This is a genomic window from Desulfosporosinus fructosivorans, from assembly GCF_004766045.1.
GTDB lineage: Bacteria > Bacillota > Desulfitobacteriia > Desulfitobacteriales > Desulfitobacteriaceae > Desulfosporosinus > Desulfosporosinus fructosivorans.
The window spans coordinates 1-57,671 of sequence record NZ_SPQQ01000012.1 but is presented as its reverse complement, the minus strand read 5'-3'; the positions used below and the strand labels follow the sequence as shown (position 1 = coordinate 57,671).

General features: G+C 41.0%; 48 protein-coding genes and 4 pseudogenes (1 of these 52 running past the window's edge). 4 read left to right on the top strand and 48 right to left on the bottom strand.

The window, feature by feature from the left end; all coding sequences use genetic code 11:
* The 26 genes and pseudogenes from E4K67_RS24175 to E4K67_RS24045 all read right to left on the bottom strand — a co-directional run.
* On the bottom strand, positions 1-44 hold the start of the coding sequence (locus E4K67_RS24175) for a flavodoxin family protein (protein WP_135551453.1). Its footprint begins 493 nt before the window's first position; 44 of the gene's 537 nt are visible here — the first part of the coding sequence; the start codon lies at positions 42-44; its stop codon lies off the left edge, out of view.
* A gap of 4 nt (positions 45-48) precedes the next feature.
* Positions 49-435, bottom strand: a complete 387-nt coding sequence (locus tag E4K67_RS24170) for a MerR family transcriptional regulator (protein WP_135551451.1) — start codon at positions 433-435, stop codon at positions 49-51.
* 72 nt (positions 436-507) lie between these two features.
* Entirely contained in the window at positions 508-1,650 is a 1,143-nt protein-coding gene (locus E4K67_RS24165) for an aldo/keto reductase (RefSeq protein ID WP_135551449.1), read from the bottom strand.
* A 233-nt stretch (positions 1,651-1,883) separates the two neighbouring features.
* Positions 1,884-4,526, bottom strand: coding sequence for a translation factor GTPase family protein (locus tag E4K67_RS24160; protein ID WP_135551447.1), 2,643 nt, complete (start codon positions 4,524-4,526; stop codon positions 1,884-1,886).
* 240 nt (positions 4,527-4,766) lie between these two features.
* Positions 4,767-5,930, bottom strand: coding sequence for an iron-containing alcohol dehydrogenase (locus E4K67_RS24155; protein WP_135551445.1), 1,164 nt, complete (start codon positions 5,928-5,930; stop codon positions 4,767-4,769).
* Between the two features lie 41 nt (positions 5,931-5,971).
* A complete protein-coding gene (locus tag E4K67_RS24150; protein ID WP_135551444.1) occupies positions 5,972-6,559 on the bottom strand; it encodes a glycerol-3-phosphate responsive antiterminator in 588 nt (195 codons plus the stop codon).
* 68 nt (positions 6,560-6,627) lie between these two features.
* Positions 6,628-7,443, bottom strand: coding sequence for a Cof-type HAD-IIB family hydrolase (locus tag E4K67_RS24145; protein ID WP_135551442.1), 816 nt, complete (start codon positions 7,441-7,443; stop codon positions 6,628-6,630).
* A gap of 363 nt (positions 7,444-7,806) precedes the next feature.
* A complete protein-coding gene (locus E4K67_RS24140) occupies positions 7,807-8,556 on the bottom strand; it encodes an MIP/aquaporin family protein (protein ID WP_135551440.1) in 750 nt (249 codons plus the stop codon).
* A gap of 100 nt (positions 8,557-8,656) precedes the next feature.
* Positions 8,657-10,165 (bottom strand): glycerol kinase GlpK, encoded by a 1,509-nt coding sequence (glpK, locus tag E4K67_RS24135; protein ID WP_135551438.1) that lies wholly within the window; start codon positions 10,163-10,165, stop codon positions 8,657-8,659.
* 525 nt (positions 10,166-10,690) lie between these two features.
* The gene (gene eno, locus E4K67_RS24130; RefSeq protein WP_135551436.1) at positions 10,691-11,983 is read right to left on the bottom strand and encodes a phosphopyruvate hydratase; all 1,293 of its coding nucleotides are present in this window, start codon (positions 11,981-11,983) and stop codon (positions 10,691-10,693) included.
* 87 nt (positions 11,984-12,070) lie between these two features.
* Positions 12,071-13,804, bottom strand: a complete 1,734-nt coding sequence (gene pyk, locus E4K67_RS24125) for a pyruvate kinase (protein ID WP_135551434.1) — start codon at positions 13,802-13,804, stop codon at positions 12,071-12,073.
* A 48-nt stretch (positions 13,805-13,852) separates the two neighbouring features.
* The gene (locus tag E4K67_RS24120) at positions 13,853-15,049 is read right to left on the bottom strand and encodes an anaerobic glycerol-3-phosphate dehydrogenase subunit C (RefSeq protein ID WP_135551432.1); all 1,197 of its coding nucleotides are present in this window, start codon (positions 15,047-15,049) and stop codon (positions 13,853-13,855) included.
* A complete protein-coding gene (locus E4K67_RS24115) occupies positions 15,043-16,167 on the bottom strand; it encodes an FAD-binding protein (protein WP_135551430.1) in 1,125 nt (374 codons plus the stop codon). The genes E4K67_RS24120 and E4K67_RS24115 overlap by 7 nt, the downstream gene beginning before the upstream one ends.
* A 129-nt stretch (positions 16,168-16,296) precedes the next feature.
* On the bottom strand, positions 16,297-17,625 hold the full coding sequence (locus E4K67_RS24110; RefSeq protein WP_135551428.1) for a RuBisCO large subunit C-terminal-like domain-containing protein: 1,329 nt from the start codon (positions 17,623-17,625) through the stop codon (positions 16,297-16,299).
* 153 nt (positions 17,626-17,778) lie between these two features.
* Positions 17,779-19,380 (bottom strand): anaerobic glycerol-3-phosphate dehydrogenase subunit GlpA, encoded by a 1,602-nt coding sequence (gene glpA / locus E4K67_RS24105; protein WP_135551426.1) that lies wholly within the window; start codon positions 19,378-19,380, stop codon positions 17,779-17,781.
* 372 nt (positions 19,381-19,752) lie between these two features.
* Positions 19,753-19,896: pseudogene (locus E4K67_RS24100) on the bottom strand (transposase); the annotation flags it as partial.
* A gap of 780 nt (positions 19,897-20,676) precedes the next feature.
* The gene (locus tag E4K67_RS24095) at positions 20,677-21,144 is read right to left on the bottom strand and encodes a (2Fe-2S)-binding protein (RefSeq protein ID WP_274594911.1); all 468 of its coding nucleotides are present in this window, start codon (positions 21,142-21,144) and stop codon (positions 20,677-20,679) included.
* Positions 21,145-21,299: 155 nt separating this feature from the next.
* Positions 21,300-21,791, bottom strand: coding sequence for an OsmC family protein (locus tag E4K67_RS24090; protein ID WP_135551422.1), 492 nt, complete (start codon positions 21,789-21,791; stop codon positions 21,300-21,302).
* Positions 21,792-21,861: 70 nt separating this feature from the next.
* Complete coding sequence (locus E4K67_RS24085; RefSeq protein WP_135551420.1) at positions 21,862-22,542, bottom strand: Crp/Fnr family transcriptional regulator; 681 nt, start codon at positions 22,540-22,542, stop codon at positions 21,862-21,864.
* 1,228 nt (positions 22,543-23,770) lie between these two features.
* Positions 23,771-24,304 (bottom strand): flavodoxin domain-containing protein, encoded by a 534-nt coding sequence (locus E4K67_RS24075; protein ID WP_135551416.1) that lies wholly within the window; start codon positions 24,302-24,304, stop codon positions 23,771-23,773.
* A gap of 219 nt (positions 24,305-24,523) precedes the next feature.
* On the bottom strand, positions 24,524-25,699 hold the full coding sequence (locus E4K67_RS24070; protein WP_158408565.1) for an Acg family FMN-binding oxidoreductase: 1,176 nt from the start codon (positions 25,697-25,699) through the stop codon (positions 24,524-24,526).
* Positions 25,700-25,721: 22 nt separating this feature from the next.
* Complete coding sequence (locus tag E4K67_RS24065) at positions 25,722-26,360, bottom strand: TetR/AcrR family transcriptional regulator (RefSeq protein WP_135551412.1); 639 nt, start codon at positions 26,358-26,360, stop codon at positions 25,722-25,724.
* Between the two features lie 453 nt (positions 26,361-26,813).
* A pseudogene (locus E4K67_RS30815) lies at positions 26,814-27,105 on the bottom strand (zinc-ribbon domain containing protein); the annotation flags it as partial.
* Positions 27,106-27,203: 98 nt separating this feature from the next.
* Positions 27,204-29,681 carry a DsrE/DsrF/DrsH-like family protein gene (locus E4K67_RS24055; protein WP_135551410.1) on the bottom strand — a complete coding sequence of 826 codons (2,478 nt, stop codon included), beginning with the start codon at positions 29,679-29,681 and terminating at the stop codon, positions 27,204-27,206.
* A gap of 447 nt (positions 29,682-30,128) precedes the next feature.
* Positions 30,129-31,028: an MBL fold metallo-hydrolase gene (locus E4K67_RS24050; RefSeq protein ID WP_135551408.1), complete on the bottom strand. Its 900-nt coding sequence runs from the start codon at positions 31,026-31,028 to the stop codon at positions 30,129-30,131.
* 624 nt (positions 31,029-31,652) lie between these two features.
* Positions 31,653-31,823, bottom strand: a complete 171-nt coding sequence (locus tag E4K67_RS24045) for a poly-gamma-glutamate hydrolase family protein (protein ID WP_243454601.1) — start codon at positions 31,821-31,823, stop codon at positions 31,653-31,655.
* Between the two features lie 281 nt (positions 31,824-32,104).
* Here E4K67_RS24045 and E4K67_RS31645 point away from each other — a divergent pair.
* Both E4K67_RS31645 and E4K67_RS30810 read left to right on the top strand, forming a co-directional pair.
* Positions 32,105-32,353 (top strand): annotated as a pseudogene (locus E4K67_RS31645) (phage integrase N-terminal SAM-like domain-containing protein); the annotation flags it as partial.
* A pseudogene (locus E4K67_RS30810) lies at positions 32,336-32,887 on the top strand (IS91 family transposase). The pseudogenes E4K67_RS31645 and E4K67_RS30810, both read left to right, overlap by 18 nt.
* 376 nt (positions 32,888-33,263) lie before the next feature.
* Here the strand turns inward: E4K67_RS30810 and E4K67_RS24035 are convergent.
* From E4K67_RS24035 to E4K67_RS24005, 7 genes are all read right to left on the bottom strand, one after another.
* Positions 33,264-33,704: a DUF3795 domain-containing protein gene (locus E4K67_RS24035; RefSeq protein ID WP_135551406.1), complete on the bottom strand. Its 441-nt coding sequence runs from the start codon at positions 33,702-33,704 to the stop codon at positions 33,264-33,266.
* Positions 33,705-33,751: 47 nt separating this feature from the next.
* The gene (locus tag E4K67_RS24030) at positions 33,752-34,222 is read right to left on the bottom strand and encodes a PaaI family thioesterase (protein ID WP_135551553.1); all 471 of its coding nucleotides are present in this window, start codon (positions 34,220-34,222) and stop codon (positions 33,752-33,754) included.
* A 101-nt stretch (positions 34,223-34,323) separates the two neighbouring features.
* Positions 34,324-35,100 (bottom strand): AraC family transcriptional regulator, encoded by a 777-nt coding sequence (locus tag E4K67_RS24025; RefSeq protein ID WP_135551404.1) that lies wholly within the window; start codon positions 35,098-35,100, stop codon positions 34,324-34,326.
* A gap of 5 nt (positions 35,101-35,105) precedes the next feature.
* On the bottom strand, positions 35,106-35,702 hold the full coding sequence (locus tag E4K67_RS24020; RefSeq protein WP_135551402.1) for a LysE family translocator: 597 nt from the start codon (positions 35,700-35,702) through the stop codon (positions 35,106-35,108).
* Positions 35,703-35,804: 102 nt separating this feature from the next.
* Positions 35,805-36,590 carry an RsiV family protein gene (locus E4K67_RS24015; RefSeq protein ID WP_243454608.1) on the bottom strand — a complete coding sequence of 262 codons (786 nt, stop codon included), beginning with the start codon at positions 36,588-36,590 and terminating at the stop codon, positions 35,805-35,807.
* A 122-nt stretch (positions 36,591-36,712) separates the two neighbouring features.
* Complete coding sequence (locus tag E4K67_RS24010) at positions 36,713-37,087, bottom strand: cytidine deaminase family protein (RefSeq protein ID WP_135551551.1); 375 nt, start codon at positions 37,085-37,087, stop codon at positions 36,713-36,715.
* 144 nt (positions 37,088-37,231) lie between these two features.
* Positions 37,232-37,735: an RrF2 family transcriptional regulator gene (locus tag E4K67_RS24005; protein WP_135551400.1), complete on the bottom strand. Its 504-nt coding sequence runs from the start codon at positions 37,733-37,735 to the stop codon at positions 37,232-37,234.
* Between the two features lie 210 nt (positions 37,736-37,945).
* On the opposite strand from E4K67_RS24005, the gene E4K67_RS24000 reads away from it, so the two are divergent.
* Positions 37,946-38,320: a pyridoxamine 5'-phosphate oxidase family protein gene (locus E4K67_RS24000; protein WP_135551398.1), complete on the top strand. Its 375-nt coding sequence runs from the start codon at positions 37,946-37,948 to the stop codon at positions 38,318-38,320.
* A gap of 216 nt (positions 38,321-38,536) precedes the next feature.
* Here E4K67_RS24000 and ppsA read toward each other — a convergent pair whose 3' ends face one another.
* The 6 genes from ppsA to E4K67_RS23970 all read right to left on the bottom strand — a co-directional run bounded on the left by ppsA (position 38,537) and on the right by E4K67_RS23970 (position 48,221).
* A complete protein-coding gene (gene ppsA, locus E4K67_RS23995; protein WP_135551396.1) occupies positions 38,537-41,215 on the bottom strand; it encodes a phosphoenolpyruvate synthase in 2,679 nt (892 codons plus the stop codon).
* Positions 41,216-41,723: 508 nt separating this feature from the next.
* Positions 41,724-43,793: a fructose-1,6-bisphosphatase gene (locus E4K67_RS23990; protein ID WP_135551394.1), complete on the bottom strand. Its 2,070-nt coding sequence runs from the start codon at positions 43,791-43,793 to the stop codon at positions 41,724-41,726.
* A 509-nt stretch (positions 43,794-44,302) separates the two neighbouring features.
* Positions 44,303-44,614: a zinc-ribbon domain containing protein gene (locus E4K67_RS23985; protein ID WP_135551393.1), complete on the bottom strand. Its 312-nt coding sequence runs from the start codon at positions 44,612-44,614 to the stop codon at positions 44,303-44,305.
* A gap of 297 nt (positions 44,615-44,911) precedes the next feature.
* Positions 44,912-46,411, bottom strand: a complete 1,500-nt coding sequence (locus tag E4K67_RS23980) for a hypothetical protein (protein ID WP_135551391.1) — start codon at positions 46,409-46,411, stop codon at positions 44,912-44,914.
* A gap of 138 nt (positions 46,412-46,549) precedes the next feature.
* Complete coding sequence (locus tag E4K67_RS23975; protein WP_135551389.1) at positions 46,550-46,888, bottom strand: P-II family nitrogen regulator; 339 nt, start codon at positions 46,886-46,888, stop codon at positions 46,550-46,552.
* Positions 46,889-46,931: 43 nt separating this feature from the next.
* Entirely contained in the window at positions 46,932-48,221 is a 1,290-nt protein-coding gene (locus E4K67_RS23970; RefSeq protein WP_135551549.1) for an ammonium transporter, read from the bottom strand.
* A gap of 689 nt (positions 48,222-48,910) precedes the next feature.
* On the opposite strand from E4K67_RS23970, the gene E4K67_RS23965 reads away from it, so the two are divergent.
* Positions 48,911-49,183, top strand: a complete 273-nt coding sequence (locus E4K67_RS23965) for a hypothetical protein (RefSeq protein WP_135551387.1) — start codon at positions 48,911-48,913, stop codon at positions 49,181-49,183.
* A 132-nt stretch (positions 49,184-49,315) separates the two neighbouring features.
* Here E4K67_RS23965 and E4K67_RS23960 read toward each other — a convergent pair whose 3' ends face one another.
* The 9 genes from E4K67_RS23960 to E4K67_RS23920 form a co-directional block, all read right to left on the bottom strand.
* The gene (locus tag E4K67_RS23960) at positions 49,316-49,795 is read right to left on the bottom strand and encodes a hypothetical protein (protein ID WP_135551385.1); all 480 of its coding nucleotides are present in this window, start codon (positions 49,793-49,795) and stop codon (positions 49,316-49,318) included.
* A 169-nt stretch (positions 49,796-49,964) separates the two neighbouring features.
* Positions 49,965-50,681: a response regulator transcription factor gene (locus tag E4K67_RS23955; protein WP_135551383.1), complete on the bottom strand. Its 717-nt coding sequence runs from the start codon at positions 50,679-50,681 to the stop codon at positions 49,965-49,967.
* A complete protein-coding gene (locus tag E4K67_RS23950) occupies positions 50,678-52,108 on the bottom strand; it encodes a sensor histidine kinase (protein WP_135551381.1) in 1,431 nt (476 codons plus the stop codon). The genes E4K67_RS23955 and E4K67_RS23950 overlap by 4 nt, the downstream gene beginning before the upstream one ends.
* Positions 52,109-52,342: 234 nt before the next feature.
* Positions 52,343-53,359: a glycosyltransferase family 2 protein gene (locus E4K67_RS23945; RefSeq protein WP_135551380.1), complete on the bottom strand. Its 1,017-nt coding sequence runs from the start codon at positions 53,357-53,359 to the stop codon at positions 52,343-52,345.
* Between the two features lie 13 nt (positions 53,360-53,372).
* The gene (locus tag E4K67_RS23940; protein WP_135551378.1) at positions 53,373-54,329 is read right to left on the bottom strand and encodes a lysylphosphatidylglycerol synthase domain-containing protein; all 957 of its coding nucleotides are present in this window, start codon (positions 54,327-54,329) and stop codon (positions 53,373-53,375) included.
* Positions 54,330-54,368: 39 nt separating this feature from the next.
* Positions 54,369-55,391 carry a glycosyltransferase family 2 protein gene (locus E4K67_RS23935; RefSeq protein ID WP_420841585.1) on the bottom strand — a complete coding sequence of 341 codons (1,023 nt, stop codon included), beginning with the start codon at positions 55,389-55,391 and terminating at the stop codon, positions 54,369-54,371.
* Positions 55,392-55,450: 59 nt separating this feature from the next.
* Complete coding sequence (glf, locus tag E4K67_RS23930; RefSeq protein WP_135551376.1) at positions 55,451-56,614, bottom strand: UDP-galactopyranose mutase; 1,164 nt, start codon at positions 56,612-56,614, stop codon at positions 55,451-55,453.
* 38 nt (positions 56,615-56,652) lie between these two features.
* Entirely contained in the window at positions 56,653-57,087 is a 435-nt protein-coding gene (locus tag E4K67_RS23925) for a hypothetical protein (protein ID WP_206752228.1), read from the bottom strand.
* Between the two features lie 116 nt (positions 57,088-57,203).
* A partial coding sequence (locus E4K67_RS23920) for a glycosyltransferase (RefSeq protein WP_274594910.1) occupies positions 57,204-57,671 on the bottom strand: 468 nt, incomplete at its 5' end.

The following is a 57,671-nucleotide window of genomic DNA, read 5'->3' as shown; positions in this document are numbered from 1 at the left end:
CCTTTCCTCGGGCTGGCGGATAACACTAATACTTTTTTACCCATAAAACTAATCCTCCGATTTTTTTAGCATTTTTTCTTTGGGTACCACCGACTGTTCATATACAGCAATCTTGTAATTCAGGCGTTCCAGCGTTCTATGCATGTCTTCCATTTTGACGATTAACTGCTTACGCTGCTCAGTTAACAACTCTTTTCTGGCTTCAATAGTTTCATCACCCTGTTGAAAGAGCCTTACATACTCAATTAATACCTCAATCGGAAGACCTGAGCTCCGCATACATTTGATAAATTCAATCCACTTACAGTCTTCTTCTGTATAATCTCTGTTTCCGCCTTTATTACGATTTACACTCGGAAGCAGTCCGATGCGTTCATAATAGCGCAGTGTATCCTGCGTGAGATCGAATTTCTTACTTATTTCTGCAATCGTCATAGGATATTACCTCCTCTCAGTTTGCAATTCCGTTTCACTGATTCTCATAGTCTTTTCGCATTGCTTCTATTTTTACTTTCTAGTGGGAAACTGAGGAGTTACATCAAATGTCGCCGAAACATCTTTTAAGAGCTCTGTAATCTTCAAATGCTGAGGACAAGCTTGTTCACATTGTTTACAGCCTATGCAGTCACTTGCCTTACCGTGATTTGCCGTAAGGTTTAAATAATAGACAAACTGACTGGAAAAGTTATCACTCGTAGCACGTTTTGTACTGTTATATAAGGCAAAGTAGTCCGGTATAGCAATTTTTTTCGGACAGCCCTTTTCGCAATATCTGCAGATTGTGCAGGGAATTGCAGTATTTTCATTGATAATTTCGCTGACCTGATTGATAATCTTGTACTCTTCTTCGTTCAGAGGTTTGAAGTCCGCCATATATAACGTATTATCAAGTACCTGTTCCATGGTATTCATTCCACTCAGTACCATGATGACCCCTTCCTGACTGGCCGCAAATCGGATTGCCCAGGATGGAATGGATGCTTCCGGATTATAGTCTTTCATTAATTTTTCTGCTTTTTCCGGAACTAACGCTAAAGTGCCTCCTTTACATGGTTCCATGACTATAATTGGTTTGTTATGTTTTCTGGCTACCTCATAGCACCTTCTTGACTGAATACTTGGATTTTCCCAGTCAATATAATTTATCTGTAATTGAACAAAATCCAATGTCGGATGAGCCGTTAAAATCTCATCCAGTAATTCCGGTGTATCATGGAATGACATACCAAGGTTCTTGATCTTGCCTGCTTTCTTTTTATTAATTCCAAAACTAAAACTGTCAAGTTCACAGGCCTTCTTATAGGAAATAACGCCAATATTGTGAAGCAGATAATAATCGAAAAACTCCACACCACATTTTTCAAGCTGTTCATTAAAGACTTTTTCCTGATCTTCCACAGTTTTTACATCTCTCATTGGAAGCTTTGTCGCAAGTGCAAAATCATCACGTTTATGTCTTTTGACAAGAGCTTCTCTCATTACGTCCTCACTCATATAACCATGATAGACATAAGCAGTATCAAAATAAGTAAATCCTTTCTCCAGAAAGGTATCTACTAGTTTATTTAAGGTTTCTGTATCAAACGATGTCTGGTCATTTTTGTCCAGAAGTGGTAACCTCATACATCCAAAACCTAAATTTTTTTCCATTCTATTTTTTACCTTTCTTTCTAAATTGCTTCTTATAGTTTTTCAGCTTTGTTATTATATTATTTCTAAACACTATAACAAGGACTAACATTGGGAGATTCGGCTAACAGAGATCAACCTCGTGTCATAGTCTATCATCTAGAGTTAACTCCAAGTCAAGCATTTTTTTTACAGTAATATCTATAAAATTTAAATGCTCTCTACTTTAAAGGGGGAGAGCAAATTAAATTACATCACTTTTCTTTATTAATCAGTTCTTTCACCTGCTGTTTCGCGGCTGGAGACAATGCATCTGCCAGGTAATTACGATCTATTCCCTTTGTTGCCTGATGTTCCTGCTTAATTCTTTCATTAGCCCCGTCGATCTCAACCTTCAGTTCTCTAGCGGATAATAAGGCACATCCTGCCCCCCTGATAATGAGCTGTTGTAAACCGTCTGACGTTGCAACGGTGATATTATATTTTTTCTGATTATCATGAGCAAATTTTTCAATATATTGGTCCGCCGTTTGTGCCTCCCGAGTATATATCATATGAATATTATGATAGTCGATTACTTCCTCCAAATGCCCCTGAACACGGTAAGCATCAAACACAACGATAATCTGACATTCTCGAATCCCCTGATAATTACTGAGAGCATCCAGCAATTTCATTCTGGCACCGTCCATATTGTCATCTACAAGTTCTTTCAGTTCAGGCCAGGCGTGGACAATATTATAGCCGTCCACAAGGAGATACTCTTCTTTGGTTTCCTTCTCTCTACTGACATAGGTAACCGGTTCATAATAGCTTTCGAGGGCTGTTTTGCGACTTTTCCAGGCAGACTTCTTCCCTTGGTTGGCATAGAAGGTTTTATTGATAATTTGGTCAATCTCCTCTAAACTGATCGACCGCTCTTCTGTGTACGAGGCCTGGTTTAGCGCTGTTTCTCCCGACGAGCCTTTTCCCTTAAGATAGTTTTCAACATGCATGTAGTCCTTTACTGCATCCCAATCCACCAAAAATCCTGCACCATGAGCACAAAATACAGAACCTGTCGGATTTTCGAAGTCTCTTTCCGAATCATATCCGATACGTTCTATGACCTCTTCGGCATTTTGGCATGGTTCATACCCTTTCAGGCTGCTAAACAGCCTGCCAAGTCCTTTGGTATAGGCGACTACCTCTTGCTGATAATTTCTCATGCTGACAACAGGGGCGTTCCCCACAAGAACCGCCATCTCGCCATTTGTTTGGGATAGTTCGCATGTGCCATGCATTTTCTCAATGTCAGACATAGCTCTTCCAACCATTTTCTCAGGCAGTTCCAGTTGAAAGGCATAAAAAGGCTCCAACAATATGGACTTAGCTTCCTTTAGACCTTGACGCACTGCACGGAAGGTAGCCTCTCTGAAGTCACCCCCCTCGGTATGCTTATTGTGTGCCCGACCTGAGACTAAAGTGATTTTCATATCCGTAATCCCAGACCCTGTTAGAACTCCTTTATGGGCTTTTTCTTCCAGATGGGATAAAACAAGTCTTTGCCAGCTTTTGCTTAAGCTATCCTCACTGCATTCTGCCCCAAACTGCAGACCGCTCCCCGGCTCACCCGGCGTGAGTAACAGGTGGACCTCCGCATAATGCCGCAAGGGCTCAAAGTGCCCTACCCCCTCTACTAGATTAGCAATCGTCTCCTTATAGACAATCCTTCCTGCATCGAAGGCTACATCAACACCAAAACGGTTTTGAATAAGGCTCTGGAGAATCTCAATCTGCACCTCTCCCATAATCCGTGCTTGAATTTCCTGCAGCTGCTCATCCCATATAATATGAAGTTCCGGCTCTTCTTCTTCAATCTGACGCAGCTTAGGAAGCATCACTTTTGGGTCACAACCTTCCGGCAGAATAATCTGATAGGACAGTACGGGTTCCAATACTGGTGTATCTGAAGCTCCCTCTATCCCTAAACCTTCTCCCGGTCTGGTTTGGCTGAGTCCTGTTACTGCGCATACAGAACCTGCCTCTATCTCATTCACTGCCTCGAATTTCCGTCCGGAATAGATACGAATTTGATTAACTTTCTCTTTCCAGATACTATTCGTTAAGACATCTTTCACCTTAAGTTTTCCGCCAGTAAGCTTCATATATGTAAGGCGGTTCCCCTGCTCGTCTCTTGCTATCTTGAATATTTTAGCCCCGAATTCAACGGGGTAGGAAGGTATCATGGCATACTTCACAATGCCCTGCCTCAATTGCTCAACACCCTCTAATTTTAAAGCGGAACCAAAAAAGCACGGAAAAACTTTGCGCTCCGTGACAGCTCTTTTAATCTGCGAAGTTTCAATATCTCCCGTTTCCAGAAAGGTTTCCATCATTATTTCTTCACACATGGCCAGTTGGTCGTAGAAATCGTCCGTCTCAACTTGTCCAAACTCAATACACCCATCATCCAGCTGCTTTTTCAATTCTTTTATTAACTTGTCCTTATCCGTCCCCTTCTGATCCATCTTATTGACGAATAAAAAAACTGGTATCTGATACGTGTGAAGGAGCCGCCATAATGTTTTGGTATGCCCCTGCACCCCGTTCGCACCGCTTATCACTAAAATGGCATAATCCAGTACCTGAAACGTTCTTTCCATTTCAGCCGAGAAATCTACGTGTCCCGGGGTATCTAATAAGGTAATCTGAGTCTCCCCTATTTCAAACATGGCCTGCTTGGAGAAAATGGTGATACCTCTTGCTCTTTCTAGCTCATAGGTATCTAAATAAGCATCCTTATTGTCCACCCTTCCCAATCTGCCAATTTTACCGCTCAGATAAAGCAGACTCTCTGATAATGTCGTCTTGCCCGCATCTACATGTGCTAATATTCCAATGACTAATTTTTTCAAAATCTATTCAAATCCTTCTGTTTGTCTGTTTCTAAAAATTACTCCCTTTAGGCCTGAATGTCAATCTTCCATCATTATGGCTTTACCCTCTTACACCATACGTTGACTCCATATAAAAAGCAAACCACTGACGTCTATTGATATGCGTCAGTGGTTTTCGTATCTCAGTTCTTTATACAGTTACTTGGACTCTTATTCGGGTCGTTCAGAGCAGTAGGAAGGATAGTAATGGATAGGTTTCTATCTGGCTAACTCCAAAATGTTTAGGACATCTTCCTTATAGAGTTTGGTAAAAAAACCGACCGGTCCTTTTTCCGTACACTTACTTGCCATTTCCTCGAATCTTTCATCAGTTATATGCAATTCGCTTAAATGTGTCGGAAGATCTAAGGACTTAAAGAATTCTTCTAATTTGTTAATGCCTTCTAATGCGGTATTCTCAGAAGCTTCAAAGTCTATTTCAAGGTCAAATACCCTGACGGCAAATTGAACAAATCGATCGACATTGTTTTTATAAATATACTTCATCCACGCCGGGAAAATGACTGCCAGACCGACGCCATGTGCGACATCATAGATTCCACTTAATTCATGCTCGATCTTATGTGAACCAAAGTCTCCTATCCGGCCTGTACTTAGTAGATCATTGTGAGCTATTGTCCCTGCCCACATAATCTCTGCTCTTGCGTTATAGTCCTCTGGATCTTGCATAACAAGAGGCGTGTTTCTTAGAACCGTCTTTAAGGTCGCCTCGCATAATCTGTCAGTAAGCTCGACATTGGTCACATTGGTAAAATATCTTTCCATAACATGAGACATGATATCTACCGCTCCGACTGCTGTCTGGTAAGGAGGCAGGGTAACACTGAATTCGGGATTCATAATGGCAAATGCCGGACGGAGCAAATCATAACCGATAGATCTCTTGTACCAGCCGTCTTCATTGGTGATCACGGCACTTTTGCTGGCCTCACTCCCGGTGGCAGGAATCGTAAGTATCACGCCTAAAGGAAGGGCCCTTACGGGGGTTGATTTTCGAATAAAGAAGTCCCATACATCCCCATCATAGGGCACACCCACCGCGATTGCCTTGGCGGAGTCAATGACACTTCCTCCCCCGACGGCAAGAATGAAGTCAATACCATTTTCGTGGCATTGACTTATTCCTTCCCTAACCATGCTGAGTCTGGGATTTGCCAACACACCACCCAACTCAAAAATTTCTATATCCGCTTCTTGAAGTGATTTTATAACCTTATCGTAAAGTCCCGACCTCTTTATACTCCCTGCCCCGTAGTGAAGAAGTACTTTACGAGAATAATTCTTAACTTCATTTCCAATTTGATTTTCTGTATTTCTGCCGAAAATTATTTTGGTAGCGCATTGAAAAACAAAATTCTGCATTGGTCCCTCCAGTTGGAACTATTGTGACTGACCTCTTGGTTCTAAGTAGTCATAGAATAATTCCATAAATTTTGGTTGCTTGTATCGATCCCTACTGCACCTGCCTTCAGAATTTGTTTGACATCCTTGTGTTTTTTAACTAATCCGGCAGCAATTATGGGTTGCTGAAAATGCCTTCTAATCAGTTCATAAACTTCTGGAACAGCTAGACCGGGCATGATTTCGATAAAATCCGGATTAGAATGACTCACGGCATTAAGTCCACTGGTTACTGACGGTGTATCATGGGCAAATAGTCGCTGGGCTGTTACGAGACCTTCTTTTTGACTAGAAGCAATCAGTTGACCATTGGGAGTTACTATACCGTCGATACCTGCTTTCTCTTTTAAGTAGCGGATGGCAAACTTATCTCTACCCATGCCATGGATCAAATCAATGTGTACCAATACAAATTTATTATGTTTGCGCAATTCCTTACATATATCAACAATATTAAGAATATTGCCTGATGAAACCATTACAACTCGGACATTACTGGCGATGACATCAGGAACCAGCGCTGGTTTCTGGAGAGATGCAATAATCGGACATTCCAGTAATGCCGCCAACATCATTTCTTTAGGAAGCATGTACGCTATCTCCCTTCTATAAATTATTATTTTCTATATATTGTTTGCTTTATTAACTGCGAATACTATCAACTCAGAACATACTTCTCAATTACATCAGCCACACCCTCCTCATCATTGGAGCCTGTGACTAGACGGGCAATATTCTTAACAGCCGAAGGGGCGTTACTAACAGCTACTCCCCACCCGGAATAGCTGAGCATTTCAATATCATTAATACCATTGCCGAAAGTCATAATTTCCTGCCGGTTGATGTTCAACCTACTAGCAACAAACCTCAGGGCAGCGCCTTTATTAACTGCAAGGTCGTTGATCTCCAGAAAATTAGGCTTTGATTCCGCTATACATAGAACATTCCCCAACTGAGTATGGAATCCCTCTTTTAATAGCTCAATCTCCCCTGGTTCAGCGATAGCTAGCATTTTCGTCGGTGCTCCCAATATGGTGTATAAGCGATCCCCTACCGGTATTGGTTTTGCCCCGGTAATTCTAGCATATAATTCTGCACGCTTATCTATTTCTTTCACATACAGAACATCGTTTATATAAGTTTGAATGTACCACTGCCGTTCACGGCACAACTGCATAACCTGCCTGGCAACTTCCTGCTTAATGGGATTATGAAACAGCCGTTCGCCTGACGGGTAGGAGGAAATCTGTGCTCCATTATAGGAAATCACCGGTATACCCAGTCCAAGGCTCCTAGCAAAGGGAATTGCCGAAGAGTACATTCTTCCGGTTGCCAGCGTCACTTTAATTCCTTTTGCCACTACTTGCTGAATAGCCTGATAAGTCCGCGGCGATATTGATGAATTACTGTTCAATAATGTGTCATCAAGATCAAAAACAATGAGTTTAATTGCAGCTTTATTTGTTTTCTGCATTTCAATTTTATCTCCTCAACTCGTGATTAAACCGCCAACGGCAGCAGCGGAAATTAAACATCCTCCTATGACTAAAAAATATTCTTAAAATAATCGATTTCATCACCTAATACCCTAACTAACTTAATAGTATTTTGAAATATACATAGAGACTATTTAGCCTAAATGGTCTCTATGTATGCTGAGTCGGTTAAGATAATTTTTTTCTGAACGAAGTAGCTTTAATGTTTTCTTTTTAAATACATAATCTTGACCTTGATAAATATTGCTAATAATTTAGAACTCCAACTTCAGTGCTAATGTCCAGCACCCTTGCACTGGAGTTAGAGATTCACGTTACGAACTCGTGAATAAATTAATTTGTTATAAGATACCAAATGTCTTGCCCATTATGACTGCTAAAACAGCACCAAACATCGGACCTACTATCGGAATCCAAGCATAACCCCAGTCAAAGGATGCTTTATTACCCATAGGCAATATGGCATGCGCTATACGAGGACCAAGGTCACGGGCGGGATTGATGGCATAACCCGTAGGGCCTCCAAAGGCAAGACCCAACCCCCAAACCAAGATACCCACCAAATAGGGGCCAAAACCGGTTGCAAATTTTGCGCCGCCATCGCTTAGGTCTTTCGAAAAGATTACGAAAACTAAAAATACTAATATTAAAGTAACAACAGTTTCCGTAATTAGATTGGCTATGGGGGTGCGAATGGCCGGAGCTGTGCAAAAGCAGCCCATTTTAGCAGCCTTATCTTCGGTAATTTTCCAGTGTGGTAAATAGATAAGCCACGCAACTGCAGCCCCAGCTAGACCACCGGCCACTTGAACCAACATCGTGATCAGCGCATGTCCTGGGGTATAAACCCCCAACATCGTTTTCGCCAAAGTAATTGCCGGGTTTAAATCAGCTTGTGGCGCACCTAAAGCAATCGCGGTAAATACTCCCAATACTACTCCAAAAGCCCAACCTGTCGTTACTGCGATCCAAGCACCGCCGCCGCCGCCACCTTCACCTTTCGAATCTTTTAGTGTTAAGTTAGCACACGAACCAACACCAAAGCTAAGCAGCACTAAGGTTCCAATAAATTCGCCCAATAAATTTGTCATAAATAAAAGCCCCCTAATCACTTATTATTCAGACCGTATTCGTTGAATATGAGTGCGACTTCCATACCGCACAATACCGCGCAGCCTCTGAATCAATGAATTATTTAACTGTTTTCACTCTTTTAGCCCAGCCCCTGGTAAGTTTAACAGCCTCCTGCCAGCCAAAATAAAGGTCTTCGCGGTCTTCTTCCGCCATTACAGGTTTAAACACTTTATCAATAGCCCAATGCTCGGCAATTTCATCGGTACTTTTCCATAAACCGCTACCCAGTCCAGCCAAATAAGCGGCACCCAGAGCGGTCATTTCCGTAATCTTGGGTCTAATAACCGGTATTCCCAGAATATCGGATTGGAACTGGCAGAGCAGATTGTTTTTAACGGCTCCACCGTCAACTCTTAGTTCGGCTACTTCAATGGTACCGTCTTGTATCACGGCGTTGATAATATCTTTGGTCTGGTATGCCAGTGCGTCCAGGCCTGCACGAATCACATGATTTCTAGTAGTGCCTCTGGTAATACCGATAATCATTCCCCGCGCGTACATATCCCAATATGGAGCGCACAGACCCACAAACGCCGGCACCAAATAAACACCGCCAGTATCAGGCACCGTGGCACCATACCATTCTGTATCAGCCGCAGTATAGATAAGTTTAAGTTCATCGCGTAGCCATTGGATCGTCGCTCCGGAAATAAATACTACACCCTCCAAGGCATAGCTTACTTTCCCGTCAACTCCCCAAGCGATAGTCGTCGTTAGACCTTCTTTGAATACCGGTTTATCACCAGTATTCATAACATATACACCCGCTGTACCGAAGGTATTTTTAGCCATACCAGGTTTGAAACATGCCTGTCCAAAAAGAGCTGCCTGCTGGTCTCCAGCATTACCCCTAATCGGTATCTCAGCGCCAAAAAGGGATGCTATCGTGGTCCCGAAATCGCCGTCTGAATCGATAGCCTTAGGTAAAACCGCCATAGGTATATCCAGCTTGCGGCAGAGTTCCTCATCCCAGTCCAGCTTCATAATATTGTAGAGCATGGTACGAGAGGCATTGGAATAATCGGTCGTATGACTTTTACCGCCAGTAAGGTTCCAGATCAGCCAAGTGTCAATTGTCCCGAACAAAAGTTCACCCTTTTCCGCTCGTTGTCGTGCGCCGGGCACAGCATCAAGTATCCATGGAATTTTTGAAGCAGAAAAATAAGCGTCAATAACTAGACCAGTTTTCTCTCTAATTTCATCGGCCAATCCGTCGGCAATCCATTTTTCAACAATTTCAGCTGTTTGCCGCGACTGCCAGCAAATTGCGTTATAAATCGGTTTTCCTGTTATTTTATCCCAAATTACAGTCGTCTCTCTCTGGTTGGTTATACCAATCGCGCGTATTTCTTCAGGAGCTACCTTAGCTCTACAGATAGCTTGCCGGGTTACTTCAATTTGTGATTGCAGTATTTCCATAGGATCATGTTCGACCCAGCCCGGGGTAGGGAATATTTGAATAAATTCCTGCGTAGCTTCACCTACAATATTGCCCTTGTTATCAAAAATTATGGTTCTTACACCAGTAGTACCTTCATCCAATGCCATAATATACTTTTTTTCCATACTAAATCTCTCCATTCATTTATTAAAATTTCTGAAGATTTAATGTGCAACTTACGTATGTTTGCATTTCTTTTCTACGCACCTATTTTTTTAATCTAACCCGTAGTAAAAATGAAATTAGGGCTGGTTAACTAATTCTAACATCCATCTTCGCATTCTGCTTCAGTGAGTTTATTCGCTGGTTCAAAATGCTTTGCCAAGGACCGCTGATCAGCTCCATTTCAGCCAGTGCTAACACTTTCAAATGAAGTTCCTTCTTAACCTATTTTAGCGCTTCTTCCTCCTCTTTTTTCGTTGTTGATTTCACCTCCTTATTTAGACAGAAAGATCCCCATATAAACTTAAAAATATTTTAAGTTTATATGGGGATCTTTCATAACTCTTGACCCCAGTATTGTTTCAGGTGCCGGATATATTAAGAATCCGATTACAACCTTAACAAATATTAAATTTTTAATGTTCTTGATATGAACTTTATCATATCATACGAGTTTGTACAAGTATTAATTTTCATAAAATTCAGTCTTAATAAACCCATAATTTTCCAGATAAAGCGTTCCTGCCACGATAAATCGCTCTCTCGCTAAGTTCTTCCTCAATGCGAAGCAATTCGTTGTACTTGGCCACCCGCTCGGTTCGTGCTGGAGCGCCAGTTTTTATCATACCAGCATTGACTGCAACCGCAATATGGGCTAAAGTGACGTCTTCTGTCTCTCCTGAACGATGAGAGACGACCGCGGTATAGCCTGCCCGTTTCGCCATTTCGATGGCATCTAGTGTTTCGGTTAAGGTGCCGATTTGATTGAGCTTAATGAGAATGGAATTACCGCATTTCTCCTTGATCCCACGAGCCAAGCGCTCAGGATTGGTCACAAATAAGTCATCACCGATGAGCTGAACCCGGTCTCCCAAGCGCTCAGTCATCTTACGCCAGCCTTCCCAGTCGTCTTCATCCAGCCCGTCTTCTATAGAAACAATTGGATAGCGTGAGATCAGTCCCTCATAATAATCAATCATCTCATCTGAGGTCTTATTAAGCCCTTCGCTCGCTAAGTTATAGGTTCCATTTTCGTAAAGCTCTGAGGCTGCCACATCAAGAGCGAGTGCCACTTGTTCTCCAGGAATATATCCTGCCCGTTGAATCGCGTCAACAATGCAAAGCAGCGCATCTTCATTGGAGGCCAGGTTGGGTGCAAAACCGCCTTCATCTCCGACTGCTGTGGCGAGGTTTTTTTCTTTAAGTACGGCTTTTAGATTGTGGTACACTTCTGTCCCCATGCGTAAGGCTTCAGCAAAGCTAGACGCTCCGACTGGCATAATCATAAATTCTTGGATGTCCACATTGTTATCGGCATGACTACCGCCATTTAAAATATTCATCATCGGCACTGGAAGTTCTTTCGCATTAACGCCACCCAAATACTGATAGAGGGGTAACCCCAACGACTCTGCAGCTGCTTTCGCTGCGGCTAAGGAAACACCAAGGATTGCGTTGGCTCCCAATTTCCCCTTATTGTCGGTTCCGTCAAGTTCAATCAATAGGTGATCCAATCCTGGTTGGTCGAACGGATTTAGACCCTCAACTTCTGGGCTGATGAGTAAGTTAACATTCTCAACTGCTTTCAGTACCCCTTTACCCATAAAACGTGTAACATCCCCGTCCCTAAGTTCCACTGCTTCAAAAGCTCCAGTAGAAGCGCCTGACGGGACAGCTGCACGACCTATAATTCCATCTTTAAGCACAACATCCACTTCTACTGTCGGATTCCCCCGAGAATCCAAGATCTCACGAGCATAAACATCTGTTATAAAATTCATGAAACTTCCCCCCTTTATCCTTATGAAAACCCCAATTTGAGGAGTTAATGGGCAGTCAGCACACGAGTCGCTCATTCCTTGCCCATCTTACAAAATACTAACAGTTCCTTTGTAAATAACTCCGGCAAAAGCATCGACTGTAATCGTCTGTCCCTCGGATATTTTGGTCAGAGCGTCTGATAGGCCAATAATTGCCGGGATGCCGTATTCTATAGCGGCAATCGCGGCATGAGACGTTAAGCCGGCTTCCACAATGACTAACGCACCTGCCCGTGCAATCAACGGGATAAATCGGGCATCGGTGGAACGAGTGACAAGTATGTCACCCTTATTAAAAGTCTCTCGATCTGGAAACTGGATTATCCGGGCAGTACCCATATAAGATTTTCTCCCTATGCCCGTGCCCTTCGCTAAGGTTCCACCGACCACTTGGACTTTAATCATATTCGTTGTGCCGACCTTACCAACCGGAACCCCTGCAGTTATCACGACAACATCCCCAGTTTGAATGTAATTTTTATCAACTGCCGCCGTTATTGCCACTGACAATAATTGATCTGTCCCAGAACTTTCCGGAACCACTAAGGATTCAATCCCCCACTGCAACGTCAGTTTTCGCGCGACCTCAGGAAATTGGGTAGCCGCTACTATAAGCGACTTAGGACGATATTTAGAAATCAACTGCGCAGTTAATCCAGATTGTGTCGGTGTCAAAATTGCAGTCGCATTGAGATCTCCAGCGATGTTATAGCTGGCATAGCTGATTGACTCTGCCACATTAAGATTAGGATGGCGAGTTGTCTTAGTTTCTAAGAGCGTTGTTTCTGAACGCTTTGCGATCTTATCCATCATTTGCACCGCCTCAACGGGAAATTTCCCGGCAGCGGTTTCTCCTGACAGCATAATGGCATCTGCTCCGTCTAATATGGCATTCGCTACGTCACTAGCTTCCGCCCGTGTTGGACGAGGTTGGCGAATCATTGAATCAAGCATTTGGGTTGCTACAATGACCGGTTTACCTTGTAAATTGCATTTTCGAATCATCTCTTTTTGATAAACAGGAACTTCTTCAACCGCAACCTCCACGCCAAGGTCTCCACGCGCAACCATCAACCCGTCGACGACTTCCAGAATAGAATCCAGATTATCAATTCCCTCTTGGCTTTCTATCTTCGCAATGATTTGTACAGTTGCTCCCATCTCCTCAACAATCTGGCGCACTGCCAAAATATCAGAAGCTTTACGGGTAAAGGAAGCCGCAATAAAATCGATTCCCTGGGTAATTCCGAAACGAATGTCTTCAATGTCCTTTTCAGTCAAACCAGGTAATCTTATTGAAACTCCAGGCACATTCACGCCTTTTTGTGATTTTAAAATACCGCCATTGCGCACAATTGTCTTGATCTCTTCTTGCTGTACAGACGTGACTTCCAAATCCAACTGTCCGTCATCAATCAAAATATGGGTTCCCGCAACAACGTCTAGCCATAACTCTTTATAAGTTATTCCGACTCTTTCTGAAGATCCAAGAGCGGAGTTCGTATCCAAAATAAACGCAGCACCATTGGTAAGCGTAATACCCTTTTCCTGAACCATATTGGTACGGATTTCAGGCCCTTTTGTATCAAGTAGGATTCCTAAATGTTTTCCCGCTCTCGTCGCTTCCTCTTTTAATACTGACATTCGTAAGCCATGTTCTTCATGAGTTCCATGAGAAAAGTTCAGTCTAGCGACGTTCATTCCTGCCGTTAATAGCTGTTGGATTTTTTCTCTAGTTTCGCTAGCGGGTCCAATCGTACAAATAATCTTTGTTCTTCTCATTGATAACTTCCTTCCATAATGCCCGTCCTCAACAATGAATGAGACATCTTACTGACGAAGGATTTTGGCAAAAAACTCCACCGGATGCAGCGCTTTGTATTGGGTACCGTGTTCAATTTGCATACGGCAGGTAGCACATTCCGTCACCACCTGATTAGGTTTGTTCTCATTGATAGCATTAAAGAGGTTCTCCCCTATTCTCATCGAAATATCATATTTTTCCTGTCTAAATCCATAAGTTCCCGACATACCGCAACAGCCTGCATCTAAGTCAACCACTTCCAGACCTGGAATACCCTTTAGAATTTTAAACCAAGGCCTGCCAATGCCTTGAGCTTTTAAATGGCAAGGCGTATGATAGGCTAATTTTAAAGGCGGCGTGTTCATCGGTAGCTTTAGCTTACCCTCTTCTAGCAACTCCACCATAAGTTCACCAAGGTCATATGTGTTGCTGGCGATCATATCAGCTTGTTTACCCAACCGATCATTGTCTGGAAATAGCTTAGTATACTTGGATTTGAGGGTATAACCGCAACTCGTGCAAAGGGTCACGACTCTCGAACCCCTCGTCACGGAATCTTCCATAGCTAAAATATTGCTTTTGGCATCGGTCAGAGATTCCTTTTTATCGGCAGTCGCTGGAAGCCCACAACAACCTGTATGGGCAATTTCCACCAGATAGCCAGCTCTTTCCAGAATCTTTATGGCAGTTTCGCCTAAACCAGGATCATTATATTTAATAAAACATCCCGGAAACAACAGTATCTGTTTCCGTTCATCAGTCTCGTGTTTGCTTACGCCTGATCCTCTCAAGGCCTTACTTGCGTAGGATGGAAACGTTCGACGAGAGGTAATCCCCCCGATAGGCATTAAAGCACTTGCCATTTTAAACACTGAATTACTGACAGGTGCCGTCATTGTGCTCATTTTTCCAAGCAAAGCAGGACGGGCGAAAACATAGTCGCGGATCTTCTTTATACCGCTCTTTTTTTGGCGTGCTTTGGCCTCGGCAATGTACTCAGACACACCAACCTGATTAGGACATACCAAACTACATTGTCCACAGCCAAGGCAATAATCAACCCAATCTTCGCCGAAACTCAATCCTTCACGCCGAAAACGTTCTATATCTGATCCCAATTTCTTCGGGCCGGGGTAGTCAGGACGTACCTTTAACACCGGGCATACCGTGTTACAGTAAGAACACTTTAAACAGCCATCAATGTTTAGTTTTTCTTTTAGCATTCTATCTTTTCACCCCCCGCCGCTATAATACCCGCCTGATACCCTGTCAGTATTGCCTGAGCATTTCCATTCCTATAGTTAAAGCCCTCTAAGATACTACCGGCACCATAAACATTTACGGCCACTGGCAACTTATCCCGATTGAGTAATTGCATCTGTTCATTAACTGCAGCCTCCTCTTCCTGATCCCATTCAGTATCTTTGCCCTCGTAATTTAAAACAAGATCAAATTTATTAATTCTGCCGGTGGCTAAGATAAAGTTATCCGCTTTGATGACGCGTTTTCGACCCGGAGTATCCAGGATAGCTGCCGTGCAACGTCCAGCTTGTAATTGCAGGGATTGAATAGGGTAACCAAAATTAATCTCTGCGCCCGCTTTCTGCAAATATTTCAATAAACATTGGAAAATCCTCACACCCACGACTGAAGGAGGTACTGTATATAGTTCACCGACAGAGCATCCTACCTTCTCCTCAAATCTCGCAAACTCAGTACTCCCTGTTTGTAGGCCTAGAATTGCTGGCATTAATAACAAGTTATAATCCTCAAGCAGTGGTTTAATCATTTCAGCTAATTTATCCCGGTTTTGTTGATCTTCAAGGTGGTTGGCTATATCCAAGGCATTAAAACCGGGGGTCTGGAGCCAAGGAACATCAATCATTTTGCCTGTATATTCTACTTGCAAATTTAGTTTGCCAGCAGACAAAGATAGCAATTCTGCTGTTAGATTTGCATTAAAACCGCTAAGACCACGTATACCCAACACCATTACTTTGCTGCCATTGACAGGTCTTCCTGACCAGATAGAAGCGGGAGCCATCGAAACCTCTTGAAAGCTACCCATTGCATTCGGAACCAATTGTCGCTGCCGGAGCTCGCCCTTATACTCACATCCTGCTGCAGCCATCATAGCAGTGAAAAATCCCATGGCTTTTTCCAAGCAGGGGTGTTTTAGGTCCATACCTTGGATACTGATGCTCCCCCCACTCATCGCCAAGGTACCAGGTCCGTTGGTTACCAAAGTTACTTTTGCGCCACGCTTTATTGCTACGACAGTCGCAGTAATTCCGGCCAAACCTCCGCCTATAACTAAAACAGACTCTTGCAAATTATCCAATTTTCATCCCCTACCTAATAACATTTTGCTCAAAGCGTCATCTCGTGACTTTTTGGTAATTGGCAAAGCCACTAATACCACCGCTAAAAAGCGGAAGTATTAGTAGCGGTTAAACTAACCCATAAATATTTAGGACTCGAGGTCATAAAGTTTATCATAGTCGTCTACACCATAGATGCCCCAGGTTTTGATCGCTGCGGCCAACTCCGGTTGAGTCTTAGCGGCTTCCGTGAGATCTATTCCCTTCATCGTGGCGTCAATACTTTGACGGAAGGCAGTGGCTCCAGCTTTCGGTCCCATTGAATGCCCGTGAATGCCAGCGCCAACCCCAATTATAATATCGTTGCCAAGGGTATTCATCAAGTAGGGTACCATTCCCGGTGTTACGCCGCCGCCAACAAGATTAAACGTCTGTTTGATATGAGACATCTGCGAGTAACCGATTTGCCAAGTGCGAACAAATTTCTCTTGAAGGGCATTGAATTTAGCAGAGGGTGCAACATTAAGCGACATATCACCACCACAGAGCCTAATGAGTTTTTGCGCAACTTCAGTACTCATTCCTTGATTTGGAGCCACAGTCTGCGCCCCACCGTAGCAAGTGTGGACACAAATCGGAACATTGATATTTGGATCTTCCGCCAACATCCGCAATGCTGAGAACCCAATACCAAATACGTTCACCATAATGGCATTTGCACCTGCTTCAATCGCACGATAAGCATTATCACGAAGGCGTACTATTTCGTCCGTGACATTTGCCGTGAATAATGTCATTTCGCCCTTTTCCACATCAGCTCGCTTAGCTGCTTCCATATACGCCTTGACCCTTTTTTCCAGCGGTGAGAAAGCAGGACTACCGGCGATCAATTCATCGTCCTTGATCCAATCGACGCCGCCTACAGAAGCATTGTAAAAGAGTTCTGCCCCTTCTGAAGGTGTAATGCCCGTGCACGGTTTGATCATATTATTAAGAATCGGTCGTTCTGGAATATTCATCAGCTTCCGAAGTCCATCAATACCGAATTTCGGACCTTTAAATTGTAACAGGTAGCTTTCCGGAAATTCCAGGTCAAGCAATTTGAGATTAGGCATGGAGGCAATGTTACCAATCACCGAAGACAGCATTAATGGAATATTGTCGTAAAAGTTAATCCAAGGGAACGCAACTCTCAAAACATAATAACGGGGTTGATCTTTTGGAAGTTGCGCAATGAGTTCGTAATTTGGAACACTGTAGATGCCAATTACTTTAGCCGCACTTCTGGCTCTGATTTCTGCAGTTTCACCTGGAATAGCATACCAAGAACCTGACGACTGTTCGATAGCCAAAGCGGCAGATTTAGCCACTATGTCTGCTTGAGCGCCACCAGCTACCATATAAGTAGCTACCACATAGTCCTCACTATTAATACCTTCCGATAAGGGAAAAAGGCTAGGATGGTATAATTCTTTCATTTTTAAAACATCTCCTCATTTTTTATCTGTATTATTGTTAAATCAAAACTTTATCATTGGTACTTGAAAAATAACTCTTTCACACACCTCCTAAATATCATTTTTATATGTTAGGAGATCTAAGGCATAAAGCTTTATTCTCCGAACGCGCGGTTACTTTAGGGTTTCGCCATATAACTGGTAGCTGAGAGCCAATTGTTGGTTCTGTTTACCATGGGGGATCATTTCCTGACCCTTCCACCGGTCCCTGAGAAAGTTAGACAGTTGAGCTCTAGCTTGTTCTCCCTGCCAGATTCCCTTCTCATAAACTGCAACCATTGCCTTATAGCCACAAAAATTCCCTTGACAGGTTCCAAGTCCCAGCCGAGTCCTTCTACCTATGTCGCTAATCGTGTGCGCAGGTACTGTAATAACGCCTTCCATCACCAATTCCAACTCGGCTCTTGTTACAAACTCGCACTCACACAGAATTTCAGCTTGAAGCGGATCCTTTTTAATTTTTTCCAGTAAGAGTGGCAAGTTGTGACCAAGGCGATGCCCTACTTTTTCCACGGCTGGCAGAGGCAAGAACTTCCTGGCTTCCTCCAGGCTACTTTTTGCCGCAACACCTTTCAAAATCCGCTCGTGGGTAGTGCACTCTTTATTAACTCCCAGCTTGTGGCAAACCAAGTCTGTTGTCACTTGAGCCATCAGTCGATAAATAGTCAGCTTGCCTCCGAGAATGGAAACGAATCCTGCGATCCCGTCTTCTTCCTGATGATCGATCAATACAAAATTACGGCTGATTTCTCTGCCTTCACCAGCCGAGGTTGTCTTGGGAATATACAACGGACGCACACCGGAATAGGCTCTAATGATCCTTGCCTTCTTTATTTCCGGAAACATGGCTGACGCCTGATCCAGCATATAGTCTATTTCGCCTGGATTGACATCTGTGGCTCCCGGGTCTGAGACATTTATAGAAGTAGTTCCCAATATTGAAACTGGCCCACCCGGTAAAATAAGATCGCAATCACCCGGTATCTTAAGTTTGTTTACCGCGCCATGGGTGATGCGTTTGTTAAATACCACTAGGCCTCCGCGATTGCAAACAATATTTACCTCTACCCCTACCTGAGCCGCTACGAAAGCTCCCCATGGTCCGGCAGCGTTAATCACAATATCGCAAGCCAAGTAGCCTTCCTCACCCGTTAACGTGTCCAGATAATGAACGCCTTGAACCTTCCGGTTTTTAACAGCAATTTTAGTTATTTCGGTATAGGTCTTAACGGTAGCCCCTAAGTTAACCGCATCCTGGGCATTCGCCGCGGTAAGCTGAAAAACATCGATATAAGCGTCAGGAACACTGTACGCCCGAGTTATTTTTGTTGTCACGTTCGGTTCGCGTTCGTGGACCTCCCGAGGTGATAATTCATTCGTTTCAATTCCTGCATTCTTGCAACCCTTAACAAATTGTTTAACATAATCCTCGTCGTCCTCTTTTAAGTGTACGAACATTCCACCGTTATCTTCAATACAACATGCTGCTATCTGCTTAAGAATTGCATTCTCTTCAATACACTCCCTAGCCGCGTCTATATCTCTAACCGAGTATCTCGCCCCACTATGCAGCAGTCCATGACATCTGCCAGTCGTACCATACGCCAAATCTCTTTTTTCGAACAGGATTGCTGGAATACCTCTTAACGCTAAATCCCGTAAAATGCCTGTCCCGGTACACCCCCCACCAATTACTACTACTTGTGTTCTCTCCAATTATTTCACCCCCTTATATAGACACAAAAATCCCCATATAAACTTAAAAATTAATTTTAAGTTTATATGGGGATCTTTCATATCTCTTGACCCCACTATTTATTCAGGTCGGATACGTAAAAAATCCGAATGAGCCCGAACAAATATATATTAAATTATTCAATTTATTTATCCACCTGTAATTATAGTTTATCATTTGTATTTATGCAAGACAAACTTTCCAAAAAGAAAAACGGGCATCAATCTTTTATACCTTCACCGTCTTCTTCATTAAGTTGATAAGTTGGTGTCAGGCACCTGGTCACGACATAGACAGACGCCTTAAATTGCCACGTGGTCAGGTATAATTTCCAATTCTATCAGTTCAGATTAAAGTTCTAGACATGTTTCTTGTATCAATTCCTTTATACGAGCCTCAATTTCTCCAACCAAAACCTTCCGACGATATTTCGGACAGACCACATGGTATTTGCATGAGTAGACAATGTTGTTGTTTGATTTATAGTTTATATCCATGAAAACATTATACCAAACGCATGTGTATGATACAACGTGGTCTTTTGATTTGCCTTATATCCCCATAGCTAAAGCTAGGGGCTTTACGGCAACAATGGGTAACATTTGACAAAAATTACGGTTATCATCCGTGATAATAATTTTAATTTCCTTACCCATTCGCCAACATCACACCTTAACAGTATTCCGGTTCACATTTTTTTCCTTTTGAACGAATCCTCGCCGGTGTCGTCATTATACGTTACGGGCCATGTCGAAATCCTAATAAATAAGGTGACTACGAAAAGTTGTGAAAGTATTGGGAAAGCCTATCCTCAAAGGTTTTATGGATATTATTGGGGATATTTTCATCGCAAATTCTATACTTATTTTCAAGCGTAGTAGAAAAGCTAAGAATTTAAGTGAATTGTGCCCAAAGAAAAACGTTCAGTAGCCAGCCTGCTGACTGATTTTTGTGTATTGTCCCCGATCATAATTATTCTATTATCTACTTTTGGTTAATAAGAAGTGGGTTCACCTTAGAGTTATGAAAACCGGCTTCTCATAAATATTGTCTTAGTGTGTTTGCGTCATTGGTTTGGAACTGGCTCCAGCTCCAGCTCGTTTAATGTTTAGGATCTCCGAAGAAGTTGGCAGTGGAACCAGCCTCCTCGGAGCCTGAATTTAAGATATGTTCACAGTATTAGCCAATACTTACAAAACTATTTCTTTTGGCCCTGGGCCCTATAATTGCGATTACGTACAGTAGCTAAAAAGCTATTTCCATATGAAAAAAGACCTTTAAGAAAGGTCTTTTTTATTTCTCATACTTAACCCTTTGGCAATCACCGATTGCACCACGGAAGCACATCAGCCACCCGCAGGGTTCTTTGTTGTGCATTCACACCCTGCATTTGCCCCTGTGTGTCTTTTAATATCCTCTAAAGTCGAACAACACTGTGCCTCAGCAACGTGGTAAAGAATTTCTTCTTCCGAAACGTTTGCACAATAACAAATAGGAATAGGGGAAGAAATATTTTTTTTAAACCAAATTTTATTTTTTAATTGCTCTTGGCTAATTACCTTCCCGTCTTCGGTGTAATAACCAACTTCACATTCTGGGGTTCGACACAAAAAAAACTGTTCTCCATATGGTGTTATATTATTTTTCACCTGATACTCTACAGTAATTTTCTTTACCTTTTGACCCAGATTTCCACATATAGGGCATGTGTTATTTACTTTTGGATTTATGTTAAGCTTTAACAATCTTCATCACCCTCCGCAAGAATAGTTTAAACTTTATTAGTGCGATTGCAATTTGAGTCCTATAAGAGTAATTTTGTAAATAAAGCCCGACCGGGACCCGTACGTACAACAGAAAATAAGCCACCCGGCAGATCAGGTGACTTATTTACAAGTATCTATTTTATTACTAGATTTACTTTCGTTTTTAAACTTGCCAAAACCGGCGATTTTCGAAGGGCAATATTCGCAATTTCCATGACTTGTATTTTACTCGCGGAAGTCTCCGCAGTTAAAGTAATAACCGGATTTAAAATCCCGCCATCACCCTCCTCGATCCCTAAAAACACCGCGGCATTTAAATCGGCTTCAATTGTGACATCTACATTCTCCAGCTTTATCCCTTGCTGGCTCGCTAACACCTGAAAGGTTATTGCAAAACATCCTCCGCCAGCAGCTACTAAATATTCTACAGGGTTTGGGGCTTTATTCATTCCGCCCATAGGCTTTGGCTGATCCATTTCAAATGGGGTAAATTCCCTTATCCCCACTTGATTTTGTACGCCATCTACCCAGTGAATCTTCGCAACCCATTTCTTTATGGCTAAATTTTGGTCCACCTTCATTGCGCTCATAGTTTGCGTTAACACGTTAAAGTCAATATTATTCATCGTAAACTCCTCCCCTCTCTTTAAGAGGTTAGCATGTGGGAAGCTCCATGTATGTAAGGAGGCTTACCTTTTAACAAATATTAAACTCTTTTAAACGAGTTTCGTCTAAATAAATCCAGATTCTATTGTTATCGATTCGAATGATGTTTTCCTGCCGTAACTTATTTAGCAATAGGGTCACTGTTTCCCTGGTGGAAGCAATCATACCCGCTAAATCCCTATGCGTTATGGAAACCGGCAAAGGATACCAGTCTCCGTCACCTTCTAAAGGGTCGGCCAGTTTGCGAAGTAAGAAAATTAACCTTTCTTCCACTTTACCGTAGGCCACCTGTTCTAAAACCTCGATTACTTCTTGGTACCGCTCGGAAAAGAAATGTAATAGATTAATGGCCAAAGTAGGATTTTCGTTAACAATTGTTATAATTTCTTGTTTTGGTATTTTCACAATGGATAGATCCGTTAAAGCCTTACAAAATATAGTAGTTTCCTTGCCAGAGAAAATATCTATAAGATTTACAAACTCCCTAGGGGATACTAATCCCAGAATACACTCCTTTCCATCAATATGAAGCTTGTATACACTTGCATTGCCCGCCTCTATGAGATAAACAGATTGCATTAACATTCCAGGGATAATAACGTGTTCCCCTTTTTCGAAAAAAAGCCTTTCTCCTTTTTCCAGCATATCCCTCATAACATCCTTGGGAAACAAGCGAATGTTTTTTATAATATATAAGTTATTATTTAACACGGTCCAATTCCTCCCCCTTTAATGAGATATAAACATAAAACAAACCTTTACTTTTTAATATGGCTATTTATGCCCATCCCGCTAAAAAGGCAAAAAGCGCTTTTTGGGGGTACAGCCGACATAGGGGTAATAGGAGCATCCGTGCATAAAAATTCTTTATTTTACTCCTTGGGTCCTATAAGTAGTATTACGGACAGCCGCTAAAATACCATTTACCTATATTTAGCCAAATCTGTCTCTATACGACGATTTGGCTGTTTTCATTTTCCTATTTTTAACCCCCGAAAAGTGTGTTTTGGTTCGATCATCAAAGTCCACTTTTCTTGCGTTTACGCTAGTTTCCTACGGCGTCCGTTCAAGAGAATTTCCAATCCGTCTTTCCGGAGCGCACAAATAAAGTTCCCCCCGCACCCTCTTAAAAATCTAGGGCACGTCTTATCTTGGGGGCATGGATAGTGGCGAAGTGGGGGGAAGCTATTTCGGGTCAGCCTTAAAAGAGCTTTCCCCCACTTCTTGGACAAGTCTTATTTGGGGCGATTCTTTGGCGCAGACTTGACCACACTCTCTGCACCCCCGACGACTACATTGGGTCGTTTCTTATTCTTCGCGCATCATATTGCCCGATTCACTCAATAAAACGTCATTTGTGTAAGAGCTCAAGGCCATTTCCGGGTCAGCACAAATCCATTTACCATTCTCTCGTAGGCCATTTTTTAAAAACCCATTCGGGTGAGGACAAGCAATATTTTGTTCGTTAAGCAATGATGCCATAAACCCTAAGATTATGTTCCACTTGTAGTATTCGTTAGGCCATGTCCACCAATTTCCTGCAAAGAACCAAGTTAAGGAGCTTTGAGCGTGTAATACATTAAGGTGCAAGCAAGCAGATAATCGCTTTCCATAAATAATAACTTAAATTTTTCCTTCGATAATAATAGGAACGTTATCATGCGTTAACTTTCTTTGACGAATATAATTATAGAGAGTGTTCTTGCTAAGATTGCACATAGTACAAATATCCTGTGTTGTCACGTTCTGTGTATCATACAATTTCAAGGCCTTGGTCACATTCTCCCGCTTAATGCTTGGTCGTCCTCCTAAGATTATGACAATAGCACCATCCATGTGTAATTATACGATTCCATACACCCCGCGAAGCAAGAGGCCGCCATGGACGGCGGCCTCTTAAACTCCCCGTTTGACCTTCGACTTCACATAATTAGAATTTTCATGAAGTAACATAAGTAATTATTTCATTTATTTTATACTTTCTTGTAAAATCTGCTGGCTTTTCGTAAGTTTCGAGCATACCTCTTTCATCATGTGTTAATTCTTTTTTTCGTTTGATCTTCCATATGATCTTCCATTTTAGTAATGTCATCAGCACTTTATAGATAGGCTTTAGTTTGCTATAATCAAATCCGCCCCTTAAATAAAAGAACTGTATATGTTTCTGTTCTATGGAATTAAAGTTCATATTCCTTACTTCATTGACTGCCTCTTCTCTACAGGGCGACGCCCCCGTAGCGAAGACAACAACTTTTTTGTCTTTAAGCTTGTCCAGGTTTTTTGTTATCAATTTTACCCCACTGATACCAACGGCATACAAACCTCCACCGTAAATCACGGTATCATAGGCAGTCAGCATATTAGTTGTGACTTTAGAACCCTCAAAAAGATCGGCTGACAATTCCTCCGAAATCCATTCTGCGTATTTCTTTGTAAAACCTGTTTTAGACTTGTATATTACCACAGTTTTCATTTCTTGCACCTCGAAATTATAGATTTTCTCACATTAATCGACTAACATGAAAAGCTATGGAAGCCTTTCCTCAGAAAATCAGCGTATGGAGGCGCGGCCTTTTGCGTACATTTTAGTATAATAATTATATATTATCTTTTGGCGTGACGTTTCGCCTATTTACTGAACCCCAGAGGCTAAACACGATTCGAAAAAATAACGTTTGGAGTAAGCAATCTATTAAATACTAGAATCAATGACATCTTTAACGGGTCTTCTGGGGCTGGGAAGCGCTTCTATAGTTGGATAGCCCATTCGAAACTGAATGATACTGTGCCATTCCGAAGTCTTTAAGATTTCGCGTAGCTTATCTCCAAATTGTGGTGTCAAGTTGAGTGACAGTTCCCTGTCTCTGCGTTCGGACAATTGGTTCATAATCTGCATGCCGAGGCCTTTGGAGGTAGCCCATAAATGAAGTCTTTCCCATAATTGCCCTGCTTTGACGACTTGCAGATCATTCGTAAGATCGGGGACGGCTATAAAGCCAAAAGCGGCGGCAGTTCCCACGTGCTTGTCTTTAAGTGTATTAAGCCAGAATTCGTTATTTTGTTCTTGGGACATAGGCGGTAGCATTTTGGCAATAATACGGGTGAGAGTGGGTAGCCCCTGAGCATCTGTTGTTATACCGTCTTTGTATTTTTGAATGTCCTGCCACGACTTCCTCATCCACTTGGAATCAACATTGATCTGTTCCTTATCACTAATTAAAGCCTGTGTTGCTTCAATCATTGCCTGTCCGATTTTAAGTTTGTCCTGTTGGGTATTGAAGAAAGATAATTTAACGTCTGAGCTGTCCGTATTAAGGTAACTTAATGTCTGAATTATTTCTGGTGAAATAGGGCGGGTTTTATCATAAGGCCCCCGGTTCATATGGCGCTTGGGAATGGCATCATAGAGTGCTGAAGGAAGTGGAGCCATTGTAGCCAAATCAATGGTGGCGATATGCCAACTGTCTTGCTTATTGGGAAAATAGGTTATTTTTGGTGAAAAGCCTTTTGCCTTGGCAGCAATTGTCAGGTTTTCAAGGGCGCAGCCTAAACTAATGTACATTTCTCTTGAATAGGGGTCAACTGCACCAAGGTTCCTGTCAGTATCTGCCTTAATGTCTATGGAAGAGTCCCCTAATTTAAAAAGCCAGGGTTGGGCATTATGGGCGTTCGCAGCCAAGATCGCGGCATCTACTAATCCTTCGACACCTTCGAAGCTATTTTCCCATGCGGCATAGGCAGGACCTTTACTAGTACTGAATACCCCACTATCTAGACCCCTCCAGAAGCCTCCCACTACAGCTAGGCTGCCGAGAATTGCCGAACCTTTTATGAAATTACGGCGACTGAATAATACTCTATCTTCCATGTTCTTTTCCCTCCTGAACATTTTATTTTTCAATAGAACGCTCGATAAGATTAAACATCTCTTGGATTAGTTTTTTGGCGGATAGATGTTGTTCCATTAGATAACCTTCTTTATTTAGCACCAAGCTTGAAATGCCTATAATATTTGCGTAGAGAACAAAGGCTGTCTTCTGGATATGAATATCGCTTCTGATGCTGTTATCGCTTACCCCTTCTTTTATAACGTTCACAAGATAGGCTAGCGTTATTTCGCCCTCATTGTCGCTTGCTTTTCTAAATTCGTCGTCTGCCGAAAGCTCACTGTTAGCGCTGTTATACAAAACTAAAGTTTCAAAGTATTTCGGATAACGGCTCGTGAATTGAATAAACGTTTCTCCCAGTAACTTCAGCTTAGCAAGTCCGGTTAAATTAATTTTGTCGCTTAATTCCGTATTGATTATCTTGTTTAATGTCCAATAGGCTCTAAAAATAATTGCTTGCAAGAGTTGTTCTTTGCTTTGAAAATAGGAATATAAGGTTTTTTTAGTATATTCAGCGATCTTTGCAACCTCATCCATAGTGGATGATTCATAACCTTTTAGGAAGAAGATTTTTTCAGCAGCATTAATAATATCTTCACGCCTAATGTTTTTTTCTTTTTCTTTTCTTTCGGTTGTTCCCATACCCGCCTCCTAATATTATAATCAATATGTTTCACTACACTATAAGTTTACCTAAGAACAAATTATATTATTTAAGTTCACTTGTCAAGAAATATACTATACTATTAGTTTACTTAATATTACGGCATTGTGAACTAAATAATGCTCTATAAAACGAAGTCCTTGGCTTGATATTCTTAGTTTTATTTAGTAGCTGCGAGTTTACAACGATCCATTCCTTGTACCCTGTGGGGCGGTCTCCGTTTCTCTCACATATTTGAAACCAGCTTGTACGTGTTGACATGTAAAGAACGAGAGAACCCGCATTTGCGGATTCTCTCGTTCTTTATATAGATAAGCGTTCTTGGGCCTTTTACTGTTTGCGCGTTCAAAAGTTATACTTTCCTCCCTGCTAACAATAAAAAACCCTCCCAGGCTCTTAAGCCAAGGAAGGTTTCTACAATTAACGATTTTCCAGTTGCTACGTTCGCGGGGTAAAAACACTCGCGATAGACAGGCTTTTCACCAGACAGTTGGAAAGGAACCATCGTATCTTTTCCAAAAATAGCGCAAATAGCTGGGAACATTTGGCGTTCTTGACGGCCATAGCCACCGCCGCCTTGGTTTCTGGTTTGTGCTTTTTTAGCTGCACGCACTCAGGGCAACGTCCAGGTTCGTTAGTGAACCCTTTTTAAGCATAGAACTCTTGTTCAGATGCTTAAAATTCGAAACCCGCACCCAAATCACGCCAACTGGCTATTCCAATTCCTTATTCATAAAACACAATCCAATAAACGTGAAATACCGGCTATTATAAGCTGAGGCCCAGTGGCAACCTAACATGACATTCAAGATGACGCTGGCCTAAATAAACAAATTTACATTTGATTCTTCGGCTTCACCTAAATAATAGCCAACTCCACCAATTTTAATACCATCAATAAGTTCTTCCTGCTTTAAACCCATAAGATCCATGGTCATTGAACATGCAACTACTTCCACACCACTATCCATTGCTAATTTAATTAAATCCTCTAATGAGCTAATATTTTTATTTTTCATAACCCTTCTTATCATTTCTCCTCCCATGCCCATCATGTTCATTGTAGAAAGCTTAAGCTTCTTACTTCCCCTTGGCATTATGAAGCCAAGCGCTGAACCTATTAAGTCCTTTTTAACGGGTACTTTCTCCGGTTTTCTCAAAATATTAAGCCCCCAAAAGGTAAAGAACATCGTAACCTTTTTACCCATGGCTACTGCACCATTGGCAATTATAAAGGAAGCAAGTGCTTTATCTAAATCTCCACTAAATACCACCATTGTTTTTTTATCTTTCAACATTATATCTGATTGAAATGAATTATTTAGTACCTTGAATTTGTTACCTTTTTTAATAAGGGCCTGGATCATCCCTTTATTCCTTGTTATATCAACTAGCTCATTATTTGTTTTAGAACACCATGCCTTAATATCTTCATAAAACCCGGGATCAGAAGCAGTAACTTTAAGAATTTGACCCTCATTTAGTTGATCTATTGACGCTTTAACTTGAATCAGTGGCCCTGGACAACATAATCCACAAGCATCAAGGCTTTTATCATAATCGTTAACGCCTTTTCCAACTTCGCCCTTAACAACTTGAGTATCAGGATCGATTATCTGCCTTTTTGTGTTATCCGAATTATCAACTCTATTTGGCTTAAAGTTTAACATTGAAGCACATTTATATCCTCCATCTATATTTTTAACCTTGAAACCTTTTTGAGTTAAAATTCTAGAAGCCACATATCCTCTTAGTCCGATTTGGCAATATTCAAGGATTTCTTTACTCTTATCAAGCTCTCCTACTCTATCTCTTAGGCTGTCTACGGGTATATTCACGGCTCCCTCAAGATGCCCATTGTTGAATTCATCTTCAGTACGCACATCTAATAATAACTTGTTTCCTTTATCATAAGCCAAAAGTTCCTCTGCTGTAATAACATCCACCCTTCCAGCTAAAACATTTTCCGCAACGTAACCTGCCATATTGACCGGATCCTTAGCTGAAGAAAAAGGCGGTGCGTAGCAAAGCTCCAACTCAGTTAAATCAGTGACTGTTCCACCTAGTCTAATGACCGTCGCTATCACGTCAATTCTCTTGTCCACACCAGCATAGCCTACGCCTTGGGCCCCTAATATTTTACCGGCCTCATTAAAAATAAGCTTTAAGGTCATTGCAAAAGATCCGGGGTAATAAGATGCATGCGAAGCTGGATGAATAGTAATAACTTTATGGGGTATATTCAATCTATTTAAAGTTCTTTCATTATTACCAGTACTTGCTGCTGTTAATCCAAAAACCTTAATAATTGAAGTTCCCTGAGTACCCTTATAAGACTTATTTAAGCCTGCTATATTATCCGCCGCAATTCTACCTTGTTTATTGGCAGGTCCAGCTAAGGGAATTGCTGAATTTTGCTTGTTTACAAAATCAACAACTTCAATCGCATCTCCTACTGCAAAGACATTGGTAGCATTTGTTTCCATTTTTTCATTGACTACAATATGACCTTTGGCTCCAAGTAATATTCCGCTATCTTTTAAAAATACAGTATCTGGAATGACCCCTATGGCTAATATCACGAGATCTGCATTTATTTTTGTGCCACTATTTAAAGTTATTTCAACATTCTTATCCAGATCCTTAAACGCTTTCACGCCATCATTTAAAATTATTCCAACGCCATTGTCAGAGATTTCTTTTTCAACCGATAATACCATATCAGTATCAAAGGGGGCCATTAAATGAGGTGCTGCTTCTACTAAAGTAACTTCAAGGCCTCTATCCTTTAAATTCTCAGCCATTTCTACTCCAACAAAGCCACCACCAATTACTACGGCACTATTAATTCCTTTTTTGTCCACATAGGCTTTAATCTGATCAGTATCCGGTATATTTCTTAAAGTAAATATCCTCGCACTGTTTATACCTTGAATAGTTGGTTTAATGGCTCTTGCTCCCGGGGATAAAACAATATAATCATAGGATTCTTCATAAATACCCTTAACTTTACTTCGTACTGTTGCTACCTTTTTAAAAGTATCGATACCAATAACTTCACTATTAATTCTTACATCTATATTAAATCTACTCTTCATGCTTTCGGGTGTTTGTACTAATAGTTTTTCCCTTTCCTTAATCATTTCTCCAATGTAATAAGGCAAACCACAATTTGCGAAGGAGATGTACTCATCCCTTTCAAACATAATTATCTCAGCACTTTCATCGAGTCTTCTAAGTCTTGCTGCTGCTGAAGCTCCACCTGCTACACCGCCTACAATTAATACCTTTTTACTCATGACTAATCCTCCTCATTTATTTTTAAGATTACATTTCTTTGTTCAAATTCACTGCTTATAATGCGCAGTATCTCTAGGCTTTAGTCTAAGATCTTGTGAAAAAGAGAACAATTCCTAACATGCAATAACCTTTTATAATTTCCCTAGATCAAGTAAGCGCTGTAATCGCCATTCTCCTCTTGACACCCTACAATATCTACCTTCAGAACTGCGTACCCCTTATACCCTGGAAGGGTATCACTACTTTAATATATTCGACTCTCTTTCATTTGTCAACCATATTACGATAACTTTTCTCACTGAATGGGTAAACAGCAGAAAAAAAAAGATCAGTATATGACCTCTATAATAATACAAGTATCGGTGGGGATTTAAGAAGATGACTCCTGTTGAAATACAGAAATCATCTTCTTAGTCAGGTCTTAGCTGATTCCATTTTCTTATTATTCATTCACTTTTTGTATATTTAAGAAACCCATCCTCCACATTTAACTTAATAGCTCCTGTTTCATTTAAATATTCAACGTATGACCTTAACATTCTTTCAATTACCGCATACCTGTATATACTTCGGATATTTATGTTAAATTCTTTAATCACTGCCCTCATAATTTCTTCCATTGTCATTGCACCATTGATAACCGTATATACTCTTGCTGCCCTGTCTTTATAAAAACTCATATTATCAGTTATAAGTTTTGTAATATCATTATCATAAATCCCTTTGTGTGCCACTATATATTTACTGCATTTTAAGTTATAAAGTTTTTGTTTACTTTTTAAATCTTCACTCAGTATATAGGCATAGGGCATTTTTGCACCTGCCATAACTTCATAGCTTATAAGTGCATCTCCTAAATACGCTACATCATCAGGAGTAACAATGCAAATATGCGCAGGACTATGTCCCGGAGTATGAATTATTTTAAAATTAATACCGCATACGTATATTCTATCTTGATGATCATAAATCATAATATCTGTTTCGCAAACCATATGCCCTAAATGCTTTGTAACCTCGGATAGTGTTTGACTATTGTAATAAACTTTAAGATTAACTGTTGAACTACAAAAACTAGATTCATAGTCTGACATTGCGATAACGGAATTATATTTTTCCTTTAAGTGAGCATTGTTCCCTATATGGTCTATATGAGCATGACTACAAATTATACCAGCTACCTTAAGATTGTCTATCTCTAGAAGATTATCTATTCCTTCTCTTTCCCCTGCTGCCCATCCGGAATCCAGCATAATAATTTCTTCGTGATTGATTTTATAAAAGGGTATATATGACATTCCTGTATCAATACAAAATGTATTTCCCTTTACTTGTTTAATTTCCATTAAATCCTCCTAATTTTCATTCTTTCCACTGCTATTCATCGATCCCTGAACAGGTAATTAACCATTAACGCATGCATATAGCTGCCCCCCTGGTAGGAGCTGATTATTGTGAAGGCCATAACCATCTTGCGTTTGCATAACGCAATTTACGTGCCATTCAAATAAGAAATTCATAGTGCGACACAGCACAAATCGAAACAGTTTTTGCAGTCAGCCCGCAGATTGCGGCGACTCTTATCAGGGAAAGGTAGTGAATATTCGTGATTCTCGGACGATATCTGGTTCTAGGTACTCTTAATATCCCATAAAAAATGTTGTGAGATTATATTATAGTTGATATTTTAACACAGACAATATTATAACCTAAATTTCCTCTTGCTTCCAACTTCGAGGTTATAGACAAAATAATTTCAAAGCCATCCCCCAACAATCCACGCATGAAAGCGTGGATTTTAGCATGCAATTGAGGGGTTAGCGATACCTTAAATTACTCTCGTCTAGAATTCTATCAAATTCCCTAAATACACCTGCCATAAATACAAATATTAGAAAACAATAAATTGTTTCTCTATAGATCGATAAGCATCACGACTTCTTCGTCCTTCAAAAGAATACCAGGCAAAATCATCGGCTGCTATCCACTTCGTAAATTTGAGAGGTATATGATTCAATTTTTCCACCGTGTGGGGCTATGATCAAGACTTGATGCCAATGACGACTTAAGTTTATCCGATAATCCTGGCCTTCTTGTTCATGCAACTGTAACTCTTGGAAATTTGAGTAGAAATCAGGCATCATTGTCCTCCTGTGACTATTAATTAAGCCCTATGTTTGCCAACCTATCTGCTATGCCGAATCATACGCCCAACGAAACCAGAAGCCGCCACGGACGACTGTCCCTTTACCCCTCAGTAAGACCGTAAGTGCGCATACTAAGAATAGCACTAAACCGCTGCGCGGTGGTTTCCGTAGTATGCCCTTCGCCGTTTAACCGAATATCACTGAAGCTATTACTTCCTTTTCACATCTCTTGTAAAATGTTAGCGAATTCATTTTAAAGGAGATGTTTTTGTTTTATGACAAAAGAAGAGGTTTTAGCCAAGCTGAATTTCGATGTAGAACTGAGAGGATTAAGCAAGAATACCCAGGATGAATACTATTCTAGAGTTAAGAGTTACCAGAACCACTACGATAAACCTGCGACCGAGCTGGGCGAAGAGGATATTAGACAGTTTCTCCACTATCTCGCCACAGAAAAAAAGCTAGTTTCCGCATCCGTAAATACCTACAATAGTGCTCTCCGCTTTTTGTATGGTGTAACATTAAATACTAAGTTGAACCTAAAGCAAATCCCCCGCCACCGCAAACAACGTAAATTCCCCGATATCTTTACCAAAGAGGAAATCCAGGCCCTTTTTGATGCCTGCAATGATTTGAGAGATAAATGCATTGAATATCTGGGCCGCTATACTCACCGGGTGGCTATATCAAATTAACGTATCATCAATATTAAAAAAGATACGGTTTCCTTCAAATGGCGGGACTACAAAGACGACAGCAAACAAAAGGTGATGACTCTTTCCTCTGAAGAGTTTATTCGCAGATTTCTTATTCATATCTTGCCTAGTGGCTTTATGAAAATTAGACACTATGGTCTGCTTGGCAATCGCAACAAGACCACTAAGTTCAAGCTTTGTAAACAACTTACCCATACGCCTTTATTAATGAGGGAGAAGTCTTCAACCCTCCAACTTATCCAGAAACTCATAGGAAAAGATTTGACTAAGTGCCCTAACTGCGGATCAGAAAAACCTAGACAGTGTATGAGTCTAGGCAAATCTCCCCCTGCTAGTATCTGAACTGCATGTGTTTAATAAATTGCCCTTTTATGGGGAGGGGAAAGCTATGTCTAAAATCAGTATATTTGAAAGTTTAAGATACATATTGTGTAATGTTTTAAATCAAAGTCCTTAAAATTACCAAGAGATTAGGAATTCAATCCCCATAGAAGTCTTTACTAATCATCGCGGTTTCGTGCTATCTGAATTATCCAAAGTTAGGGAAATCGGATCATCCAAGGTATACGTTCTAACATACTTAAGCTCCTTTAGGAGTTCTTTTTTCGTCCCCTAACTTCGGATAATTCGCTATGGATAATACGAAGAAAATAAATACCATTGAAAGGGGTATCTTTCAGCGGTATTTATTTAAATAACACTCCCAATAGACTTGCTGTTAATATCTAGGTAATTTACTTTGTTCCAGATAATAATTCTCAACGCCTATTTCCTTCATTCGATTGTTTCGCTCCAGCCATCTTTCTCTGGTCTTGCCTTCAAATTGTTTGTCGCATGGATACTCGTTGCATTCAAAACAAAAATCCACACCAAGTTGTCGATGACAAGTTTTGGCATGGCATTCGATAGGGCACCGTAAATTATCACTCCGGCAACCACCACAAGTTCCTTGAGCAAAGTGCTGTAGATATTCGAGAAATATAGGATATTCATTGAAGAGGGGGTTATTTACCGACTTCAGACTTGCCACGCGTTCATAACCTCTAAGCAGATATGCCAGTCTCGCACTTAAGCTCTTGATCTCGCCATGTTCATAGTCCGCGCATCTTGTACAATCCAATCCACAAACAGCTAATTTACTTCTAATCTCACTATTCATCCTTTTATTTCCTCTCTCACTACTTATCACACCGAGTTTTAAAGTGCTTAACCTTCGGTGACTCCAGGACGACCTTGAAGCGTCATCATCGTTCCTGTCATTGTGGCAACCAATTTGAGCTCTTCTGAACCAAGAGCAAAAACTTCTCCTGAGCAAACAGTTATAGTCCGCCCCGGCTTGACTACCATCCCTCTGGCTACAAACCTTTCGCCCTTAGCTGGGGCAAGAAGATTAACCTTAAATTCAACTGACAGGACCGAAGCGTCGGCAGGCATTAGACTCAAGGCCGCATAACCGCAGGCGCTATCAACGATGGTTGTTATAATGCCCGCATGCAGGAAACCGTGTTGTTGGGTAAGATTATCACGAAACGGAAGTAAAATCTCTACTTCACCCGGAAGGACCTTAACGAGTTCCGCACCGATTAGGTTCATTACCGATTGCTGGGCAAAGCTTGATTGAACACGGTTTGCAAAACCAGGATTTTGTGGGGTAAAACCACTTTTTGATTCCGCCATATTGCTCATACCTTTCTTATATCTTTCACAACTTGCATAGCTTGCTCGCTTCATGAAAAAAGCCGATTATAAGGAGTATTGTCTTTTGTCACTATTCCTCCCTAAGTTAGGGAGGACATATATTCAAAGGCTGTTATTCCATATATACTTTTAAAATGCTTATTTAAATGTGTTAAATCGACAAACCCGCATTCTGCTACTGCCGAATAAACATCTTTGTATTTTTCTATTAACTGCTTTGCAAGTTCTATCTTGCAGTTTAGAAAATATTGATATGGCGAAATTCCAGTACTTGCTTTAAACATTCTGATGAACTGAAATTTTGAAATATCAAGTTCTCTACAAATGTCATCAAGCCTTAGTACATTTTCCAGGCTGCAATGAATCATATCCTTTGCTTTTCTGGTTAGATCATTATCCTTCCTGTAACTCACAAGAAGATTGGGCTGGGTAAAGCTATCGGCAAGAGATAAAAGTAATTCACTGCACAATGCTTCAGCTTTTCCACCTAATATTGCACAAGAAAGGTTTAGAATTCTTTGTTGAAGCCTGTAATTATACACAATTGGAGAAGAGAAGCGGACTATATCCTTCTTTTCAAGAATCTCTAAAAACAGTTTCGGCTCAATATATACCATGACATAATCAATACCTGTCTTATCATGTGCCATACCGTCATGCGGCTGTTCCGGATTAAAAAGCATAACACCATTTTGATAGGATGATTGAAAATTACCGTCTAAGTTATACTGCTGAATACCTCGCAGTGTTACACCTAAGGCATACTCCTTGTGAGAGTGCTTTTTATATTTAAAATCAGCAAAGCTTGCTGACAACACAGTAACACCCGTAGATTTTTTATATATAAATGTATCCATATGAATCACCTCTTAATTAGCTCAACTACCCCAGATGCCAGTATCGCAGAATAAACTAAAAATAATGCCATTACTATATTAACAGTCTTTTGATATTTCTTCAAAAATTCCTTGAATAGTACACCGAAGAGAACCCATGTAACAAATGCGCAAAATCCAATAATTGTTATAACTGTTGCAAATACTGCAAGTGCTGGCGGAGCAGTATAGTATGGCATAACAAAGCTTGGAATTACTGTCATTGTGAACAGTACGACTTTTGGATTTACAAACTGCATGAGGAAGCCAGAAACAAAAGTAGCGGGTTGTATCTCAGCCGACTCTGAGACATCCATTTTGTATATTTGATATGCAAGATAGAGTATATAGGAGCTTCCGATGATCTGCATAACAATTAAAATCTTTGGTATTACTGCTATAAGTACAGTATTCAACATAGCGGAAAGACCAAGTAATAAACCAAATGCAATCGTTGCTCCATATGAGTATTCCATTGCCTTTTTTGTCCCGAAGTTATGCGCTGTGGATAATATAACTATATTTGTAGGCCCAGGTGTAAATGTAACAATAAAGCAGTATATTAAAAAAGATGTAATATTCATGAAGTAAACTCCTTTGAAAGTATTTTCATGAATTATACATCTTAAAATTTAAGGCATATAGTATATTATTGCAGAGGTTGTATTATAAAATATCTACAACTCTCAGAACAATCGTATTTTTGATGTTGCTATTTTTAATTTGTCCTTTATTAAATCTAGTGGTATTTCGAACTTAAATGTTCCGGCAGCACCAGCCCCCAATGAGTATTTGGGGTAAAAAATGACAAGGGACTTATCTGTTAGGTAAAAATTTTCAGGTTTGAACTCCTTCTTAATTGTAGCTTGGCCGTCTTTACTGTAAGCATCATCGAATGTATATCTATTATTTCCTTCAGCTTTTTCTTTGTTAATACTTTTAGCTACCTCACCAAATATCAGGTTTAAGTATTCATCAGTTCTAATATTAAAAACATCAGCCAGAGTAAGCTTTTCTCCAGTGTTCAAGTCGAATACATCGCCATAAAGTGTCGGATTAGAAACCCCTCCTGCCCAGGAGTTACCGTCACCTGATATAGAAAGAATATCTCCGACTTGAACTTCTACACGATAATCAGCTTTAAGATAAAAATTATTTTGCGAATTAGGAATGTTGAAATAATCGTTATATTCTTTACCGAAAAAATCCGTTTTTTCTTTTAAATCGTAATATTTGTTTATAGCATCAATACCTTTATAAGTCCCAGTTAACTGTACAAAATTCAAATCATAATCAATCGTTGCATTATAACTATTGGCAATGCTTTTTTCAACCGCTCTCTTTTCAATAGCTAACTTAAAGTTATTGCTTATCTCACCCGGCGAGCTTGAACTTGGAGTGCTACTACAACCCATCGCAATAGCAATAAGCAGCAACGCGACAAGAAAGAAGCCTCTAGAGTTTCTCAACATGTTCAACCAAATTCCCCTCCATCGTAAAAATATTTCCATTTATAGTGACTTCTTCAAAACCCAATTCCTTAAACAAGTATTCTATTCGTTTCTTAGATCCATTTTTATCTAAGAAATGTACTCTACTTCCACCTGTATGGAAGTAAATCATCAATTTTAACCACTTTGTCTTTAAGCATAACTTCACAAAGCCTATTTTCTTCATGTATTTGGTTGATGAATTCTCTACATCTTCCACAAGGTGGAACAATACCATCGCTCGAACTAACTGCTACTAATTTTGCAATTCTATTTTCTCCAGCCGTAATCATAGCCGCAATTGCTGCATGTTCTGCGCAAAAACCCATAGAGCATGGGGTATCAATACAAACACCTTTATATAAGTTTCCTTTATCCGTTAACAATGCAGCAGCAACTGAACCCGCATACGAACTCTTTGAAAGTTCACGTGGATTCAATGTATCCTTTGCTATATTATATAATTCATTAAAATCCATAGATACTTCTCCTTCATAAAAAAATGATTTTCCTGATTCGCTAAATCCTACTAATTCGTCACGCATAAGAAATGCGTTCAGTTACTCTTACCAATATTTCAACAACTTTCTCATTTGATGTGGCAATTTTATGCTTCTTAAATTTTATCGCGATTTAGTATTATTGAACCATTCAATCGTTGCTTTTCCATGCTCTTCAGGAATCTTGTTACTAACTTGTTCATAAAGCCATCCTAAAGTCTTATTGTTCAAATACTGTCTCATCTGGTCTTCTGCTTCTACCATTACAACTTTTATCAAGCAAGGACATTTAGTATATGTATCAGGTAAATTATTTTTATCTAACAATATTTCATTTTGTCTAATCTCTGCACATTGAAATAATGGAGTTGTCCCTTCTATTGCTTCAACTATATTCCAAAAGGTTATGCTTTCTGGAATACGTGCTAACTCATATCCTCCATTAACACCTGAAATTGACTTCACAATCCCGGCTTTCCTTAATTTTGTATATACTTTTGATAAATAAGTTTCTGAAACTCCCTGAAATGTCGCTAAATCTTTAATTCCAACAGTCTTTCCTGATGGAATATCTACCATATACAATAAACAATGTAATGCATACTCTACTCCTATGGAAAATTGCAAAACAATCTACCTCCTAAATAATAAAGTTCCCACAAATTTAATTATTTTGTCGATATAATAATCCAATAGTAGATAATAACTATCTTTAATATATATTGACTTTTTTATAAAGTCAATATATATTAAAGATAGACAATGCATATCGGCGATATATTTTATACCTTATTAAGATTTGTATTGTTAATTAAATTTTTAGGGGGAAATATACAAATGCTTACAGAAAAGTTTTTTGATGTACTAAAAAAGGAAGGTGTAGTTTCAATAGTGTCATGGGGGATAGATGAACCGCATGTGGTTAATACTTGGAACTCATATTTAGAGGTAACATCTGATGAAAGAATTTTAATTCCTGCATATGCAATGCGTAGAACAGAAAAAAATGTAAATCAAAATAATAAAGTAAAGATCGCTTTGGGTAGTAAAGAAGTTTTGGGTTATAAAGATTACCAGGGAACAGGCTTCGTGATTGAAGGTACTGCAAAATACCTTGAGTCAGGTTCAGAATTCGATATGATGAAAGAAAAGTTCTCTTTTTTAACTAGAGTGTTAGAGATAACAGTTATATCAGCAAAGCAAATGCTTTAAATGTTGTTTTCTGGTGTTATATTTTCTTAAATCACTCTCCTCGCTGATTTTCAACAATATTTAGCAAGGAGAGTGATTTATTATGCAATCAAGCAAGACTTGTCAATTGGTCGAACAGTATCTCGGGTATCTAAACGTTATAAAGGGACGCTCAGTAAATACTATTAAAAATACATTGTTTAACCAATAGTGGAGGAAGATAACCTCTTCCCCACTTTATAGGATTTCTACATACCCTTCTGTTCCATGCACGCGAATTCGTTGCCCCTCTTTTATCAGTTTGGTGGCATTTTCCACTCCGACAACTGCTGGTAAGCCATATTCACGTGCGATAACTGCTCCATGGGTCATCAGTCCACCAACTTCGGTGACGAGGCCTTTTATGGATACAAACAATGTTGTCCAGCTAGGGTCAGTAAAGGAGGTGACTAATATATCTCCATCTTCTAGATCAGCATCTTCCATGTTTAAGATGACACGTGCTCGTCCCTCTATGACTCCGGAAGAAACAGGTAGCCCTACAAGCGCATCGCTTGGGAGATTTTCTCGTTTGTACGCACCTGTAATGATTTCACCATCAGACATGATAACACGTGGGGGAGTTAGTTTTTCATATAATTTGTGCTCGTCTTTTCGAAGGCAAATGATCTCGTAATCCAGTTTATTTGTGCGTACGACTTCGCCAAATTCTTCAAAAGTGAGGTAGTAACTATCTTCTTTTTCATGAATGACGCCCTCTTGTACAAGTTGTTCAGCTTCTTTCAGTAAAGCCTGCTTATAAACGAAGTATCGATTAACAATGCCGTATTTTGGATATTCACGATAACCGATGAAATTGCGGATTAGGTCAATCATTCGTTTTGCCTCGACGGCTTTTTGTTCACCATCCGGTAATTGCTTCAATTGATATAATAACTCTTGTTCTTTTTTCAAAGCTTCCAGTCGCCCTTGCTCAAATTTCCGATTGCTAGCATTAGGCTCATGGTTTTTGATGTTACTGAGAATCATGGGGACAAGTGTAATTGGTTTTTCGCTCCAACGAGTTTTAGTAATATCGATTTCTCCGGCACAGCGCATTCCGTATTTGTTGAGATAAGCATAGATAGCGTCTTGGATAACACGCCCACCATCAAACTTAACCAGTTCAGCCAAAAAGTTATCATCTTTTGCATGTTGTAAATAATCAATTACTTCCGGATAAGGACGAATCACATCTGCGACATCCAATAACTCCAGACCCATTTCCGAAGTAATATTGTTTGGTACCGATTGAGAAAGCGTGTCTGCTACGTTTTTTTCACCTAACCACTTGTTCATATTTTCATTGATCCAGACGCTAGCATCTATAGCAGCCATAAACACGCTAAAACTATGTGGGTCAAATAAGATCTTCTTTAATATCTGGATATCTTCCAGAATAAAATCAAATAAATCCGATCCTGATTTCGTTTGGATGGTTTGTTTTAACTCTTCTATCGATGTTTGGCTACTCTTAATTAATTCAGTAACGATTGTCGGATCATTTTCGATTTGTGTTTGAGAATCCGCAGACGACACACTTTTATTGCTTTTACCAGAACTCTGTTCTTTCTTATCATTTGGTAACGATTTTATAAAATCTCCTCGCTCTACAATGGTCATGAGTGCGTCTTTCATGAGCGGATCATGCTCTCCCATGTTATTTAATAACGTTTTTCTGCTGTCAGGGGAAGCCAGCATATGTGTAACATCAACAAACAACCTTCCACCAGCTTTAAACCTGGGTCCAAAAGATGTTAGCTGAAATATTGACAATCCCAATGGTTTTAAGGGATCGGTCATCATTTGTTGATGACCGACAGATACGTAAACGTGATTTTCTTCATCGTTCGCTTCAGGGATGGGGTATAAAGTAGTGATTGGCCGACTCTGGACAACGAAAAATGAAAGGGGACACACCTCCTTCGGGTGACAGGTCTCTAAGGTCGGAGGAATGTCCCCAATTGATGTATCATCAACCAAACACCATTCAATATCTTGTGGGTAACCAAAATAAGCTTCGATCTGTCTTCCTAGGCGTGCTAGTTGTAAAATTTGTTGATCAGTAAGTGTTTGAGTCTTTTGCTGATCAGGATCGATCTGCTGTGTCTCTGTTCCGCCTTCTTTTAGTCCATAGATAGCCAATTTTTTGATTCCTATGATCTTATCGACGATTTCCTCTTCCTGTACTTTATAACAATCGGCAGATACCAAGCCAGAGACCAGTGCTTCTCCAAGTCCAAAACTGGCATCGATTGTTAGCTGCTTTCGGTTAGAAGTAATCGGATCTGCGGTAAATATAATCCCTGAAGCTTGTGGGAAAACCATCCTTTGCACGATAACGGATAAATAAACTTGGCTGTGGTCAAATCTGTTTTGCATTCGGTAGATTACCGCACGATCCGTAAATAGGGAAGCCCAACATTTGCTGATATGCTTTAGGATTGCCTCTTTTCCAATGATATTCAAATACGTATCCTGCTGGCCTGCAAAGGAGGCCGTCGGTAAATCCTCTGCAGTTGCGCTGGATCGGACTGCATAGGCATTTTTTTCATCATACCTGGAGAGGCGGCGGGTGATCTCTTCAATAATGTCTTGAGGGATGGCTATCCCTTCGATGACCCTACGAATCTCACCGCTAAGTTCACTGATTTTATCCCGGTCTTCCACCTTTAACAGGGATAACCGATCAAGTAATTCGTTAATTGACGGCGTTTCCCCAATAATTCTTTTAAAGGCTTCAGTAGAAATACAAAAGCCATCCGGTACGCGTATTCCATCAATCTTGCAAAGTTCCCCCAGGTTCGCGCCCTTACCCCCAACAACCATGAGTTTTGTTTTGTCAATATCCTGAAAACCAAGCACAAAGGAACTCATGAATTTCCCTCCTCTAAGGCCTTTTTACTGCATTTAGTTTTTGTTTCTGGAATCATATTAATTCCTTACGATTCCAGAATAATACCCCTCCAGCAAATCGCATTAACGTGCTATTGCATTATAGCAGTAGCAAATGGGAAGAAATAGTCTATTCTTACAATTTTTTATATGTTATAATTAAAGCAAGAAGGATTCGATTTACTAAGATGTAAACCTTAAAGATACTAACATGATGCCAAGGCACATCCTTTTATAAGCAAATGAAAACACTTATTTCAGCAAAAAGCATCCTCGTCCCAGTTGGATGAGGGTGCTTTTTGCAACCGTATCATAGAAGTAAATTCAACTGAACAGCCTAATGGCAACATTTTTGCGGCTAGATTCATTAAACTTTGCCCTTAAAGTATCTTACATAGTAAATATTTTTTATTTGGTCTGCTCCACCCATCTAATCTTTTGATTTCATCAAAATAGCGCTTTTGCACGGAATTACACTTCGCTCAGCGCACTACTGCTCTTTCACCGACCCATCGCGATACGCTTCCAAAAGACTCTTCAACGTGACGATATCCGCTTTGAGCCCCACCCCTATATCCGTGTCACCCACCAACATGCGAGCTTGGTTTTTCTCGATGAATACGCTGGTTGGCAATATATCCAAGTCCTCACGAATGGCACGCTCTCTGGATTCGAAGGGCTTGTGGGACACTAAATGCATCCCCTGGGAATTGAAGATGAGAGTGTAACCGGCAATACCCGTCTCTTTCTGATAGGCTTTAGCAAACCCCCCATCGATGGTGATCAGCTTGCCGTTGGCTCTGATTGGCTCCTCACCCGCAGTGACCTTAACAGGTACATGACCATTTATGATGTGACTGGTGGTTGCATTCAGTCCAAATTCACCCATAATACGCACACATACTGACTCGTCGTCGCGCAATGCATAATAGAAGTTTTTCACTTCTTTGTGGGTCTCTTTTTCAGCGATAAAATACCGCTCGAAGGTAGCCATTTTACTCTTGCCGAACAAGGGGGAATTCTCACCGCACCATAAGTACCACACCACATCTAGGGCCTGTGCCTTCTCCTGAGAATCTTGGGCATAATAAGCCTTTCTGACCATTTCGTCAAATCCATCCAACAGCACCTTGCCCCTGAGCAGTCGACCACACAACTCAAACTCCTGAAAATCGCCCTCCGCCGTCAGAGGTATACACGCGTGATAGAGTAGGTTGCCGTTGTAGACCTTGTAAATGCTGCCTTGGTCAATCAAAAACCGCGCATGCTTTTGCAGATCCGAGGAATGTTGAAAAGATGCCTTGAGCTTGTCCACCACATTCTGTTCATCCTTCGTCAGCTCATAGGGCTGCTCTGGATCTACCGTCGGGAAATCACCATCGATCAGCTTATACACCTGACCGTTGAGGGTGATCGTACCCGCCTGGAAGTCGATCCGATGCAGGAACTGACGATGAGCCAGTTGAAGTTCTGGGCGCCGCATAATCAATTGTCCTTCCAATTTCATCTGGATCACCGCGATGGCTTTTTGCATCCGAGACAACAAATCCAGATCCTTTTCCCGCAAATTAGTCTGTTTGACTTTTACTTGAAATGTCGGTGCGTATTCCCCCTGATAATGGTCGAGCGCGAGGCGCATTAAGGGAGTGAGATTCAAGCCATAACCTTCCTCAATCGTCTCCAGATTCGCATAGCGTAGCGACACTCGCAGCGCGTCTGCCATACACACCTCCGAACCGCAGGCAGCGCCAATCCAAAGCACATCGTGATTGCCCCATTGGATGTCCACCGAATGATGCCTTCTGAGGGTATCCATCACTTGATGCGCCCCATAACCGCGGTCGTAAATATCGCCAACAATGTGCAGATGATCCACCACCAACTTGCGGATCAGCTCCGCAAGTACAACGATAAAATCATCGGTGCGGTCAATCGCGAGTATGCTGTCGACAATTCCTTGATAGTAACCCTGTTTCATGACGCTATGTTCATTTTCGTGCAAAAGTTCCTCGATAATGTACTGAAAATGCTGAGGTATTGCTTTTCTCACCTTGGAGTGTGTATATTTATAAGCAGATTGCCTGCATAACCGGATCAGACGTACCATAACAATCTCGTACCATTCCAGCAACGCCGGGTCCTTCGAATTCTGCGCAGCGTGCTCCCCTAGTTCATCTTCAGCGAAATGCGCTAGCGCGCTTTTTTGCAGGGCGATTTTCTCCTGGGGGTAGTAAACCAGGGTCGCTAATTCCTTTTTCTGCGCATCTGTCAAGGTATCGCCAAACGTATCGTCGATCTTGCGCTTGACAACCCCAGAGGCGTTTCGCATCACATGGTCAAAGGCCTCGTGCTCACCATGAATATCGGCCATAAAATGCTCGGTGCCTTTAGGCAAATTAATGATGGCGCTGAAATTGACAATCTCCGAACTCACAGCGTCCACCGTCGGATATTGTTTAGCAAGTAGTTTCAAGTAGTTTAAATCATACAATATTGGTTCACCTCCATACTTGTAGTAATTGTCCTGTTTTCCCTTCACAAAACTCTCCACTTCAACCATATTGCAACTGCCTTACATGTAATTCAATTCTAGAAACTTATCCTTGTAGACAACTATATTCCACATTAACGGCAAAACATAGCGAAAAATAAATAATGGTTGAAAAGTCTCAACATCGCCCTTGATAGATTGTAAAACATCCATTGGAGCAATTTACAGCTTAGTCCTGATCGGTTAATTGACTGCGTATCGTTTCCTAGTTGAACTGTCTAGTGCATCACAGATATCTTTTCTCCCATATTTATCCACGTCGAATAAATATGTCCGTGCAGGCATGTCTTTTGCAAGTGAATTTAATCAATTTAAAAATCGCTACACCATAAATGTACAACAAATAAGCCTACCATCACTAGTAGGCTTATTTGTTATACATTTATGCATATGACACCGAATCCGCATCATGCCATTCAAGAAGGCAGCGGGATGTGACCCTAAACTTCATAAGTATAGGGATAAGAAACTACTACTAGAGCCCCTCCCAGGCATAGGCCTGAGAAAGTTGTGAACAATTAATAATTGTTGCGCGTTGGGGGTACATAGCATTCGCGGCAATAAACAGGCCTACTTTCAGACGGTTGGAAAGGAACCGTGGTTTCTTTTCCGCAAGTAGCGCAAACTGCTGGGAACATTTGACGTTCTTGACGCGCATAGACACCACCGCCTCCTTGTTTTCCATTTTTTGCTTTTCTAGCTGCACGACACTCAGGACAACGTCCGGGTTCGTTGGTGAACCCTTTTTGTGCAAAAAGCTCTTGTTCAGAGACTGTAAATTCGAAATCCTTTTCACAATCTTTACAATTTAACACTTTGTCATTAAACATTTTAAGAAAACCTCCATGAATATATTACCCGTGCACCATGGCAAGTTCACAACTTCCTAAAGTCTGAGAAGAAGGTTTGCGTGAATTCACTAGTTTCAACGAGAGGGTTTTAAGTATAACTCGAATGAAGGAAAATGACAAATATACAATAATTATAGGACGCCCCATCATCTCAAGCTCTGTGGTAACGCCAAATTTAAGCGCATCATGCAGGCCATCGAGATCGGTACACATGAGAGTCGATAAGCCCGGGCATCAAGGACGGTTGCCCCGGCAAGTACCTGCCATTTCCAATTATTATTTTTTGCAGGTATAACGAGTAAAATTAAACTCATTCGAATAATTTTGTTTTAGAACACCCTGTAAGAAATATTTATTGGTTATATTACTGTTTGCTAAAAGCTCGACCTTAAATCTTTCAAATAATTCTATGAACATAATCTCGTTTCTGTCAAATTCGATAATCGCATCATGTATCTTTCTTAGCAATTCTATTGAAATTTTGATGCCACTTGGCAGTATGCGCTTTCCTCTATCGCATAATATCGTTAGATCCGTCAATCTTACATCAATCGCTCTGTTGTTCTTGGGGAGATAAACATCACCAAACAACCCGCGCACGTAATTGCGAAAACGGATTGCTTCATAATTGTCATATAGTTTGATTCCGTCAGGATAATACTTTTCCAGAACGGCATAGTACATTCGGGAAAGGTTTATTTTTTTCTTTAGGAATACTTTTCCTGACAGGTGATAATCGGCCAAAACTAATCTTTGAGCATCGTCAAAAACTATTGGTAGGGCTAAATTATCAATCATATCGGTGATTAGATCGTCGAGCGATTCACAATCGAGTATTTCGGGCAATCCTTTTTTGTAGTCTATCAGTTGCTCATACCATTTTCCATCGCCAATAATGAACCCATTAAGTTGGTCAGACCAATGTGCGGCAGAGCAGTTGTTTAATTTTAGGCAATAGGTGAATATATCGGATAAATCGCTTAAACGTTCATTTATATCCTCAATAGAGAGATAACAGGTATTTTTGCTAAAGGCATAAAGAATATAGTGAGGCATGATCCTCGAAATATAACGATCAAAGCGGGTTTGGAATTTTTTCCCGATCATACGTACTCCTTCATGGGTGAGGCCATAATGGGTACTTGTTTCTTCGAGCGTAGCTCCCCTTGCACGTTTTCTAATTATGTCTTTATCTCTAGTTCTTTTGAACAAGCTGTGGAGCTCATTTATCAAGGTAGCTAACTTATCTTCACTTAACCATTGAAGGAGCTTAAATAATTCAATACTGTCCGTTTCGTCTAGAGTCATGGTTAATAAGCGCCCTAGATCTCGCACATAGACTATTTTGGTTCGTTCAAACAGTTCCCAAAGCCTATTTGTTCCATCTCCCGGGCGAGACGCCAAGGTCAATGGAATAATTCTTGCATCATAATTATTGGAGTCTAAGGCCTCAAAGAGTCGCTTGTACTTTTCTTTAGTTTGTTTGGCATTCTCATAGGTTTGATTATAAGAACTTAAAATAGTTAGAATATCAACAAGCCCTTTGCGGTTTTTGGAATACCAGATACAAAGCTCCTCTCCCAATTCTTCTTTGCTTTCAAGAAGTTTGTTGGAAATCACGGAATCAAGGCCATTTTCTTTATCAAATTCAGCAATTGAAAGTGACAATAACCAACTAAAGGCAGCTGCTTTATCGGGTTTTTCAAGGCACACATCAAACATTTCCTCTCCCAGAATAGTTATTATCTGGGCTTTAGTTTCGAGATCGAGAACCATAAACAATCCCTCCAAAACCATTTAAAAAACACAAAGAGAGCCCTTAATTTTGTCTAATTAAGGGCTCTCTAAAACACTTTTCCGCTCCAAACCATCAATAGATTTGGTGCCCGGTTATGAAATTGTGCTCACTCTGAGCTAGATGGCGTGTTCACCTTGCTCGTTGGTACGGATGCGTACCACCTCTTCCACGTTCTGAACAAATATTTTACCATCCCCAACCTGGCCGGTGCGCGCAACCCTAACGATAATCTCGATAACTTCTTGCGCTTTTTCGTCAGTTGTTATGATTTCAAGTTTGATTTTAGGCAATAAATGAGTTACGACTTCTTGCCCCCGGTAAATTTGGGTATGCCCTTTTTGTCGGCCAAAGCCGAGAACATGAGTGACGGTAATGCCCAAGATTCCAGCAACTGCCAAAGTATCTTTTATTTCATCTAACTTACCAGGTCTGATAATTGCTTCAATCTTTTTCATAGAAGATCCCCCTCTCTTTATTTACACACATTGTTTATCCATTTTATAATTCGACCCCAGAAGGAGCCTTCATTTCAAATCCAGCATAGGCTTCCATACCATGTTCTCCAATATCCAGACCGATAATTTCTTCTTCCGCGCTTACCCGGAGGCCAATAGTCGCTTTAATAATTCCGAACAGAATGAGAGCGGTACCCGCTGTCCAGACAAAAACTGCTGCTATGCCAATGAGCTGGGTGATGAGCAAGGAGATTCCTCCACCATACAGCACTCCGCCGTCTACTGCGAAAAAGCCGACCATGGCAGTTCCAAAAGCACCGCAGACACCGTGGACAGAGATCGCTCCGACTGGGTCATCAATTCTAAGCACATTGTCGATAAACGATACGGAGAGGACAACCAGGATTCCGGCGAGTGCGCCAATTGCTGCAGATCCAGCCGCACTGACAGCGTTACAACCAGCGGTGATAGCCACTAGCCCTGCCAGTGCACCGTTTAAGGTAAGCGATACATCCGGCTTTTTATATTTCATCCAAGTAAAGAACATAGTCATTGTTGCGCCAGCTGCAGCAGCCAGGTTAGTATTTACCGCAATCTTAGCGATGTCAGGACTGGTGCCCGATAAGGTACTGCCAGGATTAAAACCGAACCAACCAAACCAAAGAATGAATACACCCAGAGCACCGAGAGTAATATTATGACCGGGGATGGCGCTTGCCTTCCCGTCTTTACTATACTTGCCAAGGCGCGGTCCAATTAATAAGGCGCCGATGAGAGCTGCCCAGCCGCCGACGGAGTGTACCACTGTTGAACCAGCAAAATCAATCATGCCACGTTGTTGTAACCAGCCACCGCCCCATATCCAGTGACCGACTACAGGGTATATCAAAGCGCTAATCACGATACTGTAAATGATGTAGGAGATGAATTTTGTTCTCTCAGCCATTGCTCCAGAAACAATGGTTGCTGCAGTCGCTGCAAAGACTGTTTGGAAAAGCAGGAATGCCCATATGGGAATGGATAACCCTAAATGATCAAAATTTCCTGAAGTTCCAAAACCTGTAGTACCGAATAATCCGGCATAATCCACACCAAACATAATGGCGAATCCTAAGACCCAGTAGATTAAAGAACCTACTGCAAAGTCCATTAAGTTCTTCATAATAATGTTGCCGGCGTTTTTAGCACGGGTAAATCCCGTTTCCACCATGGCAAAACCTGCTTGCATAAAGAAAACCAGAAAACCAGTAATTAAGACCCAAATTGTGTCAATAGCAACTGCATTGCTTTCGACGGTAGGTCCATCGGCCAAGGCTACTGCAGGGATGGCCATCAGTAAAAGTGTAATAACTCCGAGTAATGATGTTTTAGTTAAAAGTCCTTTGTTCAAATTAATTTTCATTAGGTTTATCTCCTTCCTCTGTTTGGATAGATTTGATTTTAGATGTGGTTATGGTTTGGCGGTTTACCAAGTTGATTGAACTATTTCTCCTTCCCAATAACTACAAAAAGCGCAAGGGTATCTCTACCCAAGCGCCATTGCTTGTATGAAAAAAGGCGCTCTCGAATAAAATTCGAGAGCGCCTTTGCTCATTACGGTTATTATACGGAGTATTTATCAAAACGTCCAGTTAGTTTTTACAAAAACATTGTATACATGATGATATTCCTAATTCCAGTGTGAATGTCAGGGGTGACTTCCTCCGGGGGTTTTGGGGGTTGAGTTTGTACGGGGGGACACTAAGTAAAGGAGTAGAATTAACCCTGGAAGTAAGATGACTGAGAGAGTTTTGACATAGGTAGTTTCCCCCGTATTGTTTTTACTCATATTATGGCTAATCAAAAAGCAGATTGAAAATAGAATTTTTCGGATTCAGGTTGGCAATATTTCACAAAAACCTTCCGATAACATATAATAACATCGTGTGTGTTTAGTTTTACGAACACTTTACAAACCGATAATTTAGGTTTAACACTTTTTTGATAGAATGAGTAAAACATGAGCGAATTAAGGAGGTTCTTATGTATTGGCATTTCCGTTCTGAACTATCAAAGTTAGGTCAGGAAATTGAGCAACTATGGGCACCAGAACTGCGTGGTGCTAGTGATGAGGCAACATTCTTTGCCGCCAAAGGAAAGGTCCTGGATATTTTAAACGTGTTATACGGTGAAAAATCCAGAGAGTTCCGAGTGGTCAAACTGACCAGTTCACCTGCAACTGTCGTTAAAGTCGTAAATCATATACTGGGCAGATCTGACATGAACTCACCCAGTTCTAAGGTTGTCAACCTGTAATTATTAGACCAACAATTAGAAGCAGGCATAAGCAAAAAGAAGATGAGAGGAAAATCACCTCTTATCTTCTTTACAAATAGGGATTAATAGCATAACTCCCCCATGAGATACCTACATTTTTAAACGAAGGCGTTACTTATTGAGTAAAGGCCCCAGGTTCACGATAAGATTTCGATCGTTTTCCGGCAAACGAAGGCTCTCAAAATAATCAACTGAATAGTGACTCTCAGACACAGGTTCTACTATTTGCGTATGCAGTATGACTGTACTGATAGCTATTGCAGTCATAATCCGATGCCATACTAACCAATGTTTACCTAATTTTCTCCTTAACAGACATGTTGCTATTAATGCTATAATGGCAAACATGCTGATAAATCCCAGTACATAGCCGATAATTGGGGTTGTACTTACCACATGAAATGAAAACACCATATGTATCAATCCTGCTACGAATAAAACACAACCTGCTGGTTTATGTATATTCATTAGCCACCTATCAACAGATTTTATACCAACCCGTTTGGTAACAAATTTCGCTACTACAATAAATAACGCACATATTGCAATCTTTACTGAAAGCATGTTGATTAACATAATTAAATAACTCATTTGTTTCCTCCAATTCTTTCAACTGCATTAGTTAACTTTTACAATACCAAGTTTACAACATGCTTCTAAATAATCAGATTATAAAATCTAAACAATTCCTAAACTATCTTTGCGTAAAAAAAACCATGCAGACGTTAAGCCTCTGCATGGTTTTAAAGAATTCTATACTCTATGCATTTAATCGATACCCAGCTCCCCAAACTGTTTCTATGATTTTGGGATTACCAGGGTCTTCCTCAATCTTTTCTCGGATACGATTAATATGTACCATCACAGTTGCACTGTCACTCACATAATCATATCCCCATATTTTTACAAAAAGCTGTTCCTTTGAAAAAACAATATCAGGGTTCATAGCAAGAAACCTCAGTAGTTCAAACTCTCGATTTGGAAATTTGATTTCCTGTTCACCACGATAAGCTTTATAGCTCAATGTCATTATCTTTAGATTCCCGATCTGAATTGTCCCCTGCTGTGCTAGTGTATCCAGCACCGGCTTTTTCTTCAAGCCACCACCGGCTAATCGTTCATATCTGCTTAAGTGGGATTTTACTCTTGCCACCAATTCCGCCGGATCAAATGGTTTTGCAATATAGTCATCTGCCCCAAGACCTAATCCACGTATCTTATCAATAGATTCTGCTTTTGCCGTCACCATCAAGATAGGAACATCTATTTTGTCACGTATTTCCCGACAGATATCATACCCACTGCTGCCCGGCAACATCAAGTCCAATAATATTAAATCATATTCTCCTGCCAGTACCGCGTCTACTACCTTACAGCCATCCTGAATTAGTTCTGTTTCATATCCGCTGATTTCTAGGTAATCTTTTTCCAGCATAGCTATTTCATTGTCATCTTCTACAATTAGAATCTTGCTCACTGCACTCCCTCCGTTACCTTCGGTAAAGATATTATTATTTTCAGTCCATTATCATTCTCTGCTGTGATGATTCCGTCATATGCTTCTACAATATATTTTGCAATATATAAGCCAAGACCATTTCCCTCACTGTTTTTCTTACTCCTCGACTCGTCTCCTCTATAGAACTGTTCAAATAAGTGCGGAAGTTTATCTGGATCCACACCACCTCCATTATCAGAAACCACGATTACCTCTCGATAATTCTCCTGGGTAAGTGAAATCTTAATCTCCAAAGAGCCTGTATTTGCATATTTTAAGCTGTTCTCAACTAGATTCGTTAATACCCGTTGCATTTGTTCTATATCGATAGATGCCCTATGAATTTTTCCTGATGTATCAAAGGAAATACTTGCACCTTTTGTCTCTAAATCATTTTTGCATCCTTCTACAAACTTCCTGATAAATTCGAATAAGTCAGTCACTTGTAGATAGAATGGCATGTTTCCGGTTTCCATTTTTGAAAAGTAGAACAAACGCTGCAACAGGACATCCATTTCACAAGCCTTAGCATAAGCAATGTCCAGATATTGATTTTGTTTTTCCGGAGTATTAGCGATTCCATCTTTTATACCTTTAATATAGCCTTTTACAGAAGTAAGCGGTGTGCGTAAATCATGTGAAATACCTGATACCATATCCGTTCTCGCCTTCTCGTAGGTGGCATTTTTTTTCTGTTCCTCGAATAAATAGCTCTGCATATGATTAAAGGAAGTACATAATGTCACAAATTCATCCTCTCCTGCATAAACAATCGGATTTTCCAGGTTTTCTTCTTCAATTCGTTTTGCGGCATCCATCAGCTGATCGATAGGTTTCATAATACGTTCTACAAGGTTCTTGGTAAATAACTGACTAATTCCTAAAATAACCAAAATAGCTGCCAAACCGATTAGAATAAATTGAATAATAAATCTTTCAAAACTTGTACCAAGCCACTCGATTTCATGCTCGGCGTTATGTACTGCTACTATATTATATTCATGATCGTCTATTACAATAGATTTTGCGACGACAGTCAACGAATCCCGATAATACACGCTTGCCTGGTCTCCCGCTAAATCAGTTACTTTCATAAAATCCGTCGTTTCTTCTTCATCATCAGGCTCAAAATTCGAGTATTTTTTTTCATCATCTACCGTCACAAATAATTGGTAATTGTATGATGACAAACTCTTACTAAATGTTTCATAATCAAGCACGATTGCAGATGATTGTTCAAACAAGCTTTGGACCTCGAACACATTTTCATCCAGCTTCGCCTTGGCAATCTCTGTATTGATATTTTCATTAAAATTAACCAAGGCTGCAGTGATGACAAGTAAGGTAACCAACGAAACCAAAACCATTACTGTATTAGAAATGAAAATTCTGTTTTTTATTTTCATACTAACCTCTCTTCCACAACACAAAGGGTTTACTACGATTGATTGTTCCCTGGCATTGATTCAATAATACCTGATATCATAAGCACAAACAATGCTACCATCCAAAAGGATGAACACAAAACGATAGGGTAAGAGCGGAGCTGGACAATTATGAGGGATTAATACTAGGAATCGTGATCGACGGTACACGCAATCATACGATAAAAATGATTCTTACTACTTGGTAAGCTTATTTTAACTGAACTTATAGATGTGTTTGATAAGCTTAAGGCCAAGAGATATAAGGCGTGGGCTGATTTTCTGCCCGAACCTTATGCCTGAATTGAGAAAGCTCCGTCGCAGTACAGCATACAGCTTTTCATCCTTTTGCTTTATAAAGTCCCAAAGCTCGTCTGCCTTGCAGCTAAGCTTTTCGTCCCCTGCGATATAGATATGAGTGACGGTGATGGCGATCATCATTGAAAGATAGAAAATCATGTAGCGTCTAAGCTTCTCGCATTCAATGGCCTTGAAAAGATCGTAGGCCTCAATCATCAGGCGCGTCACTTTAAGCTGCTGGTCAATCTGCTTGATCATGACCTGGGTGTTGACGGATTGCCCGGGCCGACCAATGAGATAGTGATATGGAGAACAGTCCAGATAAACTAAGCTCTTCACATAGGGCAGAGGTAGATAGGCGACAAGGTTGTCTACATAAAAGGTGTGTTCCGGCAGCTTGAGGCCGCACTGTCGCAGCAAATCCGTCCGGTAAAACAAGGAGTGCATGAGCATTAGCTGGTCGAAGCGAAAACTATGCATATTGTCCCATGTAATAACCTTGCCTTGTGGAAAAACATTACTGAAGCGCATGACTTTATGCTTACCGTTATAGGAATATTCGTAGACATAGTTCGTGATCAGCAGGTCTATAGAGCCAATGCCGCGCAGCAACGAAAGCACGGACATGTAGTCGGCAGTATCCAGCCAGTCGTCGCTGTCGACAACCTTGAAATACGTACCCGTGGCCACCTCCAGTCCGCGGTTGACTGCCGAGCCATGGCCTCCGTTCTCTTTCTGCTCGAGGCGGACAATTCCGGGAAAGTTTCTGCAGTATTCGCGGGCGATTTCCGCCGTACTGTCTGTAGAACCATCATCCACAACAATAACCTCTACCTCTTGCCCGCCCTTGACTACAGTGTCCAGGCAGTGGCGAAGATAGTCCTGCGAATTATAGGACGGTATAACAATTGATAAAAGTTTGATAGTTTTCATCTCCAGATTATCTTCATTTTGTGCGTTTTATTTTCAGAGACTTCGTGTCCTTCTGACGGTTCGTGTGCCACAGGTTCCCGAGCGCTTCTCCGTATTGTCCATGTAGGGATCTAATGTAGAGGTAACCTCCAAGGGGCAGGAGTGCAGCATATTGTATCAGGTGCAACAGCAAGCTCGCTGACAGTGCCGTAGTCGGATCAATTCCCAGACCCCCAAGGGCCAGAATTGTCCCGTATTGAAAAAGGCCGATGGCGCCAGGCGTGGCCGGTATAAAATTAATAATATTAGTGGCGGCAAATACGGCAAGTGACAGGCGAATGGACGCCACCCATGGGAAGCCGAAGGCGACAAGGCCAATCCAGGTCGATACAAGCAGGATAACCCATGAAAGAAGCACCCAATTCATCATTTTCACGGTGTCAACATTTAAATATTCACTGAGATAGCTGCGCAGCGGCGAATGAAAAAAGATGAGAATCACGAACACTATAAACGCGGCAATACAGAGAAAGGTAAGAATCCACAATGCATTTAACAGATTTTGGTCCTTAAATCCGGCAAAGGGAACTGCGGCGATTGAGAGAATCATAATTGCCGCGAAATCTGCGATGGCCGGAATAACCAGCAGGTTTGTTATCTTTATGGCACTGTATCCCTTCGGAAAAAAAGCCGCCCGCAACCCCTCTCCGACGTGGAACGGCAAAACCATGTTAGCAGCATGCCCTATACCCACGATTTGAAGAGCTGTCATTCTGTCCATGTCCCGGTCAATACCCCGTGAATAGGCAAGTCCACGAATATAGTTGGCATACACAAAGATAGCCACGGAAACCAGCGCAAGGCCCCAATTGATGTCAGCCTGGAAAAGCACGTTCACATGCAGCCCTTTGAGCGCCTCAATCGAGTAATAAATAATGACGGCGGTCATGATTATACCTATAAACAGTTTTAGTTTTGTTTTAGTGGACATTCATTTGCTCCCTTGGTCCAAGATTCTGTTGAATGTACCTTAATTAAATTTATAGACTTTGCGTGCTAGGTTATATAAGCTGATGGTAATTTTATTGCCGGAACTTCCGGGCAGGTTGGCAACTATCCTCAAGAACCGGATACTTGCATGCCGGTACAGGCCGTTGTCACAACTTGCGAGGAAGGACCAAAGCTCCTTTTCCTTCCTATTATCTTCCTTTGTGCCGGAAATCCTTAAGAATACGGTGCAAATTATCATCATCATCGCTAAATAGCTCAGCATATAGTTGGACAGCTTTTTGCTGGATATGCTCCCAGGGAGATGGTGACATCCTATCATGATGCGCGTTACCAAGAGTTGCTGGTCAATTCTTTTAAGCATGACACTTTCATTGACAGATTGGTCTTCCCGCCCGATAAAATAATGGTAAAGATCCACATCTAGATAGTAGATAGTTTTCACTGAAGGCAGTGGCTGGTAAACAAAAATATTGTCAACATAAAAGGTATGCTTTGGCAATTTAAGGCCACATTCGTGCAACAGTTGTGTTCTGTAAATCAGCGAATGCATCAGAAGATATTTCCAGGGGGGAAACTTCCTCATGTCATCCCAACCGAACATCTGATTGTGGGGAAAGACATTGCTATAATTAATGACGCGCCTAGTCCCTTCCAGTAGCTTTTCATAGATATAGTTGCAGACCAACATATCAGGAGCAGAGTTGCCACCCACGAACGTTCTAAGTGTGTGCAGCACTTCAATCATACCTGGCCCATCGAGCCAGTCGTCTGAATCGACCACTTTAAAATAAAGACCGGTAGCGTTTTTTAGGCCGGTATTGACCGCTTCGCCATGTCCTCCGTTATCTTGATGGATCACCCGTACTATATCAGGGTATTGCAAGGCATATTGATCGGCAATTTCTTGGGTGTCGTCGGTAGAGCCATCATTGACAATAATAACTTCCACATCATTTCCACACGGAAGAAGAGAATCGATGCAGCGTTCCATATAAGCCGCTGAATTGTAGCAGGGTACGGTAAATGTAATTATTTTCAACATAAGCTCCCTTTCTGCAGCTTTAAGTCTGCATAAAAAATAAAATAAGAACACCAAACTCATTACTTTATTAAGGTGTCAGCAAGCTCCAAGGCCGTCTTAACTATGGCGTCCATGTTGTAGTATTTGTACTCCGCAAGCCTGCCCAGTAAGTGAACTTGGGGAAATTCGTCGCTAAGCTTCCGGTATCGCTCATAAAGGGTGGTATTTTCAGGGTTTTGGATTGGGTAATAGGGGGTCTCGCTGTCGGCGCCCGTATAGGCCCGTGGATATTCTTTGACGATGGTAGTTCGTCCGTCCAGAGCTTGTCCCGTAAGGTGTTTGAATTCGGTGATACGGGTATATTCTTGGTCAACAGGATAATTCACAGTCCCCGTGGACTGGTACGAGGTGATATTGTGAGTTTCAAAGACAAAATCCAAAGTCCGGTACGGCAGACGTCCGTAGCGGCAGTCAAACAGTTCGTCTGTCGGTCCTGAGTATATTACGGTGCCGTTGAACGGGGAACCGTCAAAAAACACTTTCCCGGATTCCAGCCGGAGTAGCCTACGCGCATCGGAATTAAGCTGGAGCTCTATATTGGGGTGATTTAACATGTGCTCGAAGAGCGACGTATAGGTCTGGGCAGGGATACCCTGATAAGTGTCCTGAAAGTAGCGGTTATCATAAGAGATAACGACAGGGACACGTGCGGTAACCAAAGCATCAATTTCGTCGGGAGCCAGGCCCCATTGCTTTTGCGTGTAATATAAAAATATGTTGTTGTATATGAAATCCGCAAGGTCCGCAAGTTCTGTATCGGGCTGTCGACGCAGATCCAAGATGGGTACCTTGCTTGCGAGGCCATAGATGGCGATCAGCTTTTGCTCTATACGCGTTGCTTTGGAAGACTCAAAGGCCAAATGGAGCGAATTAAGATTAAAAGGAATAGGTATTAGCTTTCCGTGTATGTTACCCACTACCTCGTGTGAGTAATTTCGCCATTGTGTGAACCGAGAGAGATAATCGAAGACCCTTTTGTTGTCCGTATGAAAGATATGGGGGCCAAATTGATGGACTAAAATTCCGCTCTCACTGAGGAGATCATAAGCATTTCCGCCTATATGGTCGCTCATCTCCAGGACAAGCACTTTTTTACCTGCCCGTTCCGCCAGTTCACGCGCTATAACTGTGCCTGCCATGCCGCAACCGACGACAAGACATTCATACATTTCTCTTTTTTTCATGTTTCTGTACCCTACCTTCAAAATTCTAAGCTATCACTTCAGTAGTTGTACCAAACCACTATGTTATATTCATGATCGTCTACTACAATAGATTTTCCTACGCTAGTCAACGAATCCCTATAATACACGCTTGCATGGTCTCCCGCTGAGTCGCTTTCTTTTATATAATTCGTTATTTCCTTTTCATCATGCCCAAGGTTCGAGTATTTTGTATCTTTATCTACCATCCCAAATAATTGGTAATTGTATGTTGACAGACTCTTACTAAATGTTTCATAATCAAGTACGATTTCAGTTGATTGTTCAAATAAGCTTTGGACCTCAAACACATTTTCGTCCAGCTTCGCCTTGGCAATCTCTGTATTGATATTTTCATTTGAATTAACCAAGGCTCCACTGATTGCAAGTAATGTAACCAACGAAACCAAAACCATTACTGTATTAGAAATGAAAATTCTGTTTCTTATTTTCATACTAACCTCTCTTCCCACAACACAAAGGGTTTACTACGATTGATCGTTCCCTGTCATTGATTCAATAGTAGCTGATATCATAAGCACAAACAATGCTACCTTCCAAAAAAAATTGACTATCCGATTTTTTGCTCATTTCTACTATTCATTGTTAATTGCAGCATAGCCTCAACTGCCCGTTCCGTTGAGTGACCTGGTATAGCGACGGCCGCTTTCTCTCGGATTTTCTCCATTTCTTTTGGATTGCTCAAAAAACGTTTTAGAATCCATTCCAGTTCTTCTTCTGTGCCTGCAACCTGCCCTGCACCTAAACGTTCTACAAAACGCGCATTTTCTTCTTCTTGACCTGGTATGGCCTTATAGATAACCAGCGGCAAGTGCTTCGTTAGTGCCTCGGAAACTGTTAAACCTCCGGCCTTAGTAATGATCAAGTCGGAGACGGACATTAGTTCCTCTACGTTATGAACGTAACTTAACCGTACCATGGGGTTAAGTGATTGCTCGATAACCTCTCCTAAAGAATGATAAAGTCTTGTATTTTTACCACAAACAACAATAGTCTGGACTGGTTCAGGAGAATCTGC

Excerpts from the sequence above, each read along its gene's own strand:
- E4K67_RS24110 (WP_135551428.1), bottom strand. The coding sequence starts at position 17,625 with ATGAAAGAATTATACCATCCTAGCCTTTTTCCCTTATCGGAAGGTATT.
- glf (WP_135551376.1), bottom strand. The coding sequence starts at position 56,614 with ATGAAAAAAAGAGAAATGTATGAATGTCTTGTCGTCGGTTGCGGCATG.
- E4K67_RS24035 (WP_135551406.1), bottom strand. The coding sequence starts at position 33,704 with ATGAATAGTGAGATTAGAAGTAAATTAGCTGTTTGTGGATTGGATTGT.
- E4K67_RS23945 (WP_135551380.1), bottom strand. The coding sequence starts at position 53,359 with ATGAAAACTATCAAACTTTTATCAATTGTTATACCGTCCTATAATTCG.
- E4K67_RS24020 (WP_135551402.1), bottom strand. The coding sequence starts at position 35,702 with ATGAATATTACATCTTTTTTAATATACTGCTTTATTGTTACATTTACA.
- E4K67_RS23965 (WP_135551387.1), top strand. The coding sequence starts at position 48,911 with ATGTATTGGCATTTCCGTTCTGAACTATCAAAGTTAGGTCAGGAAATT.
- E4K67_RS24155 (WP_135551445.1), bottom strand. The coding sequence starts at position 5,930 with ATGCAGAATTTTGTTTTTCAATGCGCTACCAAAATAATTTTCGGCAGA.
- E4K67_RS24165 (WP_135551449.1), bottom strand. The coding sequence starts at position 1,650 with ATGGAAAAAAATTTAGGTTTTGGATGTATGAGGTTACCACTTCTGGAC.
- E4K67_RS23940 (WP_135551378.1), bottom strand. The coding sequence starts at position 54,329 with ATGTCCACTAAAACAAAACTAAAACTGTTTATAGGTATAATCATGACC.
- E4K67_RS24030 (WP_135551553.1), bottom strand. The coding sequence starts at position 34,222 with ATGGCGGAATCAAAAAGTGGTTTTACCCCACAAAATCCTGGTTTTGCA.
- E4K67_RS23950 (WP_135551381.1), bottom strand. The coding sequence starts at position 52,108 with ATGAAAATAAAAAACAGAATTTTCATTTCTAATACAGTAATGGTTTTG.
- E4K67_RS24000 (WP_135551398.1), top strand. The coding sequence starts at position 37,946 with ATGCTTACAGAAAAGTTTTTTGATGTACTAAAAAAGGAAGGTGTAGTT.
- E4K67_RS23970 (WP_135551549.1), bottom strand. The coding sequence starts at position 48,221 with ATGGCCATCCCTGCAGTAGCCTTGGCCGATGGACCTACCGTCGAAAGC.
- E4K67_RS24140 (WP_135551440.1), bottom strand. The coding sequence starts at position 8,556 with ATGACAAATTTATTGGGCGAATTTATTGGAACCTTAGTGCTGCTTAGC.
- E4K67_RS23935 (WP_420841585.1), bottom strand. The coding sequence starts at position 55,391 with ATGTTGAAAATAATTACATTTACCGTACCCTGCTACAATTCAGCGGCT.
- E4K67_RS24055 (WP_135551410.1), bottom strand. The coding sequence starts at position 29,681 with ATGAGTAAAAAGGTATTAATTGTAGGCGGTGTAGCAGGTGGAGCTTCA.
- E4K67_RS23925 (WP_206752228.1), bottom strand. The coding sequence starts at position 57,087 with ATGAAAATAAGAAACAGAATTTTCATTTCTAATACAGTAATGGTTTTG.
- E4K67_RS24120 (WP_135551432.1), bottom strand. The coding sequence starts at position 15,049 with ATGCTAAAAGAAAAACTAAACATTGATGGCTGTTTAAAGTGTTCTTAC.
- pyk (WP_135551434.1), bottom strand. The coding sequence starts at position 13,804 with ATGAGAAGAACAAAGATTATTTGTACGATTGGACCCGCTAGCGAAACT.
- E4K67_RS24145 (WP_135551442.1), bottom strand. The coding sequence starts at position 7,443 with ATGCAGAAAACAAATAAAGCTGCAATTAAACTCATTGTTTTTGATCTT.
- E4K67_RS23990 (WP_135551394.1), bottom strand. The coding sequence starts at position 43,793 with ATGGTTGAAGTGGAGAGTTTTGTGAAGGGAAAACAGGACAATTACTAC.
- eno (WP_135551436.1), bottom strand. The coding sequence starts at position 11,983 with ATGAATTTTATAACAGATGTTTATGCTCGTGAGATCTTGGATTCTCGG.
- E4K67_RS24050 (WP_135551408.1), bottom strand. The coding sequence starts at position 31,028 with ATGGAAATTAAACAAGTAAAGGGAAATACATTTTGTATTGATACAGGA.
- E4K67_RS24015 (WP_243454608.1), bottom strand. The coding sequence starts at position 36,590 with ATGTTGAGAAACTCTAGAGGCTTCTTTCTTGTCGCGTTGCTGCTTATT.
- E4K67_RS23980 (WP_135551391.1), bottom strand. The coding sequence starts at position 46,411 with ATGGTTCTCGATCTCGAAACTAAAGCCCAGATAATAACTATTCTGGGA.
- E4K67_RS23960 (WP_135551385.1), bottom strand. The coding sequence starts at position 49,795 with ATGAGTTATTTAATTATGTTAATCAACATGCTTTCAGTAAAGATTGCA.
- E4K67_RS24170 (WP_135551451.1), bottom strand. The coding sequence starts at position 435 with ATGACGATTGCAGAAATAAGTAAGAAATTCGATCTCACGCAGGATACA.
- glpK (WP_135551438.1), bottom strand. The coding sequence starts at position 10,165 with ATGGAAAAAAAGTATATTATGGCATTGGATGAAGGTACTACTGGTGTA.
- E4K67_RS24075 (WP_135551416.1), bottom strand. The coding sequence starts at position 24,304 with ATGAAAACTGTGGTAATATACAAGTCTAAAACAGGTTTTACAAAGAAA.
- E4K67_RS23985 (WP_135551393.1), bottom strand. The coding sequence starts at position 44,614 with ATGTTTAATGACAAAGTGTTAAATTGTAAAGATTGTGAAAAGGATTTC.
- E4K67_RS24070 (WP_158408565.1), bottom strand. The coding sequence starts at position 25,699 with ATGGAAGATAGAGTATTATTCAGTCGCCGTAATTTCATAAAAGGTTCG.
- E4K67_RS24045 (WP_243454601.1), bottom strand. The coding sequence starts at position 31,823 with ATGCCTGATTTCTACTCAAATTTCCAAGAGTTACAGTTGCATGAACAA.
- E4K67_RS24150 (WP_135551444.1), bottom strand. The coding sequence starts at position 6,559 with ATGCTTCCTAAAGAAATGATGTTGGCGGCATTACTGGAATGTCCGATT.
- E4K67_RS24090 (WP_135551422.1), bottom strand. The coding sequence starts at position 21,791 with ATGAATAATATTGACTTTAACGTGTTAACGCAAACTATGAGCGCAATG.
- E4K67_RS24010 (WP_135551551.1), bottom strand. The coding sequence starts at position 37,087 with ATGGATTTTAATGAATTATATAATATAGCAAAGGATACATTGAATCCA.
- E4K67_RS23975 (WP_135551389.1), bottom strand. The coding sequence starts at position 46,888 with ATGAAAAAGATTGAAGCAATTATCAGACCTGGTAAGTTAGATGAAATA.
- E4K67_RS24025 (WP_135551404.1), bottom strand. The coding sequence starts at position 35,100 with ATGGATACATTTATATATAAAAAATCTACGGGTGTTACTGTGTTGTCA.
- E4K67_RS24065 (WP_135551412.1), bottom strand. The coding sequence starts at position 26,360 with ATGGGAACAACCGAAAGAAAAGAAAAAGAAAAAAACATTAGGCGTGAA.
- ppsA (WP_135551396.1), bottom strand. The coding sequence starts at position 41,215 with ATGAGTTCCTTTGTGCTTGGTTTTCAGGATATTGACAAAACAAAACTC.